This is a genomic window from Anaerostipes faecis (assembly GCF_910574135.1).
Classification (GTDB): Bacteria; Bacillota; Clostridia; order Lachnospirales; family Lachnospiraceae; genus Anaerostipes; species Anaerostipes hominis.
In genome coordinates this window covers 1-40,844 of the sequence record NZ_CAJSYK010000026.1, presented here as the reverse complement: position 1 = coordinate 40,844, position 40,844 = coordinate 1, and the positions used below count along the sequence as shown (strand labels likewise).

The window sequence follows — 40,844 nt, the reverse complement described above, 5'->3', positions numbered from 1 at the left end:
GGCTTCCACCTATGATAAAACGCAGGCAGTATTATGAGGATTTGGAACTGGCCGCATAGTCAGTGATATGCTTGAGAAAAATGTGTCAACTAATATTGACAATATCAATCTGTCTTCAGCTGCTGAAACAGCAGGGTGAGGACATTATTCTTGCCGATGAAGCAGAACTCCTCGAAGCCGCCAAAGAAACACTGACCCGTTTAGATTCAGACAAAAAGCCAAAGGACTTTTTAAAACAGATATCCAATTTTAAGAACAATGTACAAATGGAAGAATGCCTGACGAAAGAGGAGGCAGTCTGTTTTCAGGAAATTATGAGTGAGATGGGTCTTACAGATTTTGACGACCTGCTCCTGAATGTGCTTTCACAGACAGAATCACCGGTTTTACAAAACTCACAGTTTTCTTATCTTCTCGTAGATGAATTTCAGGATATTAACGACATTCAATTCCGTCTGGTGCTTTCCTGGAACCAAAACGGAAAAGAATTATTTGTCATCGGAGATCCGGACCAGTCTATCTATGGCTTCCGGGGTTCTGATTCCAGATGTTTTGCACGGCTGAAAGAAGAAGTTCCGGACCTGTATGAAATTTATCTTAAGAAAAACTACCGGTCAACACCTGAGATCGTGGAATCTGCTCTTCAGGTGATTAGCCGGAATCCGGGAAACAAACGCTGTCTTTCGGCCGTCCGTGAACCCGGGAAACCAGTCCGTCTGGTCACTGTCTCAAATGACTGGTCCGAGGCCATTTTTATTGCAAAGGAAATTAACAGGCTCACCGGCGGCATGGATATGATGGATGCCCAGAATTATGCCGTAAAAACGGAACATCCCAGAGGCTTTGGAGAAATTGCCGTATTATACAGAACCCACCATCAGGCCAGAGCCATAGAAAAATGTCTCAGACAGGAGAGTATTCCATGCGTCATCACAGGGCAGGACAGTTTTCTTGAGGAGGACAAGGTAAGAGGTACGACTTCATTCTTTCGGTTTCTTCTCGATGAAAAGGACACGAAGGCTCTCCAGATCGCACTGAGCGCTTTTCCTGACTGTGGAAGCCTGGAAAAAGAATTCAAACAGCTTCTAAAAAAGGAGTCCCCCGGAAAGATTTTAAAGCTCTGGATGGAAAAGAACGGTCTTTTGGAAGATGAATCCCTTCTCTGCCTGTACAAGATGACTCTGTTTTATAACGATATGGCATCCTTTTTGTCTAATCTTTTGCTGGGAACAGAAGGAGACTTAAAAAGAAGCGGTGAAAAGGAATATACGTCGGATGCCGTCACCCTGACGACTCTCCACGGGTCCAAAGGACTGGAATTTCCGGTCGTGTTCATCGCCGGCGCAAAACAGAGCAGCATACCGCTGGAATCACCTGTTTATCCTGCGGATAAGGAAGAGGAGAGGCGTCTGTTCTATGTAGGGATGACCAGGGCAAAAGAAGAACTGATCCTGCTCACGAGAAAAGAATCTTCTGAATTTCTTGCGGACCTGCCGCAAAAGTACACGGCAAAAGAAACCGCAGGAAAAGAACAGCCTGAGGCTACCCAGCTGTCGCTGTTTGATCTGTGATTTCATTCAAGATTCAAGATAAAAACAAGATTCCGACACAAACCCTTGTATTCTGTAAACGAAAGTGTTATAATTATCAATAACATAAAGCTTAACTTAAAGAGTGGACGTAAGTCCACTCTTATTGTTTGCGCAGAAAAGGAGGCAGGGCAACTTGGCAGGAAAAGCAGAGATTGAACAGAAAACAGAAGAACTTGTGACACCGATCATCGATGAAAACCACTTTGAACTTGTTGATGTGGAGTATGTAAAAGAAGGTGCCAACTGGTATCTGCGGATTTACGCGGATAAAGAGGGAGGCATCAGTATCGATGACTGTGTGCTGATCAGCCGGGCACTGGAGGCCAAATTGGACGCCGATGATTTCATCAAAGACGCATATATTCTGGAAGTCAGCTCCCCGGGACTCGGAAGACCTTTAAAAAAGGAAAAAGACTTTCAGAGAAGTATCGGGCAGTCTGTGGACATTAAATTATATAAGGCCATCGACAAACAGAAAGAGTTTACCGGTATTTTAAAAGAATATTCAAAGGAAAGAATAATTCTCTCGATCGACGGCACCGATCAGGAATTTGAAACAAAAAGTGTGGCATCCGCCCGTTTATCATTAGATTTTTAAAGGAGGACAACAGAAAAAATGAGTGAATTAATTGATGCATTAAACCAGTTAGAAAAAGAAAAGCATATTGATAAAGACGTCATTATGGAAGCGATTGAAAATTCCCTGGTTGCTGCATGCAAAAGAGACTTTGGAAATGCAGACAATGTGGTGGTCAATATGGACCGAGAGACCGGAGATATTGTCGTATATGCAGAAAAAGAAGTCGTGGAAACCGCAGACGGGGAAGATTTTGACCCGGCGCTCCAGATCAGTCTTGCCAAAGCAAAAGCAATGGACCCTAAATATGAGCTGGGTGATATCGTCCGCGTGGAGATTACTCCGAAAGATTTTGGAAGAATTGCTGCTATGCACGCCAGAAGCGTCATTGTACAGAAGATCAAAGAAGAAGAGAGAAGAGTTGTTTTTGACCATTTTTACTGCAAAGAAAAAGACATTGTCACAGGCGTGGTACAGCGCTATGTCGGCGAGAATGTCAGCGTCAGCTTAGATGACAAGACAGATGCACTCCTGATGAAGTCCGAGCAGATCAGAGGCGAAGTATTCCAGCCCACGGAACGGATCAAACTTTATATCGTAGAAGTAAAAGACACCAACCGCGGACCCCGGATCTTAGTGTCCCGTACACATCCGGATCTTGTAAAGCGCCTTTTTGAAAAAGAGGTAGCCGAGATCCAGGACGGCATCGTAGAGATTAAGAACATCGTCCGCGAAGCCAGTTCCAGAACAAAGCTTGCCGTCTGGTCCAATGATCAAAACGTAGATCCTGTCGGCGCCTGCGTCGGTATGAACGGTGCCAGAGTCAACGCGATTGTTAATGACTTAAAGGGCGAAAAGATTGATATCATCAACTGGAATGAAGATCCTTGTGTCTACATCGAAAATGCGCTGAGTCCGTCTAAGGTTGTATCTGTATCGGTAGACGTGGAAGAAAAAAGCGCTCAGGTTGTCGTTCCGGATTACCAGTTATCACTGGCTATCGGAAAAGAGGGTCAGAACGCAAGGCTCGCGGCAAGGCTGACCGGCTATAAAATCGATATCAAGAGCGAATCTCAGGCTGAGGAGGAAGAACTCCTTTCAGAAGAATCTGAATATATTGACGAATAAAATTTAGGATGTGATCGTATGAACAAGAAAATTCCGATGAGAAAATGCATTGGATGTCAGGAATCAAAAGCGAAAAAAGACCTTGTGAGAATGGTGAAGCCCAAGGATGGAGATATCTTCATCGATCCCACCGGAAAGTCCAACGGACGCGGCGCTTATATCTGCCGTTCTCTCTCCTGCCTGAAAAAAGCGAGAAAGTCAAAGGGTCTTGACCGTTCTTTTAAGACGTCGATTTCCGAGGAAGTCTATGACGCGCTGGAAAAGGAGATGATGGATCTTGACTCATAAAATTCTGTCTCTTCTCGGATTGGCAGCCCGATCGAGAAATCTGGTAAGCGGAGAATTTGCGGTAGAAAAATCTGTGAAATCCGGCCATGCATATCTGGTCCTTGCGGCCAAAGATGCTTCCGAAAATACGAAAAAGATGTACCAGAATATGTGCGAATACTATCATGTGCCGCTGTATTTTTTCAGTGACAGAAGCGAACTGGGCCACGCCATCGGAAAAGAATTCCGTGCGGCGGTAGCTGTAGAAGATCAGGGATTTGCAAAGGCCATTCGCGGGAAACTCGAAAATAGTAAAATTGAATAATGGAGGTGCAATCTATGGCAAAAACTAGAATCCATGAGATAGCAAAGAAATATAAAAAACAAAGCAAAGAAATCATAGAAATTTTGAAAAAAAATAATGTCGAAGTAAAAAACCATATGAGTACGGTAGAAGATTCCCAGATCGCGGTCATTGAAAAGGCTCTTGGAGTAAAAAAGGAAGAAAAAACGACGAAAAAAGAGAATAAACCAGAGAACCGCCAGGAAAAGCCAAGGAATCAGCAGGGGAGAGACCAGCAGCGCGGCAACAGGGGGCAGCAGAGACCTCAGAATACTCAGAATCAGAACCGTGCCGGTAAAAAACCGGAAAGGCAGCCGAAGGAAAAAGAAGTGGGTCAGAATCAGGGAACTCATAAGAAAGTCCTGAAAAAAGAGAATCCTCAGAATTCTCAGAAATTCTCCAATAATAATAACGGACAGAATGGGAAGAATAAAAACAATAAGTTTAACAAAAAGAACAGAAAGAACAGAAACAACAAATTCAATAATAAAAACCAAAATACACAGAAGAAGAAAAAGACAGGACCAGGTGCTTTCATCAAGCCGGATCCAGTAAAGAAACCAGAATATGATCCAAATGAGCCAGTAAAGATTCCTGAGCTCCTCACTTTAAAGGAGTTTGCGGAAGCGATCCATATTCCTGCAAACGATATCATTAAAAAGCTTCTGATCTCCGGAGGCGGCCTTGTGAACCTTAACACGGAATTGGATTTTGAGCGTGCAGAAGAGATCGCTTTAGAGTATGACCGCATTGTGGAATTAGAAGAAACTGTGGATGTCATTGAAGAGCTGCTTAAGGATGATGACGAAGAAGATACAAAAAATCTTGTGACCAGACCTCCGGTTGTGTGCGTTATGGGACACGTTGACCACGGTAAAACATCCCTTTTGGATGCCATCCGTTCTGCCCGTGTCACCGCAGGTGAAGCCGGCGGGATCACACAGCATATCGGTGCTTATACCGTACAGACGGACAACGGGACCATCACCTTCCTGGATACACCGGGACATGAGGCTTTCACATCCATGCGTATGAGAGGTGCCCAGTCCACCGATATCGCGATCCTTGTTGTAGCAGCAGATGACGGTGTCATGCCACAGACAATTGAAGCGATCAATCATGCCAAAGCCGCAGGTGTTGAGATCATCGTAGCCATCAACAAAATTGATAAAGAAAGCGCCAATATTGAGCGCGTAAAACAGGAACTTACAGAATATGAACTGATCCCTGAGGACTGGGGCGGAACAACGATCTTCTGTCCGGTATCCGCACATAGCAAAGAAGGAATCGACGATCTCTTAGACATGATCTCCCTGACCGCGGAAGTGCTGGAGTTAAAAGCAAATCCAAACCGTAAAGCGAGAGGAATCGTCATTGAGGCAGAGCTTGACAAAGGACGCGGCCCTGTGGCAACTGTGCTGGTACAGAAGGGTACCCTCCACGTTGGAGATGCCATTGCGGTAGGAAGCGCCCACGGAAAAGTCCGCGCCATGATCGATGATAAGGGAAAACGTGTCAAAGTGGCAGGACCGTCAACTCCTGTGGAGATCCTTGGATTGAGTGAAGTGCCGTTTGCAGGGGAAGTCTGCATGGCAATGGAAAATGAAAAAGAAGCCAGATCCACTGCAGAGAAGTTCATTGCCTACGGCCGTGAGAAAATGCTCTCTGAGACAAAATCACAGCTGTCACTGGATGATCTGTTTGACCAGATCCAGGCGGGAAGCGTAAAAGATCTGAATATCATTGTAAAAGCGGATGTTCAGGGATCTGTGGAGGCCGTAAAACAGAGCCTTTCCAAGCTTTCCAATGAGGAAGTTGCAGTCAAGGTCATCCACGGCGGAGTCGGTGCCATCACAGAATCTGACGTTATGCTTGCCTCTGCATCCAACGCCATCATCATTGGATTCAACGTGCGCCCGGACCCTGCCGCAAAGGACGCCGCTGAGGGCGAAAAAGTAGATCTCAGGTTATACCGTGTCATCTACAATGCCATTGAAGATATCGAGGCAGCCATGAAGGGTATGCTGGAGCCGGAATTTGTAGAGAAGGTGATCGGCCATGCCGAGGTACGCCAGACATTCAAAGCATCCGGAGTTGGAACTATTGCAGGTTCTTATATCCTGGACGGTGTGATCCAGAGAGGAAGCACCGCAAGACTTATCCGTGACGGAGTCGTCCTCCATGAGGGTGAGTTTGCATCCATTAAGCGTTTTAACGACGACGTAAAAGAAGTCAAGACCGGATTTGAATGCGGACTTGTACTTGAAAATTATAATGATATCAAGGAAGGCGATCAGATTGAAGCCTATATTATGGAAGAGATCCCTAGATAAGCCTTCTTGACAGGAGGAAAACAATGAGAAAGAACAGCATTAAGAATACTAGAATCAATGGGGAAGTACAGCGGGAGTTAAGCCGCATCATCAGCCGGGAGATCAAAGATCCGCGCATCGCACCTATGACTTCCGTAGTGGATGCCGTGGTCACTTCCGACTTAAAACAGTGCAAAGCCTATATCAGTGTCCTCGGTGACCAAAAAGCAAAGGACGATACACTAGCAGGCCTTAACAGCGCTGTCGGCTATATCCGAAGAGAACTGGCTCATTCCATCAATCTCAGAAATACCCCGGAAATTACTTTTGTTTTGGATGATTCCATTGAATACGGAGTGGAAATGTCAAAAAAGATTGACGAATTGAACAAATAGGAGAAGCGATCATGAATGAATTCATATCATCCATCGAAGCTGCAGATTCCATTGCCATCACCGGCCATATACACCCGGACGGTGACTGCATTGGGAGCTGTCTGGGGCTTCGGCAGTACATTTTAGATAATTTCCCCGGAAAAACTGTCGCTGTTTATCTTGAATCACCGGCACCGGAATTCCGGTTTCTTTCCGGCGCCGGTTCTGTCAGACACGAGGCAGAAGTGGTCCGCTATGATTTGTTCTTTGTTTTAGACTGCAGTTCGCTGGATCGGATCGAACCGTTTATCTCCATGTATGAAAATGCAACAAAAACGTTTTGTATTGATCATCACATCAGCAGCAAAGGCATAGGACAGGAATATATCTTAAAACCCCAGGCCAGCGCCACCTGCGAAGTGCTGTATGAATTGTTTGACCCTGAACACATCTCACTGGACTGTGCTTACTGTCTGTATACGGGCATTGTACATGACACCGGTGTATTCAAACATTCCAATACGACAAAACAGACGATGGAGTATGCGGGAGATCTGATCTCCAGGGGGATCGACACTTCCAAAGTGATCGACGAGACCTTTTACCAAAAGACATTTACCCAAAACAGGGTTCTTGGACAGGCTTTATTAAACAGCTGTCTGTATGAAGACGGACAGGTCATCCTTTCCTATCTTACGGGCGAAGAGATGAAGCAGCTGGAAGCTGGTTCCGGAGATACCAACGGTATCATCGACCAGCTCAGAGTCACAAAAGGCGTGGAGGCCGCAGTTTTTTTATATGCACTGGATGCTGACACATATAAAGTCAGCATGCGTTCCAACGGAAAGGTAAACGTGGCTGCTATCTCCGAAGAATTTAAGGGCGGAGGACATGTCCGTGCCGCCGGCTTCAGCATGAAAGCGGATCTGGCTGAAGTGACCGATACCGTTCTTTCAAGAATCCAAAAACAATTATAGAGGTGCTTATGATAAATGGTATCTTAAATGTATACAAAGAGCCCGGCTTTACCTCCCACGATGTGGTGGCCAAGCTCAGAGGCATCATAAAACAAAAGAAAATAGGACACACCGGTACCCTGGATCCGCAGGCCACCGGTGTGCTTCCCGTCTGTCTGGGCAAAGCAACCAGGCTCTGCGACATGCTCACCGACACAAAAAAAGAGTACCGGGCGTCGTTTTGCCTCGGATTAAAAACAGACACCGAAGACATATGGGGGACGGTCACCGAAGAGTCAGAGGCCGATGTTTCCGAAAAACAGGTTGAGGACGCCGTATTCTCGTTTGTGGGAGACTATGAGCAGGTGCCGCCTATGTATTCTGCCCTGAAAGTGGGCGGTAAAAAGCTGTATGAGCTTGCCAGAGAAGGCAAGGTGATCGAGCGGAAGACACGCCCTGTCACCATTTTTGAGATCAACGATTTAAGGCTCGATCTTCCGGACATCCACATGACTGTGGTCTGCAGCAAAGGCACCTATATCCGCAGTCTCGGACGCGATATAGGGGAAAAGCTTGAATGCGGAGCCTGCATGACTGCACTGGAGCGCACAGCAGCCAGCGGTTTTTATAAATCAGGCAGCCATACACTGGAAGAGATCGAAGAACTCATAAGGGAGAACAGGATCATGGAGGTGGTCATTCCTCCGGAGCAGATATTTTCAGATCTTCCTGAACGCACAGTGAAAAAACAGTATGCCAAGATCTTGTATAATGGAAATCCGCTGAAAAAGGATTGCTTTACACTGCCTGTAAGCACAGAACAGCGTCTTAAAATCTATGATGAGGACGGCCATTTCATCGGGATTTATGACTGGAAAGACCAAAAGAGCATGTACTTTCCGGATAAAATATTTTACTGAAAGGAGCACTATGGAATACATACATCAAACGGAGAACTTTCAATTTCATAACTCTGTGGTAGCGCTTGGAAAATTCGACGGACTGCACAAAGGACATCAGCTTATTTTTGACGAGCTGCTGAAATACAAAAAACAGGGATATCAAACGGTTGTCTTTTCTTTTGACCGTCCCCCGGTCAATACCCTGAAGTCAGAAAACTATCATATGATCTATTCCAAAGAGGAAAAAGAGCGTTTACTTGCAAAAAAAGGACTGGATGTTCTGATCGAACATCCTTTTACCAAAGAATTCTCCAAGCTCTCCCCAAGGGATTTTGTCACTGAAATACTGATCAAAAAGGTCGGAATGAAGATTCTTGTGGTAGGGGATGACTGCGGCTTTGGTTATAAACGACAGGGCAACGTGGAGCTCTTAAAGGAAATGCAGAGAGAGTATGATTTTAAACTGATCGTGATCCCTAAGCTTGAATTGAACGGCGGCATTGTCTCCAGCAGCCGTGTCCGCAGTCTGCTCAAAGAAGCCAGGATTGAAGAAGCCAACCGCCTTCTTACCTCCCCGTTCCTCGTCTACGGTCCTGTTGTAAAGGGAAACCATATGGGCAAGGATGTTCTGGGAATTCCCACTGCCAATCAGATCCCGAATCCTGAAAAGCTGCTTCCGCCCAACGGAGTCTATGTTTCCAGGATCACCATCAAGGACCAGGTCTATTACGGGATCAGCAATATCGGAGTAAAACCGACCATTGAAGGTAAGAAACATATGGGCGTGGAAACCTATATCCTGGATTTTGATAAAAATATTTATCACAAACCTATTTCTGTGGAGCTTCTCTGCTTTAAGCGTCCGGAAATGAAGTTTGATTCATTGGAGCGTCTGTCAAAACAGATGAAGGAAGATGCTGATTTTGCCAGGGAATGGGTAAAAAAAGAAGGTCTTATGTAGTAGAAACCGTATAAAATACGGTATGCCCCTGGGTGTACTTTTTTCCCAAGATGCGGTATAATGGATGTAACTTAAATGAAGTTACTGAAAAGAAGGGAGCGGTTCATATGGCTACAAAAACGATTATTACGATTGAAAGACAGTACGGAAGCGGCGGACATTTGATAGGGAAAAAGCTTGCAGAGGATCTGAATATTCCTTTTTATGACGGGGAGTTATTAAAAGTTGCGGCAAAGGAAAGCGGAATCTGTGAGGAGATTTTTGAAAGCTTTGATGAGAAGCCGACCACGAGCTTTTTATATTCCCTTGTCATGGACCCATATTCTTTAGGATATAACGCCAATTCCTTTGACCTTCCGCTGAACCACAAAGTATTTCTGGCCGCCTTTGACACCATCAAGGACATAGCCAGCAAAGGTCCATGTGTTTTTGTCGGAAGATGTGCCGACTATGCACTGGAGGATTTTGATAACTGCCTGAGTATTTTTATCCACGCTCCTTTTGAAGACAGGATCAAACGGATCGAAGAAGTATACGAGATCCCGAAAGCCAAAAGCAAGGAAGCTCTTCTAAAGAAGGATAAACAGAGGGCCAGCTATTATAATTACTACAGCTCAAACAAATGGGGCGATGCCAAAGCCTACGATTTCTGTATCAACAGCAGTCTTCTAGGCATTGACCAGACCGTGGATCTGCTCAAACAGGTCATCGCAGAAAAAGAGAAGTGATCAGAAATATTTTATGATTGCTCTGTACATTTTCCAATCATTTATCATCTAAGAAAGTCCGTGGGATATTCTCACGGACTTTTTTTGTCTAGTGCATCATATATTATAAAATTTTGAATTATATGTCATTTTAGTATAAAAACGCAATACAAATCTGATTATCCGCTAAAACACAGTATCTATCAGCATTTTCAAGGAAACAAAAACATTAATTTACTACCAATGAATGAGACTTGATACGCAAGTTTTTCTGGATATGTAAAGATATGGTACGGCACATCAGTATTGAAATAAGAAAAAAATTGAATATTTCATAGACTATGGAACGCCTAAAATGACGTTCCTTTTCTTCAACAGTATTTTGCATAGAGAAATGTATGTAGGAAATATGGTGCAAGGCACAAAGCACCAGCGATTGAGAAATCAACCTATGAACCAAAGGCACACTACATTTTATATTACTTGATAAGTAAACGAGTGTTTACTATAATGGTTTACAGAAGTAAACATTCGTTTACTAAAGAAGGAGGTTGTAAATGTCTGACACAAAAGAAAATATATTAAAAATTGCACTACACTTATTTGCAGTGAATGGTTATGAGGCTGTTTCTGTTAGTATGATTGCGGAAGCCTTGGGAATGACAAAAGGAGCATTATATAAACATTATAAAAATAAGCAAGATATTTTTGACTGTATCGTAGAACGTATGTATCAAATTGATAATAAGCGAGCTAAGGATTATCAATTACCAGAAAGCACAATAGAGGTAACCCCTAATGCATACAGAAATACAACTATTGAAAGTCTAATAACATTTACTCTTGCACAATACGATTTTTGGGTGACTGATGAATTTGCGTCTAATTTTCGCAAAATGTTAATACTAGAGCAATATAGAAATTTAAAAATGAATATGCTTTATCAAAAATGTCTTGTAAATGGTCCTATCAGTTATATAGAAGATATATTTAATGAAATGATTGAAAAAGGTGTTCTTCAAGAGTGTGATACAAAACAGCTTGCTATTGAATATTATGCGCCATTATTTCTATGGATAAGTGTAGCAGATGCAGTTGAAAATTGTTGGGATTTAAAAACTCAATTAACTACACACGTTAAACAATTTGTCAAGAAATATATTATAAATGAGAAAGTAAAATAATCCTTTATTCTGTCCTAAATGCAAATATAACTTTTTAATTTCAGCAGAGAAACTCAAAATGAATATTGTTATAAGTCACAAATATTAACTATTAAAATATTACAATAACGGAGATGAGAAAATGGAATATATTCGCAGTAAAAAATATTTTACACCCGACTTACAGACAAAAATTATGGGACCGAATCCTATAAAATTACAAGAGGAACTATTACAAAATCATAAAATCCCGTCTGGTAGCTATGTCTGTGACCTTGGAAGTGGACAAGGTTTAACTTCTGTATTTCTTGCAAAAGAATATGGATTTGTTGTTTTTGCAGTTGACTTATGGAGTGAGCCAAAAGAAAATGAAGAATTTTTCAAAAAAATGGGGTTATCTTCTGCACAAATTAAATCTGTAAAAGCTGACGCCAATGAACTTAAATTTGAGAAAGAGTTTTTTGATGCTGTAGTAAGTACAGATTCATATAATTATTTTGGACGTGACCCTATATATTTAGATGAAAAATTGCTTCCATTTGTTAAGAAAGGTGGGTTTGTTTATATCACAGTTCCTGGCATGAAGAAAGATTGCCATGACAAACTTCCAGAAGAGTTATTGTTATCATGGACACCAGAAGAACTTGATTATATACATGATATAACATATTGGTCTAACATAATTAGTCATTGTAAAAAGGCAGATTTAATTTCAATATATGAAATGGAAAGTAATTCGGAAGTTTGGTCGGATTGGATAAAGCAAAATAATGAATATGCAATAAATGACCGTAAAGCAATAGAAGCTGGCGGTGGAGATTATCTGAATTTTATTGCTATAATTCTACAAAAAAGATAAATTCTTTAGAACCAGACACTATAATTTGCGTTCTAATATGTTTATCGATTGACATCAATAATTTTATCTTTGAGGGTAATGATTTGAAAATAGAAGAATGCAAGAAGATACGAAATTGATAAATTAGAATTTGGAGGAACAGTAATGGACTACAAAGTAGACGATAAAGACCTTGATGTATCAATGTTTATTTCTTTTGTCAATCAAGTATGGCAAGGTGATTATGAAATGGAACAGACAAAGAAAGCATTGTCTAAAACACTGAATATAACAGCCTATGACAATAAAAAATTAGTAGGGTGTTTGCGTATTCTTTCCGACGGTTACTATTTTGGAACAATTACAGAGTTACTTGTTCTTCCACAATATCAAAAACAGGGGATTGGAAGCAGGCTTCTTGAGCTTGCAAAAGAGAACACGCCGACCTTATTATATTTTGGCGCACAGCCGGAAGCAGAAGCATTTTATGAAAAGAATGGCTGTCAAAAGAGCTTACAATCTTACATGATAAAAAAGAAAGAGTAAGTGCTGATTTTTGACTTCAAGAATAAACAAATCCCAGTTTGTAAAAGTCAATAAATCCAAAGATAAGTTTGTATTTGAAAGCAGTGACCATAGCTACAGTTCTTTTGAACCTTATTGTAACATCTGGGGCCATGACTATAAAGTAACTTATTAACCAATAGACAGAGAATGGATGAGCCAGCATTATGGAAGAAGAATCTTCGGAAAGGATGTTTAGAATTATCCTTCTGTCTAACAAAAAAAGAATAAGTCTGTAAGCTGTTTTTCTTGCTTACAAACTTATTATACGAGGAGTTTTGAAGAATGAAAAAATATGAGTATGTAGAAATTAACTATAATGCGAAAGGAGTTGTATTCCTTTGTACTGATAAACACAAAGAAATTATTGACAGTTACGCAAAAACGGGGTATCACTACGCAGGGTTTGTACCCACAGAAATTGACGCAAAAGGCTGTATGCGAAAGATAGATTTAATTTTTGAAAAAGAAGATTAACTTTATTTTAGGGAGTTGGTTCTAATGATAGGATTGAAAAACGAGATATTAAAAAAGCATTGAAAGCTGGTGCAAAAGCTGGCGGTTTATCGTATGCTGATGTACGAGCTGATATTGAAGCAACGATTGATGAAGCTATGAACAGCACAGATCCGGAGGTGCAGGCAAATTTTAAAAAGATCTTCGGGAATAAACGCCCTATACCAGAAGAATATATTTATAAGATTACGAAGAAAAAAAGTTTAATTTCTTTAATTAGTTTTGTAATAGAAAAGAACTCAACTTATCGCTTTAGGTGTTTGTCGTAGTTTTGTTGCCAAAATGACAGCGGAGAATAGGGACATCAAGCTGCCGTATACAAAAGGCTCATAAGCCCCGATTCCATCCCACAGAAGCCCAGCAATTACACTTGCAGGCAGCAAGGCAATCCCGGCAAGGGTGGAGTGCAGCCCCAGCATCGTCCCCTTTAACTGCGGCGGAGCAATTTCCGCGATGAATGCCCGTTCCACACCTGCTGTCATGGCAGTAAACACGCCATAAATTACAAAAATCAGAAAGACAGGTTTCCACAAGGAATCGCCAAAAGAGAAGCCGTCAGGTTATAGATGAAGTAAAGCGGGATGGTATTGCTGCTGTCAAATCCGATATCTGCGGCACGGAGCAGTAGAAAACTGTTTGAAGAATTTCCCAGAGTAAACAGAAAAGTTACAAACAGATAAAGCTTTAGCCGACTGCCCAGTTTGAAGATGTTTTTCCAAAAATATTCCCTTTGTGCTGTTTCATGCTTTTCTTTTTTCTCATGAATAAAGAAAAAGAGAAGTAATGCAATTACAATCGGAATAATTGAAACAGCAAACACCGTTTTGTATCCATTGTTTCCAATGTTCCTTACGAGCAGGAATGCCAACAGAATACCGACAGCCGATCCTGCCATATCCAGCATTTTGTGAATGCCAAATGCCTTACCCATACTTTTTTTATCAGCGCTCTCTGCGACCATTACATCTCTCGGTGCTGTTCTTACCCCTTTTCCAAAGCGGTCTATGACTCTTGCAGACAGAATTCCTGTCCAAGAGCCGGCAAACAGCAAGGCGATTTAGTAAAGTACGCCTGTTGCGTAACCACAGAATGCAAGTGTCTTCTTGTGCTGGAAACGGTCGCTTATGTAACCGCTGAATAGCTTCATTTGGTCATGAAGGAGGCTCATTGGATCAGACGAAACGCTGACTGCTGTATTTCTGTCATACCAGCCCCACAAGCGCAGAGGGATCGACTGCCCTTTATAAAGAAATGGCTCTCCGTTGTGGGCAAGCACGGAGGCTACCAGACGCTCGGCGTTCTCACTGCGGTCGAATGGTGTCACAAGAGCAAATTCATCACCGCCAATTCGGAACAGCCGCATCGAGTCCGTCTTGTGCGCATGAATTAGTTGGGCTGTCTTCACCAAAGCCTGATCTCCTGCTTCCCATGATATTTCATTGATCTGTATCATCCCAGCAATATCAAAACAGATTACAAAACAGTCCTCCATACTGTGCATAGCTTCAATGAGGGCAGGTGCTTCCCAACTAACGCCTTTTTCACTGAGAGTAGGCGGATTGAAGGCTGATTGGGCGCCGTATCCTTTCCGGTAGTCGGAAGGAAGACAGCAGTTCACCTTGTGGAAAGCCCGGCTGAAGGCTTCTGTGGAACTATATCCGTATTTCATTGCTAACTCTGCCACAGAAGCAGTTCCAGAAAGCAATTCTTCCGCAGCAAGTGTCATTTTTCTCTTGGTAATATGCTCGTTGACACTATGGTCGAAGACATACCGGAACAGCTTTTGTAGAGAAGAAAGAGAAACGCTGGAAGCTTTGGCGATATTCTCTTGCGTACAATTGTCCGAAATATGAAGCGTACTACACGTCAAACCGCCTAAATATAGGCGTGGCAGGAGAAAATCTATGCTCCTGCCGATACATATCTATTTTTATCCTTATCGAGTGTAAATCAAGAGCCAGACGCAAAGACGCAGAGCCGATAATTTATAGGTTAATGTAACTTGTAGATTGTCGGCTCTTATTTGTTTCCTGCAAAGCACATCAACAAATAATTCTTGAAGAAACATAGCTAAAAGGAAAATAGGGAAAATAAGAAGCTGATTACTTCTTATTCTCCCTGCTGTTCAAGATACCGTCAATCGTACCTTGAATAATTTTTAATTCGTTATCACTCAATAAATCAAGTGATGTTTCTATCTGACGGCGAGCTGTACTTTTGCCAACTTTCTCTGGCGGATAGAAATATTCATCAACCGATATATTGAACATGGTAACTAAATCATGGAATCAACTGAAGAAATATTTCAGTCCAGTATTACAATCATTATACCCTTTACAAGAATATAAAATTCATATCAATAACATTTACAAAGCAGTCCGTTTGTGTACTTACATTCACACGGGCTGTTTTCATTTTATTAAAAAGTTTTTTCGATTTTTTCTGGTTTCAACTTAACAAATCATACCTGCCATTCCCTATATGGTGCGGAAAGAGGGATAAACACTTTTCACGTCATAACGGAAAGGCGGTAATGATATTCGTATTTGTGATGATGAATTGGCAGAAGCCTTGAAAAAGCTGTCCGAACGTAACTGTGAAAATTTACTGATGTACTATTTCTTGGACATGAGTGACACCGAGATTGCAAAAAAACAGAATATTTTCAGAAGTGGAGTTTTTCAAAACCGACACAATTCATATCAAAGTGCTGTTTGCGTCCACTCTATGATGAATACGGTAATGTTTATATTGTTGTAGATATGGAGTTAAAAGGACTTATCCGAGAAGCACTTATCAAAATGATTTTAGGGTTTGATATTGCCTTAGAAATTGAAGAAGAATAACAAGCAGTAACGTAGAGCATGATTTGTTCAATCCCCTCTTTCCTGCTCTGCACCCTGCTTTTACATGAAAGCATACCGCTTTCACCGGTTGTGCTTCTGTTAGAAACGGGACTTCATATTTCTGAATTTTGTGGATTGACAACGCATATTGATATGCAGAACAGAATACTCAATATAGACCACCAGCTATTAAGAGATAGCGAAATCGGCTACTATATTGATACTCCAAAAACAAAGAACGGAAAACGAGAACTTCCATTGGCAGAAAGAGCTTATCAAGCACTCCAAAGAATACTAAAGAACAAGTTACCGAACATCACACCTCATTCATTCAGACATACCTATTGTACGAATATGGAAAACAAAGGAATGAACCCTAATACTCTGCAATATCTCATGGGACACGCTAACATAACCATGACACTTGGCTATTATGCACACGGTACATTTCAATCTGCAAAAGCGGAACTGGAAAGACTGGTAAGCTGGGATAATTTAAAAATAAGCTTTCTTTGAAAATGTTAATACTCTTTTCAAAAGTAAGACAAGCAGAATAAATGATCCATGAGACGTTATCATGGATCATTTTTCTATCCATTCATTATAATGAGACTATCAAATAATTTAAATTTATACAAAATAATGAAGATATCTTGATTGCTTTTTGGTATAATAAAGATAATTATCAAGGAAAGATGAGAGTATTATTATGATATCTGAAAAATCTTTTTATAAAACCTTTGCTCTGCTGACGTTATCGCTGGCATTGCAAAATCTGCTCACCTACGGCGTCAATCTGGCGGATAACCTGATGCTTGGTTCCTACAGTGAGACGGCTCTGTCCGGCTCGGCCCTGTGCAACCAGATACAGTTTTTTTTACAGATGCTGGTGGTGGGTGCCTCGGAAGGGGCAGTGGTCATGGGAACCCAGTATTTCGGAAAAGACAGGTTTGAGCCCATCGTACATACCATCGGGACCACAGTGCGCTTCGGCGGCGGTATTGCTGCAGTCATGTTTCTGCTGATTCTGTTCTTCCCAGGACAGATCCTGGGCCTTCTCACCAATGACGCCGCTGTCATTGCAGAAGGAGTGAAGTATCTGCAGATTATTTGTTTTACCTACCTGATGTTTACAGTGACTAATATTTTGACGGCATCCCTGAGATCCGTCGGGATCGTTAAAATAGGATATATCATCTCAGCATCTACGCTGATCCTGAATATTATCCTGAACTCATGCCTGATCTACGGCAATTTTGGATTTCCGGAGCTGGGTATCCGGGGCGCAGCCGTTGCGACGCTCTGTTCACGCACGGTGGAACTTTTGATCGTGATCTGGTATTTAAAATACAAGGAACATTCCCTGAACCTGACCTTAAAAAAGCTAGTATTCATCGACCGGTCGTACATCAGAGACTATAAAAGGACCGCACTTCCGGTACTCACAAGCCAGGCACAATGGGGCCTTGCCCAGATGGCGCAGACCGGGGTGCTCGGCCATTTAGGAGCCCCGGCCATTGCGGCCAACTCTATTGCCACCATTGTATTTCAGATCATCACGGTGGTGGTCTACGGCTCTGCCAGCGCCTCAGGGATCATGATCGGATGGACCATCGGGGAGGGAAAAGAAAAGAATATAAAACCTATGGTAAAAACCCTGGAGATTTTATTCCTCTCCATCGGCATTTTATCGGGACTGGCCATTTTCCTGATCCGTGAACCGATCCTGTCCCTGTATCAGATCTCCCCGCAGGCAAAGGCACTTTCCATGCAGTTTATGGCAATACTGTCGGTGACAACTGTTGGGACCGCATATCAGATGTCCTGCGATAACGGTATTATCCGCGGAGGAGGCAACACCAGCTTCAGCATGAAAATGAACCTGATCAGCATGTGGCTGATCCTGCTGCCGATCTCCATTTTTGCCGCGTTTGTCCTGCATCTGCCCCCGATCATTGTCTTCTTCCTGCTGAAATGGGATCAGCTTTATAAGGCAATCCCTGTATTCATAAGGCTGCACCGCTGGAAGTGGATCACCAAGGTCACAAGGGAAGAAGCTGCCTAGAGAGAAAGGAGAAAACCTGTCATGAAACTGATCACCTGTCTGGACGACAAAAACGGCCTATTATTCCATTGCAGAAGGCAGAGCCAGGACCGTGGGCTAAGGGCTTTTATTAAAGACATGGTAAAGGACACCAGATTATATATGAACTCTTACACCTATGAGCTCTATGAAGATATCCCAAATGCTGTGGTCTGCGATGATTTCTTAGAAAAGCCAGACACCGGGGATTACTGTCTGGTGGAAGACTGTCCGGTAAAGGAATATGAAGACCGTATTGAAGAATTGATCCTATTCCGCTGGAATAAGATCTATCCGGCAGACCTGTATTTTGACCTGGATCTGTCAGCATGGCATCTGGAAGAAACCGAGGAGTTTGAAGGATCCACCCATCACATCACAAAAGAAAGATATACAAAGGAGAAACCATCACTATGAAACTGCGAAATAGAATCTCAGCCGCACTGTTGACCCTGATCCTGGCACTCAGCCTTGGAGCGTGCCAGGCAGCTGACAAATCCGGTTCAGCTGTCAAAATGACGGTAAAGACCGAAACACAGAATGTGTCCATAGACAATATCCCCGACTATTCAGGCAAAATGTATGTGGAGCTAAATAACAACAGCCCTGATTTTTCTTCAAAGGATTTAAAATCCAAATCCTACGAGTCCTACAGTAAACTGGATTCTCTGGGCAGATGCGGCACAGCCGAAGCAAACATCGGAAAAGACATCATGCCCACAAAAAAACGCGGAGCCATCGGAATGGTGAAACCCACGGGGTGGCATACCGTTAAATACAGCAGTGTAGACGGCAAGTATCTCTATAACCGCTGCCATCTGATCGGTTATCAGCTCACCGGAGAAAATGCAAATGAAAAGAATCTCATCACAGGAACCAGAGCCATGAACGTGGACGGAATGCTGCCGTTTGAAGACATGGTGGCCGACTACGTAAAGGAAACCGGAAACCATGTTCTGTACCGGGTCACTCCGGTCTATGAAAAGAAGGATCTGGTAGCAAAAGGTGTTCAGATGGAAGCGAAATCCGTGGAGGATAAAGGAAAAGCAATAGAGTTTAATGTCTTTGTATATAATGTGCAGCCAGGTATATCCATTGACTACAAAACAGGTGAGAGTACGGCATCAAAAGCGGTATCCGGCCAAAAGAGAACATCTTCCGAAAAAAGCAGTCATGAAAGTACCTCAAGTTATATCTGCGGTAATTCCAGGTCCAAAGTTTATCACTGTCCTGGGCAGAGAGATTATGAAAAAATGAAATCCTCTAAGTATCTTGTGAAGTTCCAGAGTGAAAAGGAAGCACAGCAGGCAGGATACAGAAAAGCGAAAAGATAACGATTTAAATCAGAGGGAGGACAAAAGTATGACCGCCTGCATGAGGCTATCCGGACCATGGTCCTATGGTCAACCGTTTTCTGTGTCATCTTTGGTTTGTCCGTTGCCCTGTTTTCCGCATCCACCATATCCCAGTTTACAAAGGATGACCTTGTCATGATTGATGTGGGACGGAAAGCACTGAGGACAAACGGACTGTCATTTTTTGTGTTTGGGTGTTATACAGTGTATTCCTCCCTTTACCTCGCCCTTGGAAAGGCAAAAGAGGGTTTTATCCTAGGCACCTGCAGACAGGGGATCTGTTTTCTTCCTATCATCCTGGCAGCTGCGGTCACTGTTTTTATGGCTTTCAGCCTTCGCAGAGAGTTGATTGCCTTTTCCTGTGCCTGATGATAAAATGGTATCACATTTTAAATACAGATTGGAGGAACATATGACTTATGAAGAATTGCTGGCTTCAGCCAGAACCTGTATGGGGGCCTACTGCAAGGCCTGTCCTGTGTGCAACGGAAAAGCCTGCGGCAGCCAGATCCCGGGACCGGGAGCAAAAGGATCAGGGGACACAGCTATCCGCAATTACCAGAAATGGCAGGAGATACGGGTAAATATGGATACCCTGTCTGGAAACCAGCCGGTGAGCACCGCACTTGAGTTATTTGGACAGACATTCCGTTATCCGTTTTTTGCCGGTCCCGTAGGCGCTGTGAATCTTCACTATGGCGATAAATACACAGATGTGTCCTACAATGAGGTCCTGGTCTCGGCCTGTGCACAGGCGGGGATTGCCGCTTTTACCGGTGACGGAGTCAATCCGGAAGTGATGACGGCAGCCACTCAGGCCATCAAGGCAGCCGGCGGCATGGGTGTGCCCACAGTAAAACCATGGAATCTGGAGACGGTACGGGAGAAGCTTTCTCAGGTTCACAGCTGCGGTGCCTTTGCGGTGGCTATGGACGTGGACGCAGCCGGGCTTCCTTTCTTAAAAAATATGACGCCTCCCGCCGGAAGAAAATCGACGGAAGAATTGACAGAGATCATTAAAGAAGCCGGACTTCCTTTCATCGTAAAGGGTGTCATGACGGTCAAGGGTGCGCTAAAAGCGAAGGAGGCGGGTGCCTCAGCCATCGTTGTGTCCAATCACGGGGGGCGTGTTCTGGATCAGTGCCCGGCCACGGCAGAAGTGCTGGAGGAAATCGCAGAAGCGTTAGACGGCTCTATAAAGATCCTGGTTGACAGCGGACTGCGTTCCGGAGCCGATATCTTCAAGGCACTGGCATTAGGGGCAGACGGGGTCATCATATGCCGTCCGTTTGTGACCGCCGTGTATGGAGGCGGAGCAGAGGGTGTCCATACATATATTGAGAAAATAGGAGCAGAGCTTCAGGATACCATGGCCATGTGCGGTGCAAATTCTCTGGAGGAGATCACAAGAGATATGATCCGCTGTCTCTGATCATTTGGCTTGTCTTAAATAACAAGACTCATGTATAGCCGTCACCAGTTATATATCGTCTTTTCCGACCCAAGTATAGCATAATCGACTGTACTTGGGTCTTTTTATGTTGTTGAAGCGGGCTTGTCCTGTTTGTGCTATAATAATTTTCAGAACGCTTGACACGGAAAGGAGTTTAAAGACATTATGAAACCTCAATCTTATTACGATGAACTGAGCGTGCAGCAGACCTTAAAGTTAAGAGAACTGATCCGGACACTGCCTCCTTTTTCAAAGGAATTTTTCCGGGCGATCGATACCACGACCCAGGTACGGACCCGGATCGCATATGCGTACGACCTGCGGGTGTTTTTCCACTTTCTGATGGATGAAAACCCAGTATACAAAAATTATACGGTACTGGATTTCAAACCTGAAGATTTGGATAGGATTGAATCAGTGGACCTGGAAGAATATATGGAGTATTTAAAAACCTATGTGTCCGATGACAAACGGATGCAGAACACAGAACGGGGAATTTTCCGCAAAATGTCCTCTTTGAGAACGTTTTATGCCTATTATTATAAACGCCAGCTGATCAAGACAAACCCAACTCTGCTGGTGGATATGCCAAGGATCCATGAAAAGGAGATCATCCGTCTGGAGGCGGATGAGGTTGCCTCCCTGCTGGACTTTATCGAGAGAGGCGGCGATAATTTAACCGGACAGAAACGGATGTACTATGAAAAAACAAAAGAACGGGATCTGGCTATTATAACCCTGCTTCTCGGAACCGGAATCCGTGTTTCAGAGCTGGTAGGACTGGATATGAACGATGTGGATTTTAAGAACAACGGACTTCACCTGATTAGAAAAGGCCGGAAAGAAATGACCGTTTATTTCGGGGAGGAAGTGGCAGACGCACTGATTCAGTACATCGAAGGCTCCCGGAGCAAAATAATCCCCCGGGAAGGGCATGAGAATGCTTTGTTTTACTCCATGCAGAGGAAACGGATCGGGGTTCAGGCTGTGCAGAACCTTGTAAAAAAATATGCAAAACAGGTGACGCCGCTGAAAAAGATCACTCCTCATAAACTTAGGAGCACCTATGGAACAGCCCTCTATGAAGAAACCGATGACATTTACCTGGTGGCCGAAGTCCTGGGGCATAACGATGTGAATACTACAAGAAAACACTATTCTGCCATGTCTGACACGAAGCGGAGACAGGCGGCAAAGAAAGTGACTTTAAGAGAGAAGAACTAGAAAGAGAGAGCCATCCAAATGTTTCAGAAAAAAGAACTTTCTACAATACCAAACCTTATGGGATACTTCCGCATCCTGCTGGTCCCTGCGTATATCTATCTCTATATCAACGCGCATTCTGTGACAGATACATACAAGGCCCTGGCTGTGCTCATTCTCTCAGGTGTCACGGACTTCTTTGATGGAATTGCCGCAAGAAAGCTTCACCAGGTCACGGAGCTTGGCAAGGCTCTGGACCCTGTGGCTGACAAACTGACCCTGGGCGCGGTGATCTTCTGCCTGATCCGCAAAATCCATGGTTTCCAGTACCTGTTTCTCGTTTTTATTGTCAAAGAACTGTATATGCTCCTGGGCAACCTGACCGCCATGAAGCTCAATGGAAAAAAACTGGACGGGGCAGCCTTCATAGGCAAGGCAGCTACCATGATCACCTACTGGAGCATGGGATTTTTCCTCCTGTTTCCCGGAATGCCAAGGGCCGTCCAGATCTTTCTGATGATCCTGTGCGGAGGCATGATAACTGCTACAGGACTGTACTATCTTCCTGTGTTTTTCAGGCTTGCCAAAAAAATTTGACAAAGTTCCAAACAGATTTGCTGGCACTTTGTTGTGGGATTCAATATAATGATGGCACAGAAAGGAGCACCGTTTGTATGATAGAAGAAAAATTATTAAAACTTAGAAAGAAACAGGGATACAGCCAGCAGGAAGTGGCAGATTTTTTATCCGTTACCAGGCAGACCATCTCTAACTGGGAGTGCGGACAGGGAATGCCATCCTTAGATAAAGCGGCGGAACTTGCAAAGCTGTACCATATCAGCCTGGATGATTTGACAGGGAATGAAGTGGAGGTTGTCACGAAAGAAGCAAAACCAAAGGACCTTCACCTGCTCCGGCAGCTGATTGGAAAGACATGCAGAATTGGAAGAAAAGAAGGCAATCTACTGAAAAAGGAAACTGTGGTCAAATTGATCGATCTGTCTGCGGTGAACGGCTTTGAATTCATGGAGGAAGATTCTTGACAGACTCTGATAACGAATGGATACTGATTTCTTATACCAAGAGGAAGAAGACAGTACAGAAGCTGTTTCGTATATCTCTCATCTGTGATATTAAAGAACTTTCTACGCATGGGGAAGATGAAGTACTTCCGGAACAGGATATATGATAGAATAAGAATATATTGATGTGATTGGAGAATTCTTTATGCAGATCACCAGCCTTTCTATTCACAACTTTAAATCTATTAAAACCATGCATTTGACCAATATCGAAAATGCTCTGATTCTGGTGGGCAAAAATAACGCGGGAAAAAGCTCTGTCTTAGATGCCGTGCGGGCAGCCGGAGGGCAGTATGAGATCACGGAAGATGATTTCCACTCATCAGGACAGAATATCGAGATCGGCATCAGCCTTTCCATCACCCAGGAGGATTTAAAGCTTCTCCACTCAGAAGGGATCGTAAGCCACTATAAGAGGTATGAGATATGGGAGAAGAATTTCCGGGAACGCCTCCCATCATTTCAGGATGGCAGCCTGACCTTTTCTTTCATAGCCAACAGAAATGGCAGGATCCTGTATCAGGATGGATTCCAGAAAAACAATCCCTATATCCCGAAAGTTTTTCCAAAGATCTATTACATGGACACGGAGCGGGACATCTCCCAGATCCAGGAAGATCTGTTCATCAGCCAGGAGGATAAACTGCTGACCCAGATGCGCTCCGATTGCTGCATGTTTGACAGGAAGAAGCAGTGCACCCACTGCTTTCAGTGCATCGGGCTGATCCATCAGAAAATGCCGGAGGAATTAAACGCATTCGAGACGTCCAAGTTATTTGAATACAAGCTGTATCACCTGAATCTGGACCGTTTTGTGGAAAAGGTCAATAAAAGCTTCCACAAAAATGGAGGAGTAGGCGATGTATTTTATTATATGAACTACGACATGAATGCTCTGCTTAAGGTCCGTTCCATGATTTACAGCAGAGAACACCAAGGAGCCAGGACCGTGGAACAGCAGGGAAAGGGCATAAGGAGCATCTATATTTTGTCGCTGCTGGAAGCCTATGTGGAGGAATCCGCTAAAATCCCGTGTATCATCATGATGGAGGTCCCTGAGATCTACCTGCATCCGGAGCTCCAGAAGGCGGCGGGAGACCTTCTTTACAAGCTTTCCGAAAAGAATCAGGTCATGTTCACCACCCATGCGCCGAACTTGATCTTTAACTTTAACAGCCGCCAGATCAGACAGATCCTTCTCGATAAGGATGCCTATTCCGTTGTACGGGAAAAAACAGATCTGGGAGTCATCCTCAATGATCTGGGCTACACCGCCGCGGACCTGATGGATGTGAATTTTGTCTTTATCGTGGAAGGAAAACAGGACAAAAGCCGCCTTCCTCTTTTGCTGGAGCATTATTACTCCGAGGTCTGTGATGAAAACGGACGGCTAAAGCGAATCGCTATCATAACCACAAACAGCTGCACCAACATCAAGACCTATGCAAACTTAAAATATATGAACCAGATTTATCTGAAGGACCAGTTTTTAATGATCCGGGACAGCGACGGAAAAGATCCGGATGTCCTGGGAAAACAGCTCTGCAGGTATTACGACGAGCGGAGCATATCCGATGTGGACCCTCTTCCTAAAGTTACCAGGAAAAACGTGCTGATCTTGAAATACTATTCCTTTGAAAACTATTTTCTGAATCCTGCAGTTATGGTAAAATTAAACCTTATCAATACAGAGGAAGAATTTTATGAAACGTTGTTTCAGAAGTGGCAGGAATACCTACACCGTCTTAAGAGCGGCAGGCATTTGATGGAGGTGCTCGGAAGAACGCTGACATCCCCTGATGATGTCAAAGCTCATATGGAGGAGATCAAGATTTATCTGCGGGGACATAACCTGTTTGATATTTTTTACGGTCCCTATAAGAAAGAGGAACGGGAACTTCTGAGACAATATATTGAATTGGCACCAAGAAAAGATTTTCAGGATATCCTTGCTGCCATTGATGATTTCATTTACTTTAAGAGCAAAAGGACAAGAGATTAGGAGGAGAGATTATGGGCTGTTTCGGAAATATATTATGGTTTATCTGCGGAGGTTTGGTAAGCGGACTGGGATGGTGCCTTGCAGGATGTCTCTGGTGCATAACCATTGTGGGAATCCCGGTGGGTGTCCAGTGCTTTAAGTTTGCATCCTTAAGCTTCTGGCCGTTCGGCAAAGAGGTCCGCTACGGCGGAGGTGCCGGCTCCATGCTGTTAAATATCATCTGGATGATCGTCACAGGACTTCCTATGGCTGCCGGTTCTGCTATCATGGGGGCTTTTCTGTGCATCACTGTCATCGGCATCCCGTTTGGGCTTCAGCACTTTAAGATAGCAAAATTAGCATTGATGCCATTTGGGGCAGAGATCATATAAATACAGGAGACAAGATGAAGGTTATACTTACTGCAATCAACGCAAAATACATTCATTCCAATCTGGCTGTCTACTGCCTGCGGGCCTATGCAAAGCCCTACCGGGAGGAGATTACCATCGCGGAATATACGATCAACCAGCAGACAGACGATATCTTGATGGATCTATATAAACAAAAGCCGGATCTACTCTGCTTTTCCTGCTATATATGGAATATAGAATACGTTGGAAGCATCCTCCGGGAGATCAAAAAGCTTTTTCCCTCCCTGCCAGTCTGGCTGGGCGGCCCGGAGGTATCTTATGATGCCCAAGATGTGCTGAAACGTTTTCCCCAGGTCACCGGAGTAATCAAAGGAGAAGGGGAAGAGACCTTTTTGGAACTGATGGACTATTATCACGGCAAAAAAGATGATCTTTCACAGATTGACGGCATCACCTGGAGGAGCGGAGAAACGATCACAGACAATCCATGGAGGCCGGTGATGGACCTTAGCAAGGTCCCTTTTGTATATGACCATATGGAAGACTTTCAGCATAAGATCATATATTATGAATCCAGCCGCGGCTGTCCGTTTTCCTGCAGCTACTGTCTTTCCTCCATTGATAAATGTCTGCGGTTCAGGGATCTCTCCATGGTGAAAAAAGAGCTCCAGTTTTTTATTGACCACAAGGTTCCCCAGGTAAAGTTTGTAGACCGGACTTTTAACTGTAATCGTACACATGCTATGGCTATATGGAGTTATCTCAAGGAACATGACAATGGAGTCACGAACTTTCATTTTGAAGTGGCAGCCGATCTGCTGAACGAAGAAGAACTGCAGCTGATCTCGGATATGCGTCCCGGCCTGATCCAGTTAGAAATCGGTGTTCAATCCACAAATCCTGAGACCATCCGTGAGATCCACCGTACAATGGATTTTAAGAAGGTGGCAGGAATCGTCAAAAAGATCAATGAGGGGCACAACATCCACCAGCATCTGGATCTGATCGCAGGGCTTCCATATGAGGATCTGCAAAGCTTTGCTTCGTCATTTAATGACGTTTACAAGGTAAGGCCGGAACAGCTTCAGCTGGGATTTTTAAAGGTGCTCAAAGGCTCCCATATGGAAAAGAAAAAGCATGAATATGGCCTTGTATACAAGGATACGCCTCCCTATGAGGTTCTGTATACCAAATGGCTTCCCTATGAGGATATGATGACTCTGAAATCCATAGAGAATATGGTGGAGATCTATTATAACAGCGGGCAGTTTGCCAACACAATGGAATATTTGGAGCATGAGTTCTCCTCGCCCTTTCACATGTATCAGTATCTGGGGAATTTTTATGAGGAGAAGGGATATCACAAGATGAATCATTCCCGGATCGCCTCCTATGAGATACTGGAGGAATTTATCTGCCGGTATGCAGGGAATGAGAGTCTTCCGCTTTACCGGGAACTGTTAACCTACGACTTATATTTAAGAGAAAATATCAAAAACAGGCCGTCTTTTTCCGGGGAATACACGGTAAACAAAGACGAGCTGTATGATCTCTATGACAATATACTTCCAAAGGATCGGGAACTGTCTGCCTATGCCAATAAAAATCTGCGGAAGATGTCCCACATCGAAAAGTTCCAGTTTGATGTTGCGGGAGCCGGGAGCCGGAAGGAGACCCTCCTGCTCTTTGACTATCAAAAAAGAGACCCCTTAAACCGCCAGGCTTATGTGGTCCGGATATGGAGATGAGATCTTGACAAGAAAAGAAATGAAAAAACAGGCCAGACAGACGGTGAAAAGGCATTACGCTCTATTTCTTGCCATCTGTCTTGTTTCCGCATTCCTTGGTTCCAAGTTTTCTGACTCGATAAAATCCATCAAAACATATTCAACGCAGTTCACCCATGCAGCGGTGTCCGGGCCAGTGGCCACCTCAAAAGGTGTTGTGGATGTGGCAGAAGATATTGCGGCAGGGGACACCGAATCCGGCAGAAAGCTTTCCAAAAAGATTGAGAAAGAACACATCGATGCATCCAAAAAGCAGAACCCCGCATTCGGACGGAGGAGGGCACTGAAAAAGTCAATCTCTGACTCGATTTAATACAATATATAGATACTCTGCAAAAGTATATTTCTATATATTGTATTAAATCTTATATAATTTGAACTTTTTCAGTGCCCTCCGGACGGAGCAGAGGGGTCTTTGCACAGATACTCAATGGCGTCACCTCAGGATCTCTCCTTGTCACATTGGCATCGGGTATGAATTCCCTGTTTGGCTCTCAAAATGTTACTCTAGCCATTTTACTGGTTCTCTGCCTAGCTGCTGTTTTATCCTTTTGGATTCTCATTGTAAATACCTTCGCTGTCATCTCCCGCAGGATGTTTCTGGAAGGGCGTATTTACCGAAAAGTTCCGGCCCAGCGTGTGTTATTCCTGCTACGGGTAAAAAAATGGCTCCGCGCGTCCAAGACGATGCTTACCGTTTCTATTTTTCAGTTTCTGTGGTCTTTTACGGTCATCGGGGGCATCATAAAAAAGTATTCCTATTACCTCGTGCCTTACATCGTGGCAGAAAATCCGTCAATCAAATCCTGTGATGCAATCCGGCTGTCCAGAGAGATGATGAACGGACATAAGTGGCAGTGTTTTCTATTTGAAATGTCCTTTCTGGGCTGGATTTGGGAAGTGAGCCTGCATTTAATCGCCAGCGGTGTTTTTACCAACAGGGGGAATCCTTCACGGTCCCTGGCTTCCCATCTACGGAGCCGACGGAATCTTGATCCTGACTCTGTTAAACAAAATGAGACAAAAACCGGTCCTGGAATTTATCAGTATCGTAGCTGTCTGCGGCTGTGTGGAATATTTTACTTCCGTTTTTCTGGAAATGATGCATCACGGGCAGAGATGGTGGGATTACAGCGGCTACTTTCTGAATATCCATGGAAGGATCTGCGCGGAAGGTCTGCTTGTTTTCGGTATTGGAGGGCTGGCCATCGTATACGTCCTGGCGCCGTTTCTTGACAATATGATACAGAGACTTCAGCCGAGAGTCATGGTTTTTGTCTGTTCTATGCTGCTGGGACTTTTTCTGACGGACCAGGTTTACTCAGCGGGATCTCCCAATGTAGGAAAGGGGATCACTCAGAACGATTAGAGATAAGTTTGTTTCTGGCATCTAAATTTTTTGCTATGAAAAAGGATTGATTTCACAAATTAACAGTGTTATAATATGTGGGAAATAAAAAAGCGTTGAAGAGAAGAGTAGTCTGTGAAAGTCTTCCAGAGAGAGATGCATTTGGTGAGAGCATCTTAAGTACTAAAGCAGATGAAGACCACCTCCGAGCGGCTGCAAACCAGCCCGGCCGACACCGTTATCGTCAACGAAGTGGTCTGCTTTACGATATGAAGCAGGCAACCAAGGGTGGAACCGCGTGAATAACGTCCCATGGAATTTTCCATGGGGCTTTTTTTATTCCATAGGAAAGTTCTCCTATGGAATAAAAAAGCCCTCCGGGCACGATGTGCCAAGGAAGGCTGCTTTGCAGCCGCACATCGGCGCGCAAAGCGAAACAAGTCCCTCAAAGAGTGAGGGGTTGGGGCGTTGAAGCGGGCTTGCCCACTTTGTTCTTACAATACAAGAAAGGAAAAATACTATGAAGATTACATTAAAAGATGGATCTGTTAAAGAGTACGGCCAGAGCATATCTGTCATTGATATTGCAAAGGATATCAGCGAGGGACTTGCAAGAGTTGCTTGTGCAGGAGAGATTAACGGGGAAGTCGTGGATTTAAGGACTGTTGTGGAGAATGACTGCGAACTGAGCATCCTTACCTTTGACTCAGAAGGGGGAAGACATGCCTTCCGCCATACCGCATCCCATATCCTAGCCCAGGCTGTAAAACGCCTGTACCCGGAGACAAAGCTTGCCATCGGGCCGTCTATCGACAATGGATTTTACTATGACATGGAGAAGGATACTCCATTTACACAAGATGATCTGGAGAAGATTGAAGCAGAAATGAAAAAGATTGTAAAAGAAAATCTGGAGATCACTTGTTTTACAAAACCAAGAGAAGAAGCAATCGCATTTATGAAGGAACGCAAGGAACCGTACAAGGTCGAGCTCATCGAGGATCTTCCTGAGGATTCCGTTATCAGTTTCTATCAGCAGGGTGAATTCATTGACCTGTGTGCAGGACCTCATCTGATGACAACAAAGCCTTTGAAAGCGTTTAAGCTCACAAGCATCGCCGGAGCATACTGGCGCGGCAATGAAAAGAATCAGATGCTCACCCGTATCTATGGAACAGCATTTGCAAAAAAAGCGGATCTGAAAGATTACCTGACCATGATGGAAGAAGCGAAAAAACGTGACCACAGAAAGCTTGGAAAAGAACTCGGTCTCTTTATGATGAGAGATGAAGGGCCGGGATTCCCATTCTTTTTACCGAATGGTATGGTGCTTAAGAATACTTTGCTGGACTACTGGAGAGAAATCCATAACAAAGCAGGATATGTAGAGATCTCCAGCCCGATCATGCTGAGCAGGCACCTGTGGGAGACATCCGGACACTGGGATCACTACCAGGAAAATATGTATACAACGGTCATCGATGAAGAAGACTTTGCCATCAAACCTATGAACTGCCCAGGCGGCGTTTTAGTATACCAGTCAGAGCCACGCTCTTACCGTGACCTGCCGCTTCGCATGGGAGAACTGGGATTGGTACACCGCCACGAAAAATCCGGACAGCTTCACGGACTAATGCGTGTCCGCTGTTTTACACAGGATGATGCCCATATTTTTATGATGCCTGAGCAGATCAAAGATGAGATCAAAGGTGTCGCAGCGCTGATCGACCAGGTTTACAGCCTGTTTGGATTCAAATACCATGTGGAATTGTCCACCCGGCCGGAAGACAGCATGGGAAGTGATGAAGACTGGGAGATGGCTACAGATTCTTTGAGGAGCGCACTGGACGATCTTGGACTTGACTATGTAGTCAATGAAGGGGATGGAGCATTCTACGGACCGAAGATTGATTTCCATCTGGAAGATTCCATCGGAAGAACATGGCAGTGCGGAACCATTCAGTTAGACTTCCAGCTTCCTCTGCGGTTTGACCTCCATTACACTGGAGCAGACGGAGAGAAGCACCGCCCGATCATGATCCACAGGGTTGCTTTTGGTTCCATCGAACGGTTTATCGGTATCCTGATTGAACACTTCGCAGGAGCATTTCCAACCTGGCTGGCACCAGTGCAGGTGAAGGTCATTCCGATCTCTGACAAGCATTTAGACTATGGAAACAAGGTGCTGGATGCGTTAAAAGAAGCCGGCATCCGCGCTGAGATTGACACCAGGGCTGAAAAGATGGGTTATAAGATCCGGGAGGCACAGCTTCATAAGATCCCATATATGCTAGTTGTGGGAGGAAAAGAAGAAGAAAACCAGGCCGTTTCCGTGAGAAGCCGATTTAAGGGAGATGAGGGGCAGATGTCCTTAGATGAATTCCTTTCTGCGGTCAAAAAGGAAATTGAGACAAAAGAGATCCGCCAGGTAGAAAAAGAAGACGAAGAGAAATAAATGAAAATATCCCGAATACGGCGATGAACGTATTCGGGATATTTTTTAATTACTGGCTATTTTACTTCATTGCACATCAAAACATCAATTAAGAATTGAATGATTTTATGAAATCATGTGTAAAATGAATCGCTGTGCAAGTAAGTTTTTCACACATATGTGGAGGATCGCTTTCTGTAAAACCATTAGGGCGCAATTCACGACAAGTTAAGGAACCGAATTTACGCGTAAACGCTTCGGCATAGTGATAACAGATGGAAGCAATTTCATCATCGCTTTTACCTAAATGGCCGTAATAAATCCCTAGGAACATCAAACCTCCCTCTGCCAATCCGCATTGTGCTCTAAACCCTCCTGCACCGTGCAAACCAATAGCAGAATGAAGTGTTTGTAAATGATATTCTATGCCAAAAATTTTTCCCAAACAAATTAAAGTGGTTCTTGCACAGTTTATATCCTTATTCCAATATAATTCATGTACGTTCTCTTCTATATTCAATCTGTACCTCCCATTCATTCAAAATCGGAATATCAAAACAATCAGGAGTTTCTCTTATTGATGAGCTTTTCATCTCTTAAAAAAAGAAAACCCGCATGCAATGCGGGTAAATCGGGGTAACAGGATTCGAACCTGCGACCTCACGGCCCCCAGCCGTGCGCTCTAACCAAACTGAGCCATACCCCGTCAGAAGTATTTTATCGAATTCCGTCGAAGAGTGCAAGTGTTTTTTGAATATACTCAAATTCTTTCTAATAAATACGATTGATTATACAATTTATAAAATCACGGAGACATTATATTTCTCTAGGATTTTATATATTTAGACTCATTCTATTTTTTCATCTAAAAAAGCATTTAAAATAGGCTGGTCATATCTTTTTGCCCATCGTTCTGCCTGTTCCCGTATTACAGTACAGTAAAATCCAGTTCCAAAATCTTTTGTATTTCTTCCTTTTCTAAATTCAGGGTGAGGCACAGAAGTATAGCTGCCGTGATACACTGATTTTTCCCATAAGTAAGGAACCTCCTTGATTTTATAATACTTGACTAAAACCTCAATAATAATTTTTATAAACTGCACATTAATAATATATCAAGTTCTATATTATGTCAAAATAGAATCATAAGAATGCAGAAGATCCAGCTGTGTGTTAAAATGAAAAAAGAACATAGGACAGAATCATTACAGGAGGAAATATGGGTGAATTGAGAAATATCCCCGGCGTGGGAAAGAAAACAGAAGAGGATCTTCAAATGCTCGGATATACTACCATACAGTCATTAAAAGGGGCAGACCCGGAAGAATTGTATGAAAGGGAATGCCTGATGAAAGGCTGCCATATCGACCGATGTCAGCTTTATGTATATCGCTGTGCGGTATATTATGCCTCCACAGATGTACATGAACCGGAAAAACTAAAATGGTGGAATTGGAAAGACCAGGAAAGAGAGGACCCAATGGAAATTAAACTTGTAGAATACAACGATATAAACACATGCATTGAATTTGTAGAAATCGTCAAAGAAGACTTTGCAGGATATGAAAAAGAAGGATTTAAAAAAGCTCTGGAGACCTGTATCAAACACAGAGAGGCCATATCGGCCATGAACGAAGCCGGGAATATCATTGGTTTATTGCTTTATTCAAAGGCAGACTGTGAGCTTGAGTTCCTTGCGGTACATCCTGAAGCCAGACAAAAAGGAACGGCAAGATCCATGATCGAGAAAATGAAATCTAACTTCAGAACAGGCGATCAGATCCAGGTGGTGACATTTGCATCCGGTGATCCCAAGGGAATCCCTGCAAGAAAATGTTATCATAAATGCGGATTCAAAGATGATGAATTACTCACCGTGTTTGATTATCCGTGCCAGAAAATGATCCTGACAGTACAATGATCTGCAGGATTCCTCTCCATCTATAATTTAAATTAGTATTTTGCGTATAGATATAGAGATCGCAATTTTTCTCTTCTGATGGTTTTTGCACCTTCTGCTTTCATAAATATTGAACCAAAGGAGCCATCTAACGATAGTTTTTTACCACTATTTCCGTCGCGCTTTAGAATGCGCTCCTACAATATACAATAGTGGTAAAAACTCATGTTATCTTTTTCGTTCCTGTCTTTCAGGCCATCCTTCAAGATTTCCATGAATCATAGCCCGAAACATATGATCTTTAGATCCCGGATGGTCTTCATCTAGCTTTTTTAAAGTCTCTTTTGCATACTGCCTCTTTGTGTAGCCGTCCATCGGACAGGGACTCTTTTCCACCGGAAGATTCATCTTATTCTTAAATCCGATTACATCTGCTTCATCCATGTACATCAAAGGCCGAATTACTTTAAGCTCCATACGGTCCAGATACGTCACCGGTGAAAAACAGTGAAGCCGTCCTTCAAAGAGCATAGACATCAAAAAGGTCTCCACCAGATCATCCTTGTGGTGGGCATAAGCTACTTTATTGCATCCCAGTTCTTTTATCTTTTCGTTCAGTGCACCCTTTCTCATCTTGGCACAAAGAGAACACGGATTGGTTTCCTTCCTACGCTCAAAAACTACATCTGCGATTTCGGTTTTTACAACCGTATATGGAACTTTCAGTTCTTCACACAGTTTTTCTACTTGAGATATGTCAAAGTTTCCGAATCCAAGATCCACAGTGATTCCGTGGATTTCAAACTTGTTTGGGTAAAAAATGCGTAAATGTGCAAGGGCATAGAGCATGGTCAGACTGTCCTTGCCGCCGGAAATGCCGACCGCAATTTTGTCCCCTTCCTGTATCATTTGATAATCGTCCACGGCTCTGCGGACGTAGCTTAATACTTGCTGTAACTTCATAATCGTTTTCCTCAGTTTATTCATAAATTTTCGATTTTTAGTATAACATATTAAATTCCGAAGCGCTACTGTCGCCGTGGTAAACGAAAAGCACTTTTCAAAATGGAGTACGCTGTCAGATGAACAGAATAATGCCCCGGAGTAATTTCTCACGTTACTCCAGGACATCTCCATATTCCATAGCCTCATACCATTTTTGTGTCCTGCCTCTCAATACAAGGTATCCACGATCTGAATTTACGGTTCACTTTTCAAACAAATCAGATACTGCTGTTCTGCTTTCGATATTCGGCTGGTGCCATTTTCAAAATATCCCTAAAAGCAGTCGCAAACTTACTCTGGTTTTCGTATCCCACCCGATTTGCAACCTCTGCTATGGTGTACTGTGTTTGTCGTAGAAGAACAGCAGCCTGTTTCATCCGATACTCTTTCATATACGCACCAATCGGTTGTCCGTAAATTCCTCTAAACGTATCTTTTAATGTTGCTGTATTGATGAGATACTCTTTAGAAAGCTCCTCAATCGTAGGACGCACCTGCAGATTGGAGATTAACTTCTTATGAATTACTCTCACAACTTCTACCTGCGGGGAAGTATACTGCTCCCGCTGCTTTTCTTTCGATACGTCTACCATACACAGGAATAAGAGAAGTTCCTGGACCTTTATCTTAAAATAGGGTTTCTGCAGGCAGTCCGGTACAGAATAAAGTTCCGAAAAGATATGTTCAATTTCATCCTTTGCCCGCATAACAAAACAATTCCCATCCGCACAGAATTTTTCCTTAAAATCTAAAATGTCAATACCGCTCTCAGAAAGGATTTCCGGTGGATGTTCTGCTACAAATTTCAGGTCAATTACCACAGAGATTCCACGATAATGCTTTAAGGGAAAGCTCATCTCCGGGGAACAGTTATCCATTGTATGAATCGAAAGATCCCCTTCACCAAGATACAGGCAGGAACCACTTAAAAGTGTACTTCCTTCCCGCCCCTCACGACAGTGATTGATCTCTAATATATCCTTATCCAGATTTTCCTTCCAGTCACAGCTTGCAGCTTCAAAGTCATTATAAATGAGCTGTATGCCAGGATAAACCTGATAAACTGTCATCAGCCCCAGGCCATCTGTACAGTCCATCTTATAAACCGTACAATATCCATCATTATCTTTTGGAATAACCGCGGATAACCCTTTTGCGTTTGTAATAGGGTTTTCGCTCATAACATCCCTTTCTACAATTCCACTATTCTTTGTTTGCTCTGCCAGAATTTCTCTGGCATCTCTTATTATATAAATTATTCTTATTTCGTACCGCTCCAATCAGAATGATTTACAATCCATTTAGCATTATATTATAACCCTTCCAATAGTGCAAACAGAGAAAGCGGGCTGACGCTCTCTAAAAAAGTATCAGCCCGAGGTCAATTATTTACTGCAATATTCTTTCCCTACACAACCGGAGCAGCTGCCGCTACAGCAGGAACCGTTCTTGCGGTCTCTGTAGATTTTCTGAACAGCCCATATCGCATAACCTGCCACGCCTAAAACAATGATTCCGGTAACAATTCAGCCCTTACCGCTTTGCTTTCGCTGTAGCCGGCATCCTACGAAACTCAGAAAGCATCATGCTGATCGTAATCACTACAAGGATTGCATCCGTCAGGGCAATCGCCAGCCATACGCCTAAGATACCCATGCCGCCAACCATCGGCAGGATCACGCAGAGCGGAATAAACAGAATGATCTGACGGAACAGTACCAGCCAGGTCGCTTTGTTTGCTTTTCCCAAAGACTGGAACAGCGTCACAGCAATCAGGAAACTTGCCTGCAGGATATAGGTACTGAACATAATTCGGAAATTAGTCGCACCAGAAGCTGTTATACCCGGCGTTGTAATGAACATCGAAAGTACCTTATCCGGGAACAGCTCCACCGGGATATAAAATACCAGAGACAATACCGTAGCTGCGATCACGAATACTTTCGTCAATGTTTTTACCCGGTCATATTCTTTTGCTCCATAGTTCGTGCCAGCGGCAGGCTGGAAGCCCTGGCTGATACCCCACAGTGGTACAAAGGAAAAGTTCCAGAACCGCAGTGCCGCACCCAAAAGAATCTGGGAAGTCTCCCCGCCGTAATTGGATGCCACACGATAAATCACCGTCTGCTGTACCAGAGTCAGAATCTGCATCAAAAGTGCGGATACGCCAACAGAAAGAACCTGTGGAAGCAGCCCTCCATCAATACGAATGCGCCCGATTTTTACGTTTGGACTTTTCTTTTTGAAATACCAGAGGGTAACGGCGGCCTGAATAAACTGTGACAAAATGGTCGCATAAGCTGCCGCTTCTATTCCCATGCCATAAGGTTTCAAAATCGTGATAAAGATCGGATCAAGGATCATGTTCAAAATGGCTCCGCCGGCAATAATACTCATCGCCTTTTTCAGCTGTCCTTCTCCACGGATGACCATGTTCGCACTCTGGAAGAAGTTTACGAACAGTGATCCGGCAAATACGATACGCAGATACTTCTCTGCGTAATTTAAAATGTTGTCACTGGCTCCGGCCAGAGTCAAAAGCTGGCGGGTAAACACCATACCCACTACTGTATAAATGACGGACAGTAAGAGAACCATTGCAACCAGGTTTCCCATAATCTTTTTCATGGTTCCCTCATCCTTCTTTCCTATCGCACGGGAAAATACCGATGCGGAACCTACACCTAACATAGCGGCAGAACCCGCACTAATCAGTGTGAATGGATAAGAGACAGATACTGCTCCCATCTGGGCTGCTCCTACCATCTGACCTACAAAGATGGAATCCATCATGTTATATAGTCCAACGACCACCATACCGAGAACCGCAGGAATACTGAGTTCTATCATAAGCGGCCAGGGACTTTTCGATAAAAGTTTTGTTCTTGTATCAAGTGCTTGTTTCATCACTCTATTCCTCCTGGTCCATGTTTATTAGCAATATCTAACCAACCATATTAAGTATATAAAATCAGGGTTTCCTTGTACGCTCCATCAAGCAGAAGTTGCGCTCCATACGGTAATAATTTTTCCTACCCGGTATAAGGAACCACAGACAACGGTGGCTCATCCCTCCGCTGATTATTACTTATTTCAGGAAACCGCTAATAATCTGTTCTTCTGCCTGCTGTTCTGTCAGTCCGAGGGACATCAGTTTTACAATCTGCTCCCCGGCAATCTTACCAATCGCAGCTTCATGGATCAATGCCGCATCTGTACAGTTTGCAGCAATCTCCGGCACTGCCCGGACACTGGCCTCATCCATAATGATAGCATCGCACTCCGTATGACCGCTGCACGGGGCATTGCCATTGACACGGGATATGAAAAGCTGTTTTGAATGTTCCTTTGCTACGGAACGGGAAATGATATGGGTTCCTGCCCCCTCCCCGTTTAGGGCTACTTCAAAGGTACTTTTTGCGCTCTGGCAGCCGTGTGTCAGTAACCGTTCCGTGACCACAAGCGTTGCTCCGGCATCAAGATCGGCAGTGGTAAGCCTCTCCGTTGAGTCCACTCCCTTAATCTGCACCGTTTCCATTTCCATGTATCCGTTTTCTGCAATATGCACGATAGTCTGAGGATTCATGATCCGTTTCCCCATACCGTCTCCGCTGCCATAATGTTTCTCAATATATCTCACTCTTGCACCTGGAGCAAGAAAGAACCTGTGAATGCCATCATGCTGACTGGCTTTTGTGCCTCCGTTATGGATTCCACAGCCCGCTATAATCGTCACATCGGCATTCTCTCCAATGTAAAAGCTATTATATACGGCTTCGGATAGTCCCGACTGGCTGATGATGACTGGTATATGTACGCTTTCGCCCCTGACTTCCGGCTTTACTCTAATATCAATACCCGAACCATCTTCTTTAGATAAGATATCAATGTGTTCCGTAGTTCTACGCTCCACACTCTTTCCATTAGAACGGATATTGAAAGCCCCCGTCGGAATTTCATGCAGACCAGACACAGCCTCCAACAACTTCTTTTGTATCAGATCCATTTCTTATCACTTCCTTTCCTGATAGAATCGGCAGCCACCCACATCAGAGCTGTTTAAAAGTTCCGGCAGCACCTCGTCACGTTCTCCCTGGCGCACGATCCGGCCATCGACTACTACCAGAACCACATCGGCAATGCTCAAAATGCGCTCCTGATGGGAGATGATCAGAATAGAGCCGTGCAGCTTACATTTCATATTCTCAAAAACTTGTACCAGATTTTGAAAACTCCACAGGTCAATCCCTGCCTCCGGTTCATCAAAAATAGACAACGTGGCTGACCTTGCCAGACTGGTTGCAATTTCGATCCGCTTCAGCTCGCCTCCTGACAAGCTGCCATTTACCTCCCGGTGGATATAATCCCTGGCACACAGGCCAACTTCGGAGAGGTACTCACACGCTTGCGAAACGGTCAAATCGTGGCCGACCGATATTCGTATCAGATCAAGCACGGTAATACCTTTGAAGCGGACCGGCTGCTGAAAAGCAAAGCTGATCCCTTTCTGCGCCCTCTCCGTAATTTCCATATGTGTGATGTCCTCACCATTTAACAAAATTTGTCCGGATGTAGGCTGTTCGATTCCGGCAATCATCTTTGCCAGGGTGGACTTTCCGCCACCATTAGGGCCGGTTACCGCAATAAAGCAGTCGTCTGACAGTAATAAATTGATTTGTTGTAAAATCTCTTTTGAACCGGAATCCCCGGAAACCTCAAAAGAGATATTTTTCAGTTCCAGCATATTTCCTCCATAGAAAGGGCGACACAGCCTAATTGTGAATTGCACCGCCCTGAAAATCATTGATTCATTTTCTCCAAAAGCTGAAGCGCTTCCTCCAGCTTTGGATTTTCAACATCCGTCTGCAGGGCCTCCCTGACACAGTTTCTGATATGAGCCTGTAAAATCTGTTGATTGGCACTTCGCAGTAAAGCCTGTGTTGCCTGGAGCTGATTGGATATATCCACACAATACCGATCAGATTCAATCATCTGCAGGATACCGTCAATCTGCCCTCTGGCAATCTTCAGTTTATGGGTAATGTCGCTCTTTTTTGCTTTCATAGGCAGCCCGCTCACTGAATGCTTACAACCTGATAACCCGCATCTTCAACAGCGGCTTTCAGTACATCATCCGGTACATCCTGGCTCATCTGTACCTGGGCGGACTTGCTCTCCAGATGAACTGCCACATCTTTGATGCCATGGATTTCCCGCAATGCCTTATCTACGTGCTTTACACAGTTCATACAAACCATACCTTCAATATTCAATACTTTTTCCATTTGGATCGCTCCTTTGCTTTCACTTTTTATTGTTGTCCGTTCATACACGCGGTCCTCATTTGGTTCCGCATGGGATGCGTGTTTTGCTTTAAACCATCTAAGCCTCAGCGCATTTGATACTACAAACACGGAACTGAAACTCATGGCAAATGCCCCGATCATTGGATTCAGTTTCAAATCAAACGGCAGATAGAACAGCCCTGCCGCCACTGGAATACCGATGATATTATAAATAAACGCCCAGAACAGGTTTTGCTTAATATTACGGATGACTGCCTTACTGAGCTGGATCGCCGTTGACACATCCAGCAGGTCACTTTTCATCAGAACAATGTCCGCTGACTCAATCGCCACATCCGTTCCGGCTCCGATGGCAATGCCTACATCTGCCCTGGCAAGCGCCGGGGCATCGTTGATTCCATCGCCTACCATCGCCACTTTTTTACCGCTATCCTGCAAACGCCGGATTTCCTTTTCCTTATCCTGCGGAAATACCTCGGCTACTACACGGTCCACGCCAACCTGACGCCGGATCGCTTCTGCTGTTTTCGCATTATCTCCGGTCAGCATGACCACTTCAATGCCCATCGCAGACAATTCCTGTACTGCCTGACGGCTGGTAGGCTTTACCACATCAGCTACGGCAATCACACCAATGAGTTGCCCGCCACGGGCAAAGAACAGCGGTGTTTTACCGTCAACTGCCATAGATTCCCCAAGCTGCAGGAGTGCTCCGCCCGAAATGCCATTTGCCTGGAGTAACCTCCGGTTTCCGGCATAGCAGATATCGTTTCCGATCTTTCCTACAATACCCTGGCCGGGAATCTGTTTAAAATCACTTACCTGAAGGAAAGAAATCCTTTCTTTTTCTGCTTCTGCCACAATTGCGTCTGCCAATGGATGTTCGGACAGTTTTTCCAGGGAAGCCGCTATCTGCAGCAGTTCCTTCTGACCTACACCGTCTCCACATAATAAGTTTGTGACTACCGGAGTTCCCTGTGTGATCGTTCCGGTCTTGTCAAGAACTACCGTATCAATACCATGTGCTGTTTCAAGAGCTTCAGCAGACTTAATCAGGATGCCGTTTGTTGCACCCTTTCCGGTTCCGACCATGATTGCGGTAGGTGTGGCAAGCCCCAACGCACAGGGGCAGGAAATCACTAAGATGGAAATACCAATGGAGAGGGCAAATTCAAACCCGTAACCCAACAACAGCCATACGACAACGGCAATCAATGCAATGCTGATTACCACTGGTACAAACACACCGCTGACTTGCACTGATCAAGAAAATCGAGCCGGATGTAACTGTCAAGGTGTGATGAAAAGCTGGACACCGGCTGCCGTTTCCTGGTAGCCGGTGTTTTTTATTTCATAGGATTAGGGTGTCAAAAGACACATTAATAAATATCTGATTTTGTTTGTACCTTGAAAATTTAACACGAATTGGTTTGAGAATATTAAATTTAGAACAATCAACAGAAGGTGAGCTTGATGTTTTGAGTATT

General features: G+C 43.8%; 44 protein-coding genes, 1 tRNA gene, 7 pseudogenes and 1 other annotated feature. Of the genes and pseudogenes, 37 read left to right on the top strand and 15 right to left on the bottom strand.

Annotated elements, in window-relative coordinates; translation table 11 throughout:
* Positions 1-95: 95 nt before the first annotated feature.
* The 17 genes and pseudogenes from QGT46_RS14210 to QGT46_RS14135 all read left to right on the top strand — a co-directional run bounded on the left by QGT46_RS14210 (position 96) and on the right by QGT46_RS14135 (position 13,469).
* The gene (locus tag QGT46_RS14210; RefSeq protein WP_301591334.1) at positions 96-1,571 is read left to right on the top strand and encodes an ATP-dependent helicase; all 1,476 of its coding nucleotides are present in this window, start codon (positions 96-98) and stop codon (positions 1,569-1,571) included.
* Positions 1,572-1,725: 154 nt separating this feature from the next.
* Complete coding sequence (gene rimP / locus QGT46_RS14205) at positions 1,726-2,190, top strand: ribosome maturation factor RimP (protein WP_009289623.1); 465 nt, start codon at positions 1,726-1,728, stop codon at positions 2,188-2,190.
* An 18-nt stretch (positions 2,191-2,208) separates the two neighbouring features.
* Positions 2,209-3,297 carry a transcription termination factor NusA gene (nusA, locus tag QGT46_RS14200; protein WP_148458743.1) on the top strand — a complete coding sequence of 363 codons (1,089 nt, stop codon included), beginning with the start codon at positions 2,209-2,211 and terminating at the stop codon, positions 3,295-3,297.
* Positions 3,298-3,315: 18 nt separating this feature from the next.
* Positions 3,316-3,585 carry an RNase P modulator RnpM gene (gene rnpM, locus QGT46_RS14195; RefSeq protein WP_024727560.1) on the top strand — a complete coding sequence of 90 codons (270 nt, stop codon included), beginning with the start codon at positions 3,316-3,318 and terminating at the stop codon, positions 3,583-3,585.
* A complete protein-coding gene (locus tag QGT46_RS14190; RefSeq protein ID WP_034549372.1) occupies positions 3,575-3,889 on the top strand; it encodes a L7Ae/L30e/S12e/Gadd45 family ribosomal protein in 315 nt (104 codons plus the stop codon). The genes rnpM and QGT46_RS14190 overlap by 11 nt, the downstream gene beginning before the upstream one ends.
* Before the next feature lie 14 nt (positions 3,890-3,903).
* Positions 3,904-6,240: a translation initiation factor IF-2 gene (gene infB / locus QGT46_RS14185; RefSeq protein WP_148458744.1), complete on the top strand. Its 2,337-nt coding sequence runs from the start codon at positions 3,904-3,906 to the stop codon at positions 6,238-6,240.
* Positions 6,241-6,263: 23 nt separating this feature from the next.
* Entirely contained in the window at positions 6,264-6,614 is a 351-nt protein-coding gene (gene rbfA, locus QGT46_RS14180) for a 30S ribosome-binding factor RbfA (protein ID WP_034549369.1), read from the top strand.
* 11 nt (positions 6,615-6,625) lie between these two features.
* Positions 6,626-7,570 carry a DHH family phosphoesterase gene (locus QGT46_RS14175; protein WP_148458745.1) on the top strand — a complete coding sequence of 315 codons (945 nt, stop codon included), beginning with the start codon at positions 6,626-6,628 and terminating at the stop codon, positions 7,568-7,570.
* Between the two features lie 8 nt (positions 7,571-7,578).
* Positions 7,579-8,469, top strand: a complete 891-nt coding sequence (truB, locus tag QGT46_RS14170) for a tRNA pseudouridine(55) synthase TruB (RefSeq protein WP_148458746.1) — start codon at positions 7,579-7,581, stop codon at positions 8,467-8,469.
* Positions 8,470-8,479: 10 nt separating this feature from the next.
* Positions 8,480-9,412, top strand: coding sequence for a bifunctional riboflavin kinase/FAD synthetase (locus tag QGT46_RS14165; protein ID WP_024727555.1), 933 nt, complete (start codon positions 8,480-8,482; stop codon positions 9,410-9,412).
* Between the two features lie 107 nt (positions 9,413-9,519).
* Entirely contained in the window at positions 9,520-10,140 is a 621-nt protein-coding gene (locus tag QGT46_RS14160) for an AAA family ATPase (RefSeq protein WP_137328650.1), read from the top strand.
* 536 nt (positions 10,141-10,676) lie between these two features.
* Complete coding sequence (locus QGT46_RS14155; RefSeq protein ID WP_148458747.1) at positions 10,677-11,303, top strand: TetR/AcrR family transcriptional regulator; 627 nt, start codon at positions 10,677-10,679, stop codon at positions 11,301-11,303.
* Between the two features lie 28 nt (positions 11,304-11,331).
* A pseudogene (locus QGT46_RS17555) lies at positions 11,332-11,391 on the top strand (hypothetical protein); the annotation flags it as partial.
* Positions 11,392-11,424: 33 nt separating this feature from the next.
* The gene (locus QGT46_RS14150) at positions 11,425-12,141 is read left to right on the top strand and encodes an SAM-dependent methyltransferase (protein WP_148458748.1); all 717 of its coding nucleotides are present in this window, start codon (positions 11,425-11,427) and stop codon (positions 12,139-12,141) included.
* 144 nt (positions 12,142-12,285) lie between these two features.
* Complete coding sequence (locus QGT46_RS14145) at positions 12,286-12,666, top strand: GNAT family N-acetyltransferase (protein WP_148458749.1); 381 nt, start codon at positions 12,286-12,288, stop codon at positions 12,664-12,666.
* 303 nt (positions 12,667-12,969) lie between these two features.
* Complete coding sequence (locus QGT46_RS14140; protein ID WP_003434344.1) at positions 12,970-13,161, top strand: DUF4177 domain-containing protein; 192 nt, start codon at positions 12,970-12,972, stop codon at positions 13,159-13,161.
* A gap of 32 nt (positions 13,162-13,193) precedes the next feature.
* Entirely contained in the window at positions 13,194-13,469 is a 276-nt protein-coding gene (locus QGT46_RS14135; RefSeq protein WP_148458750.1) for a hypothetical protein, read from the top strand.
* Between the two features lie 242 nt (positions 13,470-13,711).
* On the opposite strand, the gene QGT46_RS14130 is transcribed toward QGT46_RS14135, so the two are convergent.
* The 3 genes and pseudogenes from QGT46_RS14130 to QGT46_RS14120 all read right to left on the bottom strand — a co-directional run.
* On the bottom strand, positions 13,712-14,251 hold the full coding sequence (locus QGT46_RS14130; protein ID WP_301591323.1) for an MFS transporter: 540 nt from the start codon (positions 14,249-14,251) through the stop codon (positions 13,712-13,714).
* 6 nt (positions 14,252-14,257) lie between these two features.
* A complete protein-coding gene (locus QGT46_RS14125) occupies positions 14,258-15,070 on the bottom strand; it encodes a helix-turn-helix domain-containing protein (RefSeq protein WP_301591321.1) in 813 nt (270 codons plus the stop codon).
* 232 nt (positions 15,071-15,302) lie between these two features.
* Positions 15,303-15,488: pseudogene (locus QGT46_RS14120) on the bottom strand (transcriptional regulator); the annotation flags it as partial.
* Positions 15,489-15,729: 241 nt separating this feature from the next.
* On the opposite strand from QGT46_RS14120, the pseudogene QGT46_RS14115 reads away from it, so the two are divergent.
* The 17 genes and pseudogenes from QGT46_RS14115 to QGT46_RS17375 form a co-directional block, all read left to right on the top strand.
* Positions 15,730-15,960 (top strand): annotated as a pseudogene (locus tag QGT46_RS14115) (hypothetical protein); the annotation flags it as partial.
* The gene (locus tag QGT46_RS14110; RefSeq protein WP_081723830.1) at positions 15,900-16,046 is read left to right on the top strand and encodes a helix-turn-helix domain-containing protein; all 147 of its coding nucleotides are present in this window, start codon (positions 15,900-15,902) and stop codon (positions 16,044-16,046) included. The pseudogene QGT46_RS14115 and the gene QGT46_RS14110, both read left to right, overlap by 61 nt.
* Positions 16,047-16,133: 87 nt before the next feature.
* Positions 16,134-16,562 (top strand): annotated as a pseudogene (locus tag QGT46_RS14105) (site-specific integrase); the annotation flags it as partial.
* 193 nt (positions 16,563-16,755) lie between these two features.
* The gene (locus tag QGT46_RS14100) at positions 16,756-18,111 is read left to right on the top strand and encodes an MATE family efflux transporter (protein WP_148458753.1); all 1,356 of its coding nucleotides are present in this window, start codon (positions 16,756-16,758) and stop codon (positions 18,109-18,111) included.
* A gap of 21 nt (positions 18,112-18,132) precedes the next feature.
* On the top strand, positions 18,133-18,546 hold the full coding sequence (locus tag QGT46_RS14095; protein WP_148458754.1) for a hypothetical protein: 414 nt from the start codon (positions 18,133-18,135) through the stop codon (positions 18,544-18,546).
* Positions 18,543-19,463: a DNA/RNA non-specific endonuclease gene (locus QGT46_RS14090; RefSeq protein WP_024727546.1), complete on the top strand. Its 921-nt coding sequence runs from the start codon at positions 18,543-18,545 to the stop codon at positions 19,461-19,463. The genes QGT46_RS14095 and QGT46_RS14090 overlap by 4 nt, the downstream gene beginning before the upstream one ends.
* 9 nt (positions 19,464-19,472) lie before the next feature.
* A pseudogene (locus QGT46_RS14085) lies at positions 19,473-19,853 on the top strand (MATE family efflux transporter); the annotation flags it as partial.
* A gap of 43 nt (positions 19,854-19,896) precedes the next feature.
* The gene (locus tag QGT46_RS14080; protein ID WP_148458755.1) at positions 19,897-20,916 is read left to right on the top strand and encodes an alpha-hydroxy-acid oxidizing protein; all 1,020 of its coding nucleotides are present in this window, start codon (positions 19,897-19,899) and stop codon (positions 20,914-20,916) included.
* A gap of 186 nt (positions 20,917-21,102) precedes the next feature.
* Positions 21,103-22,161 carry a tyrosine-type recombinase/integrase gene (locus QGT46_RS14075; RefSeq protein WP_024727543.1) on the top strand — a complete coding sequence of 353 codons (1,059 nt, stop codon included), beginning with the start codon at positions 21,103-21,105 and terminating at the stop codon, positions 22,159-22,161.
* A gap of 18 nt (positions 22,162-22,179) precedes the next feature.
* Positions 22,180-22,737: a CDP-alcohol phosphatidyltransferase family protein gene (locus QGT46_RS14070; RefSeq protein ID WP_148458756.1), complete on the top strand. Its 558-nt coding sequence runs from the start codon at positions 22,180-22,182 to the stop codon at positions 22,735-22,737.
* A 77-nt stretch (positions 22,738-22,814) separates the two neighbouring features.
* The gene (locus QGT46_RS14065) at positions 22,815-23,183 is read left to right on the top strand and encodes a helix-turn-helix transcriptional regulator (RefSeq protein WP_148458757.1); all 369 of its coding nucleotides are present in this window, start codon (positions 22,815-22,817) and stop codon (positions 23,181-23,183) included.
* Complete coding sequence (locus tag QGT46_RS14060; RefSeq protein ID WP_301591315.1) at positions 23,180-23,329, top strand: hypothetical protein; 150 nt, start codon at positions 23,180-23,182, stop codon at positions 23,327-23,329. Before QGT46_RS14065 ends, QGT46_RS14060 begins: the two co-directional genes overlap by 4 nt.
* A 38-nt stretch (positions 23,330-23,367) precedes the next feature.
* A complete protein-coding gene (locus tag QGT46_RS14055) occupies positions 23,368-25,224 on the top strand; it encodes an ATP-dependent nuclease (RefSeq protein WP_148458758.1) in 1,857 nt (618 codons plus the stop codon).
* A gap of 11 nt (positions 25,225-25,235) precedes the next feature.
* Positions 25,236-25,595 (top strand): YccF domain-containing protein, encoded by a 360-nt coding sequence (locus QGT46_RS14050; protein WP_148458759.1) that lies wholly within the window; start codon positions 25,236-25,238, stop codon positions 25,593-25,595.
* Positions 25,596-25,609: 14 nt separating this feature from the next.
* Complete coding sequence (locus QGT46_RS14045) at positions 25,610-27,325, top strand: B12-binding domain-containing radical SAM protein (RefSeq protein ID WP_148458760.1); 1,716 nt, start codon at positions 25,610-25,612, stop codon at positions 27,323-27,325.
* 4 nt (positions 27,326-27,329) lie between these two features.
* Positions 27,330-27,677, top strand: a complete 348-nt coding sequence (locus QGT46_RS14040; RefSeq protein WP_148458761.1) for a hypothetical protein — start codon at positions 27,330-27,332, stop codon at positions 27,675-27,677.
* 161 nt (positions 27,678-27,838) lie between these two features.
* Positions 27,839-28,219: pseudogene (locus QGT46_RS17375) on the top strand (hypothetical protein); the annotation flags it as partial.
* Here QGT46_RS17375 and QGT46_RS17080 read toward each other — a convergent pair.
* Entirely contained in the window at positions 28,138-28,302 is a 165-nt protein-coding gene (locus QGT46_RS17080) for a hypothetical protein (protein WP_330655893.1), read from the bottom strand. The pseudogene QGT46_RS17375 and the gene QGT46_RS17080 overlap by 82 nt on opposite strands.
* On the opposite strand from QGT46_RS17080, the gene QGT46_RS14030 reads away from it, so the two are divergent.
* Together QGT46_RS14030 and thrS are read left to right on the top strand one after the other, a co-directional pair.
* Positions 28,290-28,733, top strand: a complete 444-nt coding sequence (locus QGT46_RS14030) for a putative ABC transporter permease (RefSeq protein WP_301591311.1) — start codon at positions 28,290-28,292, stop codon at positions 28,731-28,733. The two genes, QGT46_RS17080 and QGT46_RS14030, sit on opposite strands and share 13 nt — an antisense overlap.
* A gap of 86 nt (positions 28,734-28,819) precedes the next feature.
* Positions 28,820-29,028, top strand: a binding site (T-box leader).
* A gap of 204 nt (positions 29,029-29,232) precedes the next feature.
* Positions 29,233-31,167: a threonine--tRNA ligase gene (gene thrS, locus QGT46_RS14025; protein ID WP_148458762.1), complete on the top strand. Its 1,935-nt coding sequence runs from the start codon at positions 29,233-29,235 to the stop codon at positions 31,165-31,167.
* Between the two features lie 88 nt (positions 31,168-31,255).
* Here thrS and QGT46_RS14020 read toward each other — a convergent pair whose 3' ends face one another.
* The 3 genes from QGT46_RS14020 to QGT46_RS14010 form a co-directional block, all read right to left on the bottom strand.
* Complete coding sequence (locus tag QGT46_RS14020) at positions 31,256-31,666, bottom strand: C-GCAxxG-C-C family protein (RefSeq protein ID WP_301591308.1); 411 nt, start codon at positions 31,664-31,666, stop codon at positions 31,256-31,258.
* Positions 31,667-31,777: 111 nt separating this feature from the next.
* Positions 31,778-31,852, bottom strand: a tRNA-Pro gene (locus QGT46_RS14015).
* 142 nt (positions 31,853-31,994) lie between these two features.
* The gene (locus tag QGT46_RS14010) at positions 31,995-32,249 is read right to left on the bottom strand and encodes a DUF3990 domain-containing protein (RefSeq protein ID WP_301591306.1); all 255 of its coding nucleotides are present in this window, start codon (positions 32,247-32,249) and stop codon (positions 31,995-31,997) included.
* A 116-nt stretch (positions 32,250-32,365) separates the two neighbouring features.
* Between QGT46_RS14010 and QGT46_RS17075 the strand changes: the two genes are divergently transcribed.
* On the top strand, positions 32,366-33,067 hold the full coding sequence (locus tag QGT46_RS17075) for a GNAT family N-acetyltransferase (protein ID WP_330607087.1): 702 nt from the start codon (positions 32,366-32,368) through the stop codon (positions 33,065-33,067).
* Positions 33,068-33,274: 207 nt separating this feature from the next.
* Here the strand turns inward: QGT46_RS17075 and QGT46_RS13995 are convergent, their stop codons facing one another.
* The 8 genes and pseudogenes from QGT46_RS13995 to QGT46_RS13960 all read right to left on the bottom strand — a co-directional run.
* On the bottom strand, positions 33,275-34,009 hold the full coding sequence (locus QGT46_RS13995) for a tRNA lysidine(34) synthetase (protein ID WP_148458764.1): 735 nt from the start codon (positions 34,007-34,009) through the stop codon (positions 33,275-33,277).
* A 260-nt stretch (positions 34,010-34,269) separates the two neighbouring features.
* On the bottom strand, positions 34,270-35,316 hold the full coding sequence (locus QGT46_RS13990; protein ID WP_148458821.1) for a helix-turn-helix domain-containing protein: 1,047 nt from the start codon (positions 35,314-35,316) through the stop codon (positions 34,270-34,272).
* A 120-nt stretch (positions 35,317-35,436) separates the two neighbouring features.
* Positions 35,437-35,562, bottom strand: a complete 126-nt coding sequence (locus tag QGT46_RS13985) for a FeoB-associated Cys-rich membrane protein (RefSeq protein WP_301591336.1) — start codon at positions 35,560-35,562, stop codon at positions 35,437-35,439.
* Between the two features lie 22 nt (positions 35,563-35,584).
* Positions 35,585-36,958: an MATE family efflux transporter gene (locus tag QGT46_RS13980; RefSeq protein WP_148458765.1), complete on the bottom strand. Its 1,374-nt coding sequence runs from the start codon at positions 36,956-36,958 to the stop codon at positions 35,585-35,587.
* A gap of 181 nt (positions 36,959-37,139) precedes the next feature.
* On the bottom strand, positions 37,140-38,057 hold the full coding sequence (locus QGT46_RS13975) for a SufB/SufD family protein (protein WP_148458766.1): 918 nt from the start codon (positions 38,055-38,057) through the stop codon (positions 37,140-37,142).
* A 6-nt stretch (positions 38,058-38,063) separates the two neighbouring features.
* Positions 38,064-38,795 carry an ABC transporter ATP-binding protein gene (locus QGT46_RS13970; protein ID WP_148458767.1) on the bottom strand — a complete coding sequence of 244 codons (732 nt, stop codon included), beginning with the start codon at positions 38,793-38,795 and terminating at the stop codon, positions 38,064-38,066.
* 56 nt (positions 38,796-38,851) lie between these two features.
* Complete coding sequence (locus QGT46_RS13965; RefSeq protein WP_022279545.1) at positions 38,852-39,115, bottom strand: metal-sensing transcriptional repressor; 264 nt, start codon at positions 39,113-39,115, stop codon at positions 38,852-38,854.
* An 11-nt stretch (positions 39,116-39,126) separates the two neighbouring features.
* Positions 39,127-40,614 (bottom strand): annotated as a pseudogene (locus QGT46_RS13960) (metal-transporting ATPase); the annotation flags it as partial.
* Between the last annotated feature and the right edge of the window lie 230 nt (positions 40,615-40,844).

Excerpts from the sequence above, each read along its gene's own strand:
- QGT46_RS14095 (WP_148458754.1), top strand. The coding sequence starts at position 18,133 with ATGAAACTGATCACCTGTCTGGACGACAAAAACGGCCTATTATTCCAT.
- thrS (WP_148458762.1), top strand. The coding sequence starts at position 29,233 with ATGAAGATTACATTAAAAGATGGATCTGTTAAAGAGTACGGCCAGAGC.
- infB (WP_148458744.1), top strand. The coding sequence starts at position 3,904 with ATGGCAAAAACTAGAATCCATGAGATAGCAAAGAAATATAAAAAACAA.
- QGT46_RS14050 (WP_148458759.1), top strand. The coding sequence starts at position 25,236 with ATGGGCTGTTTCGGAAATATATTATGGTTTATCTGCGGAGGTTTGGTA.
- QGT46_RS14070 (WP_148458756.1), top strand. The coding sequence starts at position 22,180 with ATGTTTCAGAAAAAAGAACTTTCTACAATACCAAACCTTATGGGATAC.
- QGT46_RS14065 (WP_148458757.1), top strand. The coding sequence starts at position 22,815 with ATGATAGAAGAAAAATTATTAAAACTTAGAAAGAAACAGGGATACAGC.
- QGT46_RS14055 (WP_148458758.1), top strand. The coding sequence starts at position 23,368 with ATGCAGATCACCAGCCTTTCTATTCACAACTTTAAATCTATTAAAACC.
- QGT46_RS14080 (WP_148458755.1), top strand. The coding sequence starts at position 19,897 with ATGACTTATGAAGAATTGCTGGCTTCAGCCAGAACCTGTATGGGGGCC.
- QGT46_RS14100 (WP_148458753.1), top strand. The coding sequence starts at position 16,756 with ATGATATCTGAAAAATCTTTTTATAAAACCTTTGCTCTGCTGACGTTA.
- QGT46_RS13970 (WP_148458767.1), bottom strand. The coding sequence starts at position 38,795 with ATGCTGGAACTGAAAAATATCTCTTTTGAGGTTTCCGGGGATTCCGGT.
- QGT46_RS14155 (WP_148458747.1), top strand. The coding sequence starts at position 10,677 with ATGTCTGACACAAAAGAAAATATATTAAAAATTGCACTACACTTATTT.
- rbfA (WP_034549369.1), top strand. The coding sequence starts at position 6,264 with ATGAGAAAGAACAGCATTAAGAATACTAGAATCAATGGGGAAGTACAG.
- QGT46_RS14175 (WP_148458745.1), top strand. The coding sequence starts at position 6,626 with ATGAATGAATTCATATCATCCATCGAAGCTGCAGATTCCATTGCCATC.
- QGT46_RS13980 (WP_148458765.1), bottom strand. The coding sequence starts at position 36,958 with ATGAAACAAGCACTTGATACAAGAACAAAACTTTTATCGAAAAGTCCC.
- QGT46_RS13965 (WP_022279545.1), bottom strand. The coding sequence starts at position 39,115 with ATGAAAGCAAAAAAGAGCGACATTACCCATAAACTGAAGATTGCCAGA.
- QGT46_RS14145 (WP_148458749.1), top strand. The coding sequence starts at position 12,286 with ATGGACTACAAAGTAGACGATAAAGACCTTGATGTATCAATGTTTATT.
- QGT46_RS17075 (WP_330607087.1), top strand. The coding sequence starts at position 32,366 with ATGGGTGAATTGAGAAATATCCCCGGCGTGGGAAAGAAAACAGAAGAG.
- QGT46_RS14140 (WP_003434344.1), top strand. The coding sequence starts at position 12,970 with ATGAAAAAATATGAGTATGTAGAAATTAACTATAATGCGAAAGGAGTT.
- QGT46_RS14045 (WP_148458760.1), top strand. The coding sequence starts at position 25,610 with ATGAAGGTTATACTTACTGCAATCAACGCAAAATACATTCATTCCAAT.
- truB (WP_148458746.1), top strand. The coding sequence starts at position 7,579 with ATGATAAATGGTATCTTAAATGTATACAAAGAGCCCGGCTTTACCTCC.
- nusA (WP_148458743.1), top strand. The coding sequence starts at position 2,209 with ATGAGTGAATTAATTGATGCATTAAACCAGTTAGAAAAAGAAAAGCAT.
- rnpM (WP_024727560.1), top strand. The coding sequence starts at position 3,316 with ATGAACAAGAAAATTCCGATGAGAAAATGCATTGGATGTCAGGAATCA.
- QGT46_RS14090 (WP_024727546.1), top strand. The coding sequence starts at position 18,543 with ATGAAACTGCGAAATAGAATCTCAGCCGCACTGTTGACCCTGATCCTG.
- QGT46_RS14150 (WP_148458748.1), top strand. The coding sequence starts at position 11,425 with ATGGAATATATTCGCAGTAAAAAATATTTTACACCCGACTTACAGACA.
- QGT46_RS14075 (WP_024727543.1), top strand. The coding sequence starts at position 21,103 with ATGAAACCTCAATCTTATTACGATGAACTGAGCGTGCAGCAGACCTTA.
- QGT46_RS13975 (WP_148458766.1), bottom strand. The coding sequence starts at position 38,057 with ATGGATCTGATACAAAAGAAGTTGTTGGAGGCTGTGTCTGGTCTGCAT.
- QGT46_RS14165 (WP_024727555.1), top strand. The coding sequence starts at position 8,480 with ATGGAATACATACATCAAACGGAGAACTTTCAATTTCATAACTCTGTG.
- QGT46_RS14160 (WP_137328650.1), top strand. The coding sequence starts at position 9,520 with ATGGCTACAAAAACGATTATTACGATTGAAAGACAGTACGGAAGCGGC.
- QGT46_RS13995 (WP_148458764.1), bottom strand. The coding sequence starts at position 34,009 with ATGAAGTTACAGCAAGTATTAAGCTACGTCCGCAGAGCCGTGGACGAT.